Annotated in this window: 49 protein-coding genes, 2 tRNA genes, 2 rRNA genes and 2 other RNA genes; 18 read left to right on the forward strand and 37 right to left on the reverse strand. The window is 32.8% G+C overall.

Translation table 11 applies throughout. The annotated features are described in order from the left end of the window. From ASC36_RS06540 to ffs, 11 genes are all read right to left on the reverse strand, one after another. Nucleotides 1–1628, reverse strand: a 23S ribosomal RNA gene (locus ASC36_RS06540); the annotation flags it as partial. 122 nt (nt 1629–1750) lie between these two features. Then, nucleotides 1751–1824: transfer RNA gene (locus ASC36_RS06545), tRNA-Ala, on the reverse strand. 10 nt (nt 1825–1834) lie between these two features. Further along, nucleotides 1835–1911, reverse strand: a tRNA-Ile gene (locus ASC36_RS06550). Between the two features lie 199 nt (nt 1912–2110). After that, a 16S ribosomal RNA gene (locus ASC36_RS06555) occupies nt 2111–3629 on the reverse strand. A gap of 676 nt (nt 3630–4305) precedes the next feature. After that, nucleotides 4306–4461, reverse strand: coding sequence for a 50S ribosomal protein L34 (gene rpmH, locus ASC36_RS06560; RefSeq protein ID WP_055425699.1), 156 nt, complete (start codon nt 4459–4461; stop codon nt 4306–4308). A gap of 1190 nt (nt 4462–5651) precedes the next feature. Next, on the reverse strand, nt 5652–6662 hold the full coding sequence (gap, locus tag ASC36_RS06565; protein ID WP_055425700.1) for a type I glyceraldehyde-3-phosphate dehydrogenase: 1011 nt from the start codon (nt 6660–6662) through the stop codon (nt 5652–5654). 43 nt (nt 6663–6705) lie between these two features. Then, nucleotides 6706–7698 (reverse strand): 6-phosphofructokinase, encoded by a 993-nt coding sequence (gene pfkA, locus ASC36_RS06570; protein ID WP_055425701.1) that lies wholly within the window; start codon nt 7696–7698, stop codon nt 6706–6708. 383 nt (nt 7699–8081) lie between these two features. Beyond that, entirely contained in the window at nt 8082–9476 is a 1395-nt protein-coding gene (gene fumC, locus ASC36_RS06575) for a class II fumarate hydratase (protein ID WP_055425702.1), read from the reverse strand. Nucleotides 9477–9577: 101 nt separating this feature from the next. After that, complete coding sequence (yidC, locus tag ASC36_RS06580) at nt 9578–11431, reverse strand: membrane protein insertase YidC (protein ID WP_055425703.1); 1854 nt, start codon at nt 11429–11431, stop codon at nt 9578–9580. Further along, nucleotides 11409–13061, reverse strand: a complete 1653-nt coding sequence (locus tag ASC36_RS06585) for a CTP synthase (RefSeq protein WP_055425704.1) — start codon at nt 13059–13061, stop codon at nt 11409–11411. Before ASC36_RS06585 ends, yidC begins: the two co-directional genes overlap by 23 nt. A gap of 62 nt (nt 13062–13123) precedes the next feature. Beyond that, nucleotides 13124–13221, reverse strand: an RNA gene (gene ffs, locus ASC36_RS10535) — signal recognition particle sRNA small type. Nucleotides 13222–13728: 507 nt separating this feature from the next. On the opposite strand from ffs, the gene ASC36_RS06590 reads away from it, so the two are divergent. Next, nucleotides 13729–14964 (forward strand): nucleoside permease, encoded by a 1236-nt coding sequence (locus tag ASC36_RS06590; RefSeq protein WP_055425705.1) that lies wholly within the window; start codon nt 13729–13731, stop codon nt 14962–14964. A 26-nt stretch (nt 14965–14990) separates the two neighbouring features. On the opposite strand, the gene ASC36_RS06595 is transcribed toward ASC36_RS06590, so the two are convergent. From ASC36_RS06595 to ASC36_RS06605, 3 genes are all read right to left on the reverse strand, one after another. Then, a complete protein-coding gene (locus ASC36_RS06595) occupies nt 14991–15554 on the reverse strand; it encodes a phosphatase PAP2 family protein (protein ID WP_055425706.1) in 564 nt (187 codons plus the stop codon). Then, the gene (locus tag ASC36_RS06600; RefSeq protein ID WP_245630752.1) at nt 15554–15847 is read right to left on the reverse strand and encodes a Sec-independent protein translocase subunit TatA/TatB; all 294 of its coding nucleotides are present in this window, start codon (nt 15845–15847) and stop codon (nt 15554–15556) included. The genes ASC36_RS06595 and ASC36_RS06600 overlap by 1 nt, the downstream gene beginning before the upstream one ends. 269 nt (nt 15848–16116) lie before the next feature. Continuing rightward, nucleotides 16117–18984, reverse strand: coding sequence for a protein translocase subunit SecDF (locus ASC36_RS06605; protein WP_055425707.1), 2868 nt, complete (start codon nt 18982–18984; stop codon nt 16117–16119). Nucleotides 18985–19207: 223 nt separating this feature from the next. Here ASC36_RS06605 and ASC36_RS06610 point away from each other — a divergent pair, with 223 nt between their 5' ends. Genes ASC36_RS06610 through ASC36_RS06620 form a run of 3 tightly spaced genes read left to right on the forward strand, consistent with a single transcriptional unit; the run spans nt 19208 to nt 21757 of the window. Next, on the forward strand, nt 19208–19756 hold the full coding sequence (locus ASC36_RS06610; RefSeq protein ID WP_055425796.1) for an L-threonylcarbamoyladenylate synthase: 549 nt from the start codon (nt 19208–19210) through the stop codon (nt 19754–19756). Between the two features lie 7 nt (nt 19757–19763). After that, nucleotides 19764–21182, forward strand: coding sequence for a CCA tRNA nucleotidyltransferase (locus tag ASC36_RS06615; RefSeq protein WP_055425708.1), 1419 nt, complete (start codon nt 19764–19766; stop codon nt 21180–21182). A gap of 5 nt (nt 21183–21187) precedes the next feature. Further along, on the forward strand, nt 21188–21757 hold the full coding sequence (locus ASC36_RS06620; protein ID WP_055425709.1) for an IS1096 element passenger TnpR family protein: 570 nt from the start codon (nt 21188–21190) through the stop codon (nt 21755–21757). A 93-nt stretch (nt 21758–21850) separates the two neighbouring features. Here the strand turns inward: ASC36_RS06620 and accC are convergent, their stop codons facing one another. The 4 genes from accC to ASC36_RS06640 form a co-directional block, all read right to left on the reverse strand. Continuing rightward, nucleotides 21851–23209 (reverse strand): acetyl-CoA carboxylase biotin carboxylase subunit, encoded by a 1359-nt coding sequence (gene accC / locus ASC36_RS06625; protein WP_055425710.1) that lies wholly within the window; start codon nt 23207–23209, stop codon nt 21851–21853. A gap of 26 nt (nt 23210–23235) precedes the next feature. After that, the gene (gene accB / locus ASC36_RS06630; protein ID WP_055425711.1) at nt 23236–23712 is read right to left on the reverse strand and encodes an acetyl-CoA carboxylase biotin carboxyl carrier protein; all 477 of its coding nucleotides are present in this window, start codon (nt 23710–23712) and stop codon (nt 23236–23238) included. Nucleotides 23713–23837: 125 nt separating this feature from the next. After that, nucleotides 23838–24038, reverse strand: coding sequence for a 50S ribosomal protein L32 (gene rpmF, locus ASC36_RS06635; protein WP_055425712.1), 201 nt, complete (start codon nt 24036–24038; stop codon nt 23838–23840). Between the two features lie 32 nt (nt 24039–24070). Continuing rightward, the gene (locus ASC36_RS06640; protein ID WP_055425713.1) at nt 24071–24550 is read right to left on the reverse strand and encodes a YceD family protein; all 480 of its coding nucleotides are present in this window, start codon (nt 24548–24550) and stop codon (nt 24071–24073) included. Between the two features lie 174 nt (nt 24551–24724). On the opposite strand from ASC36_RS06640, the gene ASC36_RS06645 reads away from it, so the two are divergent. From ASC36_RS06645 to ASC36_RS11225, 8 genes are all read left to right on the forward strand, one after another. Beyond that, nucleotides 24725–24934 carry an AtpZ/AtpI family protein gene (locus tag ASC36_RS06645; RefSeq protein ID WP_073961232.1) on the forward strand — a complete coding sequence of 70 codons (210 nt, stop codon included), beginning with the start codon at nt 24725–24727 and terminating at the stop codon, nt 24932–24934. Between the two features lie 108 nt (nt 24935–25042). Next, entirely contained in the window at nt 25043–26146 is a 1104-nt protein-coding gene (gene atpB, locus ASC36_RS06650) for a F0F1 ATP synthase subunit A (RefSeq protein ID WP_245630754.1), read from the forward strand. 18 nt (nt 26147–26164) lie between these two features. Continuing rightward, a complete protein-coding gene (atpE, locus tag ASC36_RS06655; protein WP_055425716.1) occupies nt 26165–26362 on the forward strand; it encodes an ATP synthase F0 subunit C in 198 nt (65 codons plus the stop codon). Nucleotides 26363–26474: 112 nt separating this feature from the next. Further along, entirely contained in the window at nt 26475–26969 is a 495-nt protein-coding gene (locus ASC36_RS06660) for a F0F1 ATP synthase subunit B (RefSeq protein ID WP_055425717.1), read from the forward strand. 1 nt (nt 26970) lies between these two features. Next, nucleotides 26971–27513: an ATP synthase F1 subunit delta gene (gene atpH, locus ASC36_RS06665; RefSeq protein ID WP_055425718.1), complete on the forward strand. Its 543-nt coding sequence runs from the start codon at nt 26971–26973 to the stop codon at nt 27511–27513. Between the two features lie 35 nt (nt 27514–27548). Further along, nucleotides 27549–29126 (forward strand): F0F1 ATP synthase subunit alpha, encoded by a 1578-nt coding sequence (gene atpA, locus ASC36_RS06670; RefSeq protein ID WP_055425797.1) that lies wholly within the window; start codon nt 27549–27551, stop codon nt 29124–29126. 26 nt (nt 29127–29152) lie between these two features. Then, nucleotides 29153–30022, forward strand: a complete 870-nt coding sequence (gene atpG, locus ASC36_RS06675) for an ATP synthase F1 subunit gamma (RefSeq protein ID WP_055425719.1) — start codon at nt 29153–29155, stop codon at nt 30020–30022. Nucleotides 30023–30228: 206 nt separating this feature from the next. Then, the gene (locus ASC36_RS11225; RefSeq protein WP_221400569.1) at nt 30229–30465 is read left to right on the forward strand and encodes an iron-containing alcohol dehydrogenase; all 237 of its coding nucleotides are present in this window, start codon (nt 30229–30231) and stop codon (nt 30463–30465) included. Here ASC36_RS11225 and ASC36_RS10960 read toward each other — a convergent pair. The 3 genes from ASC36_RS10960 to ASC36_RS06690 form a co-directional block, all read right to left on the reverse strand. After that, complete coding sequence (locus ASC36_RS10960; protein ID WP_055425720.1) at nt 30422–30622, reverse strand: hypothetical protein; 201 nt, start codon at nt 30620–30622, stop codon at nt 30422–30424. The two genes, ASC36_RS11225 and ASC36_RS10960, sit on opposite strands and share 44 nt — an antisense overlap. A 575-nt stretch (nt 30623–31197) precedes the next feature. Then, on the reverse strand, nt 31198–32112 hold the full coding sequence (gene miaA, locus ASC36_RS06685; protein WP_055425721.1) for a tRNA (adenosine(37)-N6)-dimethylallyltransferase MiaA: 915 nt from the start codon (nt 32110–32112) through the stop codon (nt 31198–31200). Beyond that, nucleotides 32105–32416, reverse strand: coding sequence for a YkvA family protein (locus ASC36_RS06690; RefSeq protein WP_055425722.1), 312 nt, complete (start codon nt 32414–32416; stop codon nt 32105–32107). Before ASC36_RS06690 ends, miaA begins: the two co-directional genes overlap by 8 nt. Nucleotides 32417–32753: 337 nt before the next feature. Between ASC36_RS06690 and folE the strand changes: the two genes are divergently transcribed. From folE to ASC36_RS06710, 4 genes are all read left to right on the forward strand, one after another. Continuing rightward, on the forward strand, nt 32754–33422 hold the full coding sequence (gene folE / locus ASC36_RS06695; protein ID WP_055425723.1) for a GTP cyclohydrolase I FolE: 669 nt from the start codon (nt 32754–32756) through the stop codon (nt 33420–33422). A 2-nt stretch (nt 33423–33424) separates the two neighbouring features. Then, the gene (gene cysS / locus ASC36_RS06700; RefSeq protein ID WP_055425724.1) at nt 33425–34903 is read left to right on the forward strand and encodes a cysteine--tRNA ligase; all 1479 of its coding nucleotides are present in this window, start codon (nt 33425–33427) and stop codon (nt 34901–34903) included. Between the two features lie 18 nt (nt 34904–34921). Further along, nucleotides 34922–35287, forward strand: coding sequence for a hypothetical protein (locus ASC36_RS06705; RefSeq protein ID WP_055425725.1), 366 nt, complete (start codon nt 34922–34924; stop codon nt 35285–35287). 80 nt (nt 35288–35367) lie between these two features. After that, complete coding sequence (locus tag ASC36_RS06710) at nt 35368–35913, forward strand: TlpA family protein disulfide reductase (protein WP_055425726.1); 546 nt, start codon at nt 35368–35370, stop codon at nt 35911–35913. Between the two features lie 208 nt (nt 35914–36121). Here the strand turns inward: ASC36_RS06710 and ASC36_RS06715 are convergent, their stop codons facing one another. The 12 genes from ASC36_RS06715 to ASC36_RS06770 all read right to left on the reverse strand — a co-directional run bounded on the left by ASC36_RS06715 (nt 36122) and on the right by ASC36_RS06770 (nt 51249). Beyond that, nucleotides 36122–36319 (reverse strand): hypothetical protein, encoded by a 198-nt coding sequence (locus tag ASC36_RS06715; RefSeq protein ID WP_055425727.1) that lies wholly within the window; start codon nt 36317–36319, stop codon nt 36122–36124. A gap of 254 nt (nt 36320–36573) precedes the next feature. Next, on the reverse strand, nt 36574–38241 hold the full coding sequence (gene pafA, locus ASC36_RS06720) for an alkaline phosphatase PafA (RefSeq protein ID WP_245630755.1): 1668 nt from the start codon (nt 38239–38241) through the stop codon (nt 36574–36576). A gap of 367 nt (nt 38242–38608) precedes the next feature. Further along, complete coding sequence (locus ASC36_RS06725) at nt 38609–39754, reverse strand: thiol-activated cytolysin family protein (protein ID WP_167336874.1); 1146 nt, start codon at nt 39752–39754, stop codon at nt 38609–38611. 76 nt (nt 39755–39830) lie between these two features. After that, the gene (locus ASC36_RS06730) at nt 39831–40697 is read right to left on the reverse strand and encodes a hypothetical protein (protein ID WP_055425730.1); all 867 of its coding nucleotides are present in this window, start codon (nt 40695–40697) and stop codon (nt 39831–39833) included. A gap of 254 nt (nt 40698–40951) precedes the next feature. Continuing rightward, complete coding sequence (locus tag ASC36_RS06735) at nt 40952–42979, reverse strand: transketolase family protein (protein WP_055425731.1); 2028 nt, start codon at nt 42977–42979, stop codon at nt 40952–40954. Nucleotides 42980–43152: 173 nt separating this feature from the next. Then, the gene (locus ASC36_RS06740) at nt 43153–44898 is read right to left on the reverse strand and encodes a ribulokinase (RefSeq protein WP_141656219.1); all 1746 of its coding nucleotides are present in this window, start codon (nt 44896–44898) and stop codon (nt 43153–43155) included. After that, nucleotides 44895–46577 carry a ribulokinase gene (locus tag ASC36_RS06745; protein ID WP_221400568.1) on the reverse strand — a complete coding sequence of 561 codons (1683 nt, stop codon included), beginning with the start codon at nt 46575–46577 and terminating at the stop codon, nt 44895–44897. The genes ASC36_RS06740 and ASC36_RS06745 overlap by 4 nt, the downstream gene beginning before the upstream one ends. 30 nt (nt 46578–46607) lie before the next feature. Beyond that, complete coding sequence (locus ASC36_RS06750) at nt 46608–47318, reverse strand: L-ribulose-5-phosphate 4-epimerase (RefSeq protein ID WP_055425733.1); 711 nt, start codon at nt 47316–47318, stop codon at nt 46608–46610. A 4-nt stretch (nt 47319–47322) separates the two neighbouring features. Beyond that, the gene (locus tag ASC36_RS06755; protein WP_055425734.1) at nt 47323–48186 is read right to left on the reverse strand and encodes an HAD-IIA family hydrolase; all 864 of its coding nucleotides are present in this window, start codon (nt 48184–48186) and stop codon (nt 47323–47325) included. A gap of 67 nt (nt 48187–48253) precedes the next feature. Then, complete coding sequence (locus tag ASC36_RS06760) at nt 48254–49675, reverse strand: sn-glycerol-1-phosphate dehydrogenase (RefSeq protein ID WP_055425799.1); 1422 nt, start codon at nt 49673–49675, stop codon at nt 48254–48256. Nucleotides 49676–49725: 50 nt separating this feature from the next. Continuing rightward, nucleotides 49726–50376: a fructose-6-phosphate aldolase gene (gene fsa / locus ASC36_RS06765; RefSeq protein WP_055425735.1), complete on the reverse strand. Its 651-nt coding sequence runs from the start codon at nt 50374–50376 to the stop codon at nt 49726–49728. Between the two features lie 63 nt (nt 50377–50439). Next, a complete protein-coding gene (locus ASC36_RS06770) occupies nt 50440–51249 on the reverse strand; it encodes an MIP/aquaporin family protein (RefSeq protein WP_055425736.1) in 810 nt (269 codons plus the stop codon). A 329-nt stretch (nt 51250–51578) separates the two neighbouring features. Here ASC36_RS06770 and ASC36_RS06775 point away from each other — a divergent pair, with 329 nt between their 5' ends. Continuing rightward, nucleotides 51579–52358, forward strand: a complete 780-nt coding sequence (locus ASC36_RS06775; protein WP_055425737.1) for a DeoR/GlpR family DNA-binding transcription regulator — start codon at nt 51579–51581, stop codon at nt 52356–52358. Between the two features lie 30 nt (nt 52359–52388). On the opposite strand, the gene truB is transcribed toward ASC36_RS06775, so the two are convergent. After that, nucleotides 52389–53063: a tRNA pseudouridine(55) synthase TruB gene (gene truB / locus ASC36_RS06780; RefSeq protein WP_055425738.1), complete on the reverse strand. Its 675-nt coding sequence runs from the start codon at nt 53061–53063 to the stop codon at nt 52389–52391. An 85-nt stretch (nt 53064–53148) separates the two neighbouring features. On the opposite strand from truB, the gene rnpB reads away from it, so the two are divergent. Further along, nucleotides 53149–53464: RNase P RNA component class A (gene rnpB / locus ASC36_RS07090), an RNA gene on the forward strand. Between the two features lie 14 nt (nt 53465–53478). Here rnpB and tssD read toward each other — a convergent pair. The 3 genes from tssD to glmS all read right to left on the reverse strand — a co-directional run bounded on the left by tssD (nt 53479) and on the right by glmS (nt 57664). Further along, nucleotides 53479–53874: a type VI secretion system tube protein TssD gene (tssD, locus tag ASC36_RS06785; protein WP_055425739.1), complete on the reverse strand. Its 396-nt coding sequence runs from the start codon at nt 53872–53874 to the stop codon at nt 53479–53481. Nucleotides 53875–54121: 247 nt separating this feature from the next. After that, entirely contained in the window at nt 54122–55645 is a 1524-nt protein-coding gene (gene gpmI, locus ASC36_RS06790) for a 2,3-bisphosphoglycerate-independent phosphoglycerate mutase (RefSeq protein ID WP_055425740.1), read from the reverse strand. Between the two features lie 174 nt (nt 55646–55819). Continuing rightward, nucleotides 55820–57664 (reverse strand): glutamine--fructose-6-phosphate transaminase (isomerizing), encoded by a 1845-nt coding sequence (glmS, locus tag ASC36_RS06795; protein ID WP_055425741.1) that lies wholly within the window; start codon nt 57662–57664, stop codon nt 55820–55822. Nucleotides 57665–57671 lie beyond the last annotated feature (7 nt).

Consider the following 57671-nt stretch of genomic DNA (forward strand, 5'->3'; position numbering starts at 1 on the left):
CACTCGAGCGCCTTAGGATACTCTCCTCATCCACCTGTGTCGGTTTTGGTACGGGCGCTGTAAACTTACCTTAGAAGTTTTTCTTGAGAGCTCTTACCTACACTATCCATTCCACCGTAGCTTCCTGGTACTTTCACATTCGGCATCCGAAACGCATTTTACTATCCCAGATTTACCTACTTGCTTTAACGTACTATTCCGTCAGTACGCGGTAGTGTCATTACTCTGTCACTCCATCGAATTTACAGCCGGTATCGGAATATTAACCGATTTCCCATCGATTACTCCTCTCGGATTCACCTTAGGTCCCGACTTACCCTCAGCTGATTAGCATAGCTGAGGAAACCTTGGATTTTCGGCGTGAAGGTTTCTCACCTTCATTATCGTTACTTATGCCTACATTTTCTTTTCTATACGCTCCACTTTAAGTCACCTTAAAGATTCTGCGCATATAGAATGCTCCCCTACCGAAATTTTAAATTTCGCATAGCTTCGGTAGTATACTTATGCCCGAGTATTATCCATGCCAAACCGCTCGACTAGTGAGCTGTTACGCACTCTTTAAATGAATGGCTGCTTCCAAGCCAACATCCTAGCTGTCCAGGCAGTCTGACCTCGTTTGTCCAACTTAGTATACATTTCGGGACCTTAGCTGTTGCTCTGGGTTCTTTCCCTCTCGGACATGGACCTTAGCACCCATGCCCTCACTGCTAAGAAACATATAATAGCATTCGGAGTTTGTCAGGATTTGGTAGGCGGTGAAACCCCCGCATCCAATCAGTAGCTCTACCTCTAGTATACTTCTCTTAACGCTGCACCTAAATGCATTTCGGGGAGTACGAGCTATCTCCCAGTTTGATTAGCCTTTCACCCCTATCCACAGGTCATCCGAAGACTTTTCAACGTCAACCGGTTCGGTCCTCCACTTTGTGTTACCAAAGCTTCAACCTGCCCATGGATAGATCACAAGGTTTCGCGTCTAATCCCACTAACTCCTCGCCCTTTTCAGACTCGCTTTCGCTCCGGCTCCGTAGCTGAACTACTTAACCTCGCTAGTGAAATTAACTCGTAGGCTCATTATGCAAAAGGCACGCCGTCACATCTTATTGATGCTCCGACCGCTTGTAGGCGTATGGTTTCAGGGTCTCTTTCATCTTTCTTTTCGAAATACTTTTCACCTTTCCCTCACGGTACTTGTTCGCTATCGGTCTTCAAGGAGTATTTAGCCTTGGAGGATGGTCCCCCCATATTCAGACAGGATTTCTCGTGTCCCGCCCTACTCTTTTTCATATGTATATAGATTTCACTTACGGGACTATCACCCTCTGCGGTTGTCCTTTCCAAAACATTCTGTTATCTATATAGATACTTTTGGGCTCTTCCGATTTCGCTCGCCACTACTCTCGGAATCTCTGTTGATTTCTTTTCCTCTTCCTACTTAGATGTTTCAGTTCGGAAGGTTTGCCTCCCCTTACGGGAATACTATACTCTTGTATAGTGGGTTGCCCCATTCAGATATCTGCGGATCATTTCGTGTGTGCCAATCCCCGCAGCTTTTCGCAGCTTACCACGTCTTTCTTCGCCTCTTGAAGCCTAGGCATCCGCCATACGCCCTTAACGATTTCTTTTCCTTAGCCTTTTATTGGCCGCTCGGTTTATTTTTTCTTATATAAAATCCCAATAATGTCAATGATCTTTATACAACACCGGTCCTATTTCTTTACTTATTACTGTTTTATTTAGAACCTTGTGGAGAATAAGGGAGTCGAACCCTTGACCTCCTGCGTGCAAGGCAGGCGCTCTAGCCAGCTGAGCTAATTCCCCTTCTTTCCCTTGGTAGTCTCAGGCAGACTCGAACTGCCGACCTCTACATTATCAGTGTAGCGCTCTAACCGGCTGAGCTATGAGACTGATTGATTCTTAATTCTCCTCTTTCGCTCCTTCACTCTCTCTTGTCTTACCTTATACTGCAGGGGCTTCTAAGGGGGTGTTATATATCTTTTTTGTTCTAACTTATTGCTTACTCTTTTTTATTCTAATAAAGTAGGAAACACCTGGAAGTCCTAAATCCTCTCGATAATTGTACCTGATTATTGACTTTTTACTCTAAAAAAGAGATGTTCCAGCCGCACCTTCCGGTACGGCTACCTTGTTACGACTTAGCCCCAGTCACTAGTTTTACCCTAGGCAGCTCCTTTTACGGTCACCGACTTCAGGTACCCCCAGCTTCCATGGCTTGACGGGCGGTGTGTACAAGGCCCGGGAACGTATTCACCGCAGCATGGCTGATCTGCGATTACTAGCGATTCCAGCTTCATAGAGTCGAGTTGCAGACTCCAATCCGAACTGAGACCGGCTTTTGAGATTCGCATCCGGTTACCCGGTAGCTGCCCTCTGTACCGGCCATTGTAGCACGTGTGTGGCCCAGGGCGTAAGGGCCGTGATGATTTGACGTCATCCCCACCTTCCTCGCGGTTTGCACCGGCAGTCTCATTAGAGTTCCCGACTTCACTCGATGGCAACTAATGATAAGGGTTGCGCTCGTTATAGGACTTAACCTGACACCTCACGGCACGAGCTGACGACAACCATGCAGCACCTTGAAAATTGTCCGTAGAAATACTTATTTCTAAGTACGTCAATCTCCATTTAAGCCCTGGTAAGGTTCCTCGCGTATCATCGAATTAAACCACATGCTCCACCGCTTGTGCGGGCCCCCGTCAATTCCTTTGAGTTTCAACCTTGCGGTCGTACTCCCCAGGTGGGATACTTATTACTTTCGCTTAGTCACTGAGGTTGCCCCCAACAACGAGTATCCATCGTTTACGGCGTGGACTACCAGGGTATCTAATCCTGTTCGCTCCCCACGCTTTCGTCCATCAGCGTCAATCGGTATTTAGTAACCTGCCTTCGCAATCGGGGTTCTGTGTAATATCTATGCATTTCACCGCTACACTACACATTCCAGCTACTTCAATACTATTCAAGATTAACAGTATCAACGGCAGTTCTACAGTTAAGCTGCAGGTTTTCACCGCTGACTTATCAACCCGCCTACGGACCCTTTAAACCCAATAAATCCGGATAACGCTCGCATCCTCCGTATTACCGCGGCTGCTGGCACGGAGTTAGCCGATGCTTATTCGTATGGTACCTTCAGAACATTACTCGTAATGTGGTTTATTCCCATACAAAAGAAGTTTAAAACCCATAGGGCTGTCGTCCTTCACGCGGGATGGCTGGATCAGGCTCTCACCCATTGTCCAATATTCCTCACTGCTGCCTCCCGTAGGAGTCTGGTCCGTATCTCAGTTCCAGTGTGGGGGTTCACCCTCTCAGGCCCCCTAAGGATCATCGCCTTGGTAAGCCGTTACCTTACCAACTAACTAATCCTACGCATGCCTATCTGTATCCGATAAATCTTTTAATATCACTCAATGCTGTGTAATATGTTATCCGGTATTAATCCGAGTTTCCTCGGGCTATCCCAGTGATACAGGTAAGTTGCATACGCGTTACGCACCCGTTCGCCGGTCTCTCTTGAAGCAAGCTCCAAAATACCCCTCGGCTTGCATGTGTTAGGCCTCCCGCTAGCGTTCATCCTGAGCCAGGATCAAACTCTCCATTGTAATTTCTTCTTAAATTATCAATTTCATGGCCTCATATCCTCAAAAGAATCTTCCTTTAACTTCCAGGTTGTGTTTTGCTACTTTTTCTTTCGTAAGCTTTGTTATAAACTTTTTTATTTCAACGATCTTTATGCTCGTTCAGGTACTCTCTCTTCTCTTTTCTCTCTTCGTTATTCCTGACTTGCGGATGCAAAGATAGTTACTTTTTTTTTCTTCGCAAGTTTTTTTTAATCTTTTTTTCTTAAATACTTTGCCTAACCCAGACCTCTTAACCCTAAATTAACTAGTTTTCAATTGTTTATATTCTGTATATACCTTAAACTTTTTTTTCGTGTTCGGGAGTTTTATTAGTTTTTTCCCTCCTTTTTTAATTAATTCCTCGTTTTTTGTTAACTTTTTTTATCCGGTTGGTTGTAATGTATCTTGTACATACTATTTAGTTTTCAGGTATGGCACTAGATATTTTTATTATTAGTTTGTAATTCTTTGTTTCTATATCTTATACGCCTCATATACTATTCTTAAGTTCTTTTTTTAAGAATTATTTTTTTAGTTAACTTAAGGGTCATCTAAAGCTTATAAGTTTTGATCCTAAATACAAATTATTACACAATAAAAAAGACTGCTAATTTCATAAAAAAGCAGTCTTTTAAATTTTCAGATATGTTCTAGCAGATTATCTTTTAGCTCTATATTCGCTAACAGTTAGTTGCTTTCTTCCTTTTGCTCTACGTCTTGCTAAAACTTTTCTTCCGTTAGCTGATGCCATTCTTTCACGAAAACCATGCTTGTTTCTTTTCTTTCTTTCTGAAGGTTGAAATGTACGTTTCATCGGTTGTTATCTTATATCTTTATATTCGTTAATCTTTTTCGAGGTTGCAAAGATACTATTTATTTTTTATATTCCTATTTTTAATTATTTTTTTATGCAAAAAATTTTGGATGTATAACACTAAAATGAAATGTATTAAAAAACATACATTTAAAAAACATTTAATGATAAATTAAAAACCTTTTTACTAAAAGGTTTTATTTTTATTCACCTATTTTAATCGATTTGTTATATTTTATGAATTATTTAGTTGTATAAATTCTTTAGGGGTTATAGATTATTTTCTTTCATTTAAAAAAATTCCGATTTAATTTTCCCGGTTGAGTATATATTGCCGCCTGGTGTTTTGATAATTTTTTAAATTCTTTGGGGATGTATAATGATCACTTTTATTCGGTATATTCTTCTTCATATTCGTCCAGAAAAGCTTTATAATTTTATGCACCATTTTATAGAAATGGGATTGTGTTTGCTATTTGAGAACAATCCATTTAGTATGAGTTTTGTCCGTAACGATTCACAAATTTTGTTTTCCTTTATGATGTTTTTTAGTGAATTAAATAGGATTTAAACGTTTGGTAAGTTGGTCTAAAACATACCGGGTTGGTAGGTAAGTTATATGTGCAATTATGTTTTTTATTTACTATTTTATTTCATTGAAATTTTTCATATCGGTTGTAGGAGATATTAATACGTCTTTTGAACTTTTACTCATCCGTCCGTTCTGATTCCAGCTGTATAGCAACTTGCAATAAGCAGAAACTTTTTGTTTTCTAATTAATTTTACTCCTAAGGAATATTAAATTAGTAATTATAATACATCGTTTTCTATAACAAATTTACAACTAACTCAAAAAGTTATGTTTTTTGTCTGTTTTCATAAAAGGTAAACTATATTGAACAAATAAGAATATTTATGGTAGAATTTATATATTAAAAAAAAGGGTTATAGAGCCGTTATAATCCTATAAAAATAATAAGGTAATATATGATATTTACTAATAAATTTTAATAATTTCTTCTTACTAGCATATTTTTATGTACGGTTTCAGAAGAATTAATTTCTAACTTACATTTGTTCATTGATTACTTTTGTTCCACATTTAATATTCTTTATATTTTTTCCAATAAAAAAAAGCTATCATAAAAAGATAGCTTTTTCAATTCATTATAAAGTAACAATATGGATTTTACCCGTTAATTTTAGCGATTCTTTGAATTAATTCAACAACTTTATTAGAATATCCCCACTCATTGTCATACCAGCTTACTACTTTAACAAAAGTAGGACTTAACTGTATACCTGCTTTTGCATCAAAGATTGAAGTACGCGGATCTGTAATAAAATCTGAAGATACAACTTCTTCATCAGTATACCCTAATATTCCTTTTAATTCACCTTCAGATGCTTCTTTCATTGCTTTACAGATTTCATCATAAGTTGCTTCTTTAGCTAAATTTACTGTTAAATCAACTACAGAAACGTCTAAAGTAGGTACACGGAATGCCATACCTGTTAATTTCCCGTTTAATGATGGAATTACTTTTCCTACAGCTTTTGCTGCTCCTGTTGAAGATGGAATTATATTTCCTGAAGCTGCTCTACCTCCTCTCCAATCTTTTGCTGATGGTCCGTCAACTGTTTTTTGAGTTGCAGTGGTAGCGTGAACTGTTGTCATTAAACCTTCTAAAATACCAAATTTATCATGTAATACTTTAACAACTGGAGATATACAGTTTGTTGTACAAGATGCATTGGAAATAAATTGAGTTCCTTTTACATAGGTATGATCATTTACTCCGCATACAAACATAGGCGTGTCATCTTTAGATGGTGCAGACATAACTACATATTTTGCTCCTGCATCGATATGTCCTTGTGCTTTATCTTTTGAAAGGAATAAACCTGTTGATTCTACTATATATTCTGCTCCAATATCCCCCCATTTAAGGTCTGCCGGATTTTTTTCAGAAGTTACTCTAATTGCATTTCCATTTACTACTAATTTTCCGTCTTTAACTTCAATCGTTCCATCGAATTTACCATGAACGGTATCATATTTTAGCATATAAGCCATGTATTCAACATCAATAAGGTCATTAATTCCTACAACTTCAATATTTTCATTATGTTGAGCCGCACGAAATACTAATCGCCCTATACGCCCAAAACCATTAATACCAATTTTAATTTTTGACATAATACTTTACTTTTTTAAGTTTCTAATTTAATTTTAATTTTGTTTATGTAGATAGGATATCAGCTACTTTAATAAGATCCTTATCTATTTCATTATGTTTTTTGATTGCTTCTTCTATAGGGGTAAAGACAATCTTACTTGATTGCATACCCGCCATAACATTAGATTTACCTGCCATTAATCCTTCAACTGCTGCAACACCTAATCTGGATGCCAACACTCTGTCAGCAACTGTGGGTGATCCTCCTCTTTGAATATGACCTAAAACCGTAACTTTTACATCAAATTCAGGATATTTCATTTTAGTGAATTTTGCTAAGTCATACACCCCTCCTAATTTTTCTCCTTCTGCTACGACTACAATACTGGATGTTTTCCCTTTTTGCTTTGCGTTTTCAAAAGATGAAAATAGATCTTCAATACTATCTTTCTGTTCAGGAATAAGTATATCTAACGCTCCGGTCGCTATACCGCTATTTAAAGCGATAAATCCGGCATCTCTTCCCATAACTTCTACGAAGAATACTCTATTATGTGATGTTGCTGTATCTCGAATTTTATCAATTGCATCAACAACAGTATTTAGCGCAGTATCATATCCTAAGGTGAAGTCCGTACCAAATATGTCGTTATCAATTGTTCCGGGAATACCAATAAAAGGTATTCCTTGTTCTTTTTGAAAGATAGTTCCTCCTGTAAACGAACCATCACCCCCTATAACTACTAATGCATCAATATTATGTTTTTTAACTGTTTCTGCTGCTTTACTTCTTCCTTCAACTGTTCTGAATTCTTCAGAACGAGCGGATTTAAGTTCTGTCCCTCCCCTGTTTATTAAGTTTCTTACTGATCGAGGTCCTAAATCCACAACCATATCATTAATCAATCCATCATATCCCATTCTTATTCCACTGCATTCTATTCCATAATAATTAGAAGCTCTTACAACTGATCTTATGGCAGCATTCATTCCCGGAGAATCCCCTCCTGAGGTTAAGACACCTATTTTCTTAATTTTATTTGTGTTTTTAGACATGTTTTTTATATAGATTTTACATTCTAACTAAGATCATACAAATATACTAACCATTTATGGATTTTGCATTAAGAAAAGGATATATATAATAAAATATATATCATGTTATTTTATATTGATTTAAAATTAAATTTTTCTTAATTTTGTAGCTATCTTACCTTAATTTTAAGGTGAATCTGAATGCTTACTTTATATCCACACGTTTTTAAATCAGATACATTTAGAAGCTATAAATATGTATATTGGTATTAATAAAGTTCAACTTTTTATATCTCAAAAATAATACCACATTAGTCTATAATACTACATTTATGCAGCTTCAGGAACTTATGATTTAAGAAATTCTTTGATCTCAGATTTTAATTCGATTAAATTGTCATTTATTATTTTAAACTTCCAACCATGTCTTCCGGCTTAACCCATTGATCAAATTGTTCGGAAGTCACTAATCCTAAATTAATTGCTTCTTCTTTTAAAGTAGTTCCGTTTTTATGTGCTGTCTTTGCAATTTTTGCAGCATTTTCATAACCTATATGTGTATTTAAGGCTGTTACCAACATTAGTGAATTATTTACTAATTCTTTAATTCTTGAATAATTAGGCTCAATTCCTATGGCACAATGATCGTTGAAAGAATTACAAGCATCTCCTAATAGTTGAGCTGATTGTAAAAAATTAAACGCCATTACCGGTTTAAAAACATTAAGTTCATAGTTTCCTTGAGTTCCTGAGAAAGAAATGGTTGTATCATTCCCCAATACTTGAGCACAAACCATGGTCATTGCTTCATTTTGTGTAGGATTTACTTTACCTGGCATTATGGAAGATCCGGGCTCGTTTTCCGGAATTAACAATTCACCTATTCCACTTCTAGGTCCGGAAGCTAATAATCGTATGTCTTGTGCTATCTTAAATAGTGACACGGCTAATTGTTTTAAAGCTCCATGTGTTTCAACTATAGCATCATGAGCTGCTAATGCTTCAAATTTATTAGGGGCAGTAACAAATGGTAACCCTGTAAATTTAGAAATATATTCTGCAACTTTGATATCATAACCTTTAGGGGTATTTAAACCGGTACCTACAGCAGTTCCTCCCAAAGCTAATTCTGATAAATGAGTTAAGGTATTTTTTATAGCTTTTATTGCATGATCTAATTGGGCTACATAACCGGAAAATTCCTGTCCTAAAGTTAAAGGAGTTGCATCCATTAAGTGGGTTCTTCCTATTTTTACGACATCTTTAAATTTTTCTGATTTTTTTAGTAATGTATTTTTTAATTTTTCAACTGCAGGTAATGTATATGTTAACACTTTTTTATAGGCTGCTATATGCATTGCTGTAGGAAATGTATCGTTTGAAGACTGAGACTTATTTACATCGTCATTGGGATGGATCAAACTTTTTTCTCCTAATTTGCCTCCTCCTAATACCAACGCTCGATTGGATATTACTTCATTTACATTCATATTAGATTGTGTTCCCGAACCAGTTTGCCAAATAACTAATGGAAATTGGTCGTCTAAATCTCCATTGTTAATTTCGTCACATACTTTGGCAATTAAGTCTCTTTTTTCTAAAGGCAATACTCCTAAATCCGCATTAGCATAAGCTGCTGCTTTTTTTAAATATGCAAATGCTTCAATAATCTCTTTAGGCATAGATCCTTCTGCACCTATCTTAAAATTATTTCTTGATCTTTCAGTTTGGGCTCCCCAATATTTATCACTGGGAACTTGAACTTCTCCCATAGTATCTTTCTCTACACGGTAATTCATGGTAAGTTTATTTTTATTTTATATAATCATTTCAAAAATCATACAAAAATAAAAAATCAGCCTTTTTGGCTGATTTTTTATCTATATTATTATGATTGATCTTACTTTTTCTTATTTTTATTTTGATTCAATTTTTGCTCCTGAATCTGCTTTTGTTGTTCTTGGGCTTGTTCCAACATGGATTGCATTTTTTGCTGCCATTTACTTTTTTTCTTGCCGGGCTTAGTTTTATGCTCTTGCATCTTAGCATGTAATTTTTCTTCATTAATCATAAAGTTTTTAATTAGTAAGATTAAAAGTATGTTAATGGCATTGGATACCAAATAATACCAAGAGAGTCCTGAAGCATAGGAATTTAACCAAAATATAAACATAACCGGCATTATATACATCATAAATCTCATATCCGGCATGCCTTCTTGTGTGGGTGCCTGCATAGTAGAGGTAGACATTTTAGTATAAATTAATAATACTAAACAATATAATATCGTAAACAAACTTATATGATTTCCGTAAATACTTGATAAAATCGGAATATGTGTTGCCCACTCATAAATGGAATCGTAAGCGGTTAAATCATCTGCCCAAAGGAAAGACTGCCCCCTTAAAGCTATATTATTAGGGAAAAACCTAAATAATGAATAAAAAATAGGTATTTGTATTAATGCCGGCAAACATCCTGCTAATGGATTGACACCTACTTTTCTATATAAATCCATGGTAGCTTGTTGCTTTTTGATTGGATCTGAATTTTTATGTTTTTCATTCAATTCATCAATTTCCGGTTTTAATATTCGCATTTTCGCTCCTTGGATGTATTGCTTATACATTATAGGAGAAGTAACCAATTTTACAACAATGGTCATCAAGAAAATAATCCAACCTGCTGCAATACCAAATTTTGAAAGAAACTCATAAATCCATAAATAAAATATACAAAGCCATTTCATCCATCCAAATGGAATGTTGTATGAAAATTGTTTACTGTCTCCGTTATCGGCTTTGTATGACTTCAATAAATCATAATCTAAGGGAAGAAAATTCCAAGTATATTTTTGATTGATCTCTCCTTGCTGTATAGGTACTATACTTGTAAAGGTAAAATTTTTAAGATAGTTCGGATTATCTCTTTCTGCTTCTTGTGTACCTTTAGATTTGTAAAATCCGTTTTGTGCTTCTAAAATTGTTGAAAAAAATTGTTGTTTAACACTGATCCAATCTATTTTATCTTTATCTTCTGTAAATCCATTAGTATCATAATCGGTCTGGGAATAATCATTTAAACTGTATCTGAATTCTGTATAGGTGGTTTCTTGTGATTTTCCTTTTTCAAGTGCAATTGCATTATGATTCCAATATAAGGTTGCATCTTGCTGGGTGGTTATTTTTGATAATCCTTTAGATACTACTTGAAAATCTAAGGAATATTTCCCTTTCAATGTATAACGAAATTGAATAAAACTATTATCCTCCAAATTTGCTGTAAAAGCGGTTATATTTCCTTCTGTTGATGGAGTAAATATCAAATCTCTGGTATTAATAATTTTACCATCCTTATTTTTAAATGATATATTAAAGTCCGTATTATATTCATTTACAAGATATAAAGCTTTTTTATGAAGGGAAGTATCCTTATCATATGCCGTCCATTTTTTTAAACGTACTTCTCGTAGTTGTGCTCCTTGTGTGCTTACTTTAACATCAATTTCATCATTTGAAAAAGTTAATAATTCTATTTTTGCTTGAGCAAGTGAGTCTAACTTTACTGGTCTTGGCTTATTATTGATAGCCTGAAATGTTTCTTCAGTTTTAATTTGATTTTGTTCTGATTTTTGCGCTTCATCAATCGCTTTTTTTTGTTGATTATTGGAATAAACTAAAAATCCAATTAAAATAATCCCTATAAGAATAAAACCAATCAGCTGGTTTTTATCAAATTTGCTTTCTTGTTGCATTCTTTACTTTGTTTATCTGATAATTTTGAGATGCTTTAACTAATGCTAAAAATAACGGGTGGGGAGAAGCTACTGTACTTTTGTATTCCGGATGGTATTGTACTCCTATAAAAAACGGATGGTCTTTTACTTGTATTACTTCTACCAACCCTGTATCAGGATTGGTTCCAATGGCTTCCAACCCATGGCTTTCAAACTCACTTATATATTCACTGTTAAGCTCGTATCTGTGTCTATGTCTTTCTTCTATATTTTGTGCATTATAGATTTTTTCTGCTATTGAGCCCTTTTTAAGTTTACATGCCCATGCTCCCAATCGCATGGTTCCCCCTTTATTAGAGACATTTTTTTGTTCTTCCATTAAACATATAACCGGAGCCGAAGTTTGCAAATTGAATTCAACACTATCCGCATCTTTATATCCTAGTACATTTCTAGCATATTCTATGACCGCAATTTGCATACCCAAACAAATTCCAAATACAGGTATCTTATTAATCCTGGCATATTGACAAGCTACTATTTTCCCTTCAATCGCTCGATCTCCAAAACCGGGTGCAATAATAACTCCTTCAACTCCTTTTAAATGATCGGAAATATTTTCATAGGTAAGATCCCCACTGTATATCCAACGAATATTTACTTTCGTTTCTAGGGTAGATCCTGCATGGATTAGTGCTTCAACAATAGATTTATAGGAATCTTGAAGTGAAACATATTTTCCTACTAAGGCTATTTCAACATTACTCTTAGGATTCTTATATTTATCTAGAAAATCATTCCATTGTTTTAAATCCGGTTTCTTATCTGTAGATAAACCTAATTCTTTTAATGCTAATGCATCAAAATTTTGGTTTTGTAAATATAATGGAACTTCATAGATTGTGGGAAGATCTATACTTTCAATTACATTATCTATATTAAGATTACAGAACAAGGCTAATTTAGATCGTACTTCTTTGGAAATTGAACATTCGGTTCTACAAACCAGAAAATTGGTTTGTACTCCATATTCCATGAGCTGACGTACGGAATGTTGAGAAGGTTTTGTTTTTAATTCGCCACTGGCTGCCAGATAGGGAATTAAAGTCAGATGTACGACAATCGAATTTTGATATCCTAATTCCCAACGTAATTGACGTACACTTTCTATATAGGGCAATGATTCAATATCTCCTACGGTTCCGCCAATTTCTGTAATAATGATATCAAAATCTCCTTTTTTCCCTAAAATTTTAATTCTTCTTTTAATCTCATTAGTAATGTGAGGAATTACCTGTACTGTTTTCCCTAAAAAGTCCCCTCTTCTTTCTTTATTAATAACAGTTTGGTAAATTTTACCGGTAGTAATATTGTTATCTTTGCTGGTAGGACTATTTAAAAATCTTTCGTAATGTCCTAAATCCAAATCGGTTTCTGCTCCGTCCTCAGTCACATAGCATTCTCCATGCTCATAGGGATTTAGCGTTCCCGGATCAATATTTATATATGGATCCAGTTTTTGAATAGTTACTTTATAACCTCTAGCTTTTAGAAGCATACCCAAGGATGCTGCGACAATTCCCTTTCCAAGTGAAGAAGTAACACCACCTGTAATAAATATATACTTTGGAGAAGATTGGTCAGACATAATTTTAAAATTTAGAATAATATAGTTTATATAGTTTAGAAAGCTCAGTCAGTACCAATAAAAAAAGGCAAGCTACCTGCATCACACCGCTACAACCGTTTACCTTTGCTGCGTTCCCACCCTGGAGGATTCACAGGAGCTGGTTGTGCAGGACTTGCCTGTGCAAAAGTATAACTTTTTGTAAATAATACAAAATTATATAACTTTTTTGAAAAAATTTTTACAGTCGTTTTTTAAACTTATAGTATTAACATTATGAATTTTTGGTTAATTAATTAATAAGTCTGTTTATAATAAAATGAATTTTATCTTTTTAACGTTTGAAAAAAATATTTATATAGATAAAATAGAAGAATGTTCACTAATGAATAATTTTATTTTTAAATGTAATGATTTTTTAAATTAACTTCGTATCAATTTTATATTAGATTTAGTCAGATTGTTCATTAATTACATTACTATATTATTTAAAATATTTTCAATATTACCTTTTATTAAACCAATAAACTCACCCATAGTATATTATTTTGTAGTGTTTTATTAATACTGTTTATAAAAGATGAATAAATCTATCTTTTATCATTTACTATGACTCAAAATATCATTTATTTATCTTAATCACAAAAAATAATTACTATCTTAGCTACTGATCAAAATACTAAATGAGATGAGCATAAAATTACGATTAATTATTCTTGTTTTTCTTCAATATTATGTATGGGGAGCCTGGTTAATTTCTTTAGGAGGCTACGCTGGATTATCTATAAATGAAGGTGGATTAGGATTTACCGGAATTCAAATCGGAAGTTTATTCGCAACTATGGGCTTTACTTCTCTCTTTATGCCCGGTTTATTAGGTATAGTTGCCGACAGGTGGATAAATGCAGATAAAGTATTAGGAATAAGCCACATTCTTGCCGCTTTATTTATTTTTATGGCTTCTCAAGTTAAAGAATATCATATATTTTATCTTTTATTATTCTTGCATACCTGTTTCTATATGCCAACTATCTCATTGACCAATTCAGTTTCTTATAATGCTCTGGAAAAAAATGGTTTAAATTCGGTAACCGATTTTCCCCCGATACGGGTTTGGGGAACAATAGGTTTTATTGCAGCAATGTGGACCGTGGACTTTTTAGGTTTCGCCAGAAGTTCTGTTCAGCTTTTCATAAGTGCAGGAGCCGGGATTATCATGGCTTTATATTCTTTTACTATGCCTGCTGCACCTCCAACTAAAAATAATAATAACAAAGGTTTAATACATGCATTAGGTTTGGATGCTTTCGTCTTATTGAAAAATAAAAAAATGGCCATATTTTTCTTTTTTTGTATGTTATTAGGTTGTTCTCTTCAAATAACCAATGCTTTCGGAGGTCCATTTTTAGACAGTTTTAAGTCCACTTATCCCGATTCTTTTGGGGTCAAGCATCCTAATCTTTTACTGTCTATATCGCAAATATCTGAAACTTTATGTATCTTATTAATTCCTTTCTTTTTACAAAAATTTGGAATAAAAAAGGTGATCATGATTAGTATGTTTGCATGGTTTCTACGTTTCGGCCTTTTCGGAGTGGGAAATCCTGAAAATAAAATTTATCTTTTAATTTTATCCATGATTGTTTATGGGATGGCTTTTGATTTTTTCAACATATCAGGATCTTTATTTGTTGATAATGAAACCGATAAAAGTATGCGATCCAGTGCTCAAGGCCTATTTATGATTATGACTAATGGTTTGGGGGCTATTTTAGGAAGTTACGGAAGCGGATGGGTAGTAGAACATTTTACTGTTAATGGCATCACAAACTGGCCGCACGTTTGGTTTACTTTTGCAGCCTATTCATTAACCATTTTTATCATTTTCCCATTTGTCTTTAATCCTAAAAATACTTCAGAATAATTTGGAAAATACAATGATTGAATTTGTCAGATATTTCCCTTAAGAATATATTTTTGTGTTTTTGTAAATAACCACCCAATTAAAACACCTGTAAAAGCACCTGACAGAACATCCAAAGGAAAATGAACTCCAACATATATTCTGCTATAAGAAACTAAAGTAGCCCAAGAGAATAATAAAAGATATGAATATTTATAATCTTTATAAAAAAGAAAAGCAAGATAGGTAGCTAAGCTAAAAGAATTAGAAGCATGTGCGGAAAAATAACAATAGGAGCCCCTACATTTTTCGATTACTAGCCTAAACACTCCTTCTAATTCTGGATTTCTACAAGGTCTTGGACGCTGAATCCAATTTTTAACTAATGAAGATAGAGTATCGGTTAGAAGTATCATTAGTCCAATGCTTAAACCTATTAGGAAAACTTTTTTCCAACCGTATTTTTCTAAAATAATTAAAAATATGAGAAAATAAGTTGGAATCCAATAATATTCATTGGTAATAAATAACCAAAAGGAATCAAATTTAGGACTTCCTAAGTTATTTAAATATAAAAATAATTCTACATCCCATTTTATAACTCTCTCCATTAACTTCTTTTTATAGGACCGTCGAAAGTATCATCCATAATATCATTTAAATGATCAGTAACCTCATTTACTTTTTTATCCATAATTTTTTTAGATTCATTTATTTCATTTTCGATTTCTTTAACGGATCCGCTGTCATCAACTTGAGACATTATTTCTCTTTTTATATTATCAGTAGCATCTTTCATTGCGCGTACCCCCTGACCCAATCCTCTAGCTATTTCCGGTATTTTATCAGGACCGAATAATAAGACTACAACCAATAGTATAACTATAATTTCTCCAAAACTCACTGTATCTGCATTTATTTTTTACAAATTTACAACTTTCTCAAACGTATAGACCTATTAAAATATATTTTTAAATTACTCAATGAGAATCTACCATAAGTAATTTTAACTTACAATAAAAAATTTAAGAATAAAGTTTGAATAGATTAATAATTTTTAGCATATTAATTTTCTTCATATTCTAACATGACAGTTAAGATTTATTGGAAACAACTTATATTAAAAAAGGATCTTGATTACAAGATCCTTTTTTTAATGTGGTTTAAAAGCTATTATTTTATTGTTGATAATTTGGAATTTAAATTTTCTTTATTATAATTATATTTTGTTAAATCATAAGATAAAGATGAAGCTATGTATATGGATGAATACATGCCAAATGTAAATCCTAAAAATAAAGCAAACATAAATCCTTGTAAAGTTTCACCTCCAAAGAAGAAAATAATTACTGTTACCATAATTGTGGATATTCCTGTATTTATAGTTCTTCCTAACGTATGGTTAATTGCATCGTTATATAATTCTTCCAAAGTCATTAGGTGGTGAGCATTATTTTTCTTATTCTCTCTTATCCTATCGAACACAATAACGGTATCATTAATAGAATAACCTATGATGGTTAGAATGGCTGCAATAAATGATTGATCTATTTCCACAGAAAAAGGAATGATTTTTAACCAACTTAAGACTGAAAATGCTCCCATTACCACAATAGAATCATGCAATAAAGCAGCTACAGCACCGGTAGACATTTGCCAATTTCTGAATCTTACTAAGATGTAAATGAATATACCTGCCAATGCAATTGATACGGCGATTACTCCATTTCTAACGATGCCACTGGCTACCGTAGGTCCTACTTCAGAACTGGACTGTATGCCATAAGGGGTACCCTTTACGAAACTTTCTTTTGAATAATTAACGGGAAGATAATTTTTTAATCCTGCATATAATTTTTCACGAATTACCACATCTATATTAGGATCATTGCTATCCATTCCATATTTAGTGGTTATTCTTACTTGATTACCTTCTCCATACTTTTTAGCATTGATATTAGATGATTCGCCATCTGTTGTGAATAATTTTTCCAAAGATTCAGTAACTTCTTCAGGATAAATATTTTTTTCCAATTTTATTACATAAGTTCTTCCTCCCGTATAATCTACACCTTTATCAAATCCTTTGGTAAACATAGAAATTAGTGCAATGACCATTATGATTAATGAGAAAACATAAGCATATTTTCTTTTTTCCATCCATTTGAAATGAACATGGGTAAACCAGTTTTTAGTTATACTAGTAGATAAAGAAAAGTTTTTACCTTTTTCCATAGAACCATAAATAAGCATACTGGTAATGAATATGGCGGTAAATAAGGTACAGAAAATACCGATAACTAATGTAACAGCGAAACCTTTTATGGGTCCGGTACTAAATAAAAGTACGATACCTACAATTAATGTAGTTAAGTTGCCATCTATGATTGCTGCCAAAGCATGTTTCTGACCTTCAATAAAAGCTTGTTTTAAAGGCCTGCCTCTTCTAAGTTCTTCTTTAACCCTTTCAAAAATAATAATATTAGCATCTACAGCCATAGCCATTGAAAGGACAATACCTGCAATTCCGGGAAGAGTTAAAACTGCTCCCGTTGATGCCATAATACCTATTAAATAAAATAAATTTAATATTAAAGCTAAATTAGCATATAAACCCGCTTTTCCATAGTAGAAAATCATCCATCCCAAAATAAATAAGTACGATACAACTATAGATATTAATCCATTATTTATTGATTGTTGTCCCAAAGTTGGACCTACTATTTCTGATTGAATAATTTTTGCTTTTGCCGGAAGATTACCGGATTTCAAGACATCAACTAAATCATTGGCTTCTCTTTCTGTAAAGTTGCCGCTAATTACTGATTGACCATTAGGTATAACTGTATTCACATTAGGGGCAGTATAAACAACATCATCTAAAACCACTGCAATGGGTTTTCCTTTATTTTTTTCAGTCATGCTTTTCCAAAGCAAAGCACTTTCGGGACCCATTTGCATACTTATTTGTATTCTATTGAATTGATCGAAAGTTAAGCCAGCTTCTGTAACTGCTCCTACTAAAGGAGCTTTATTATTTTTAGTTCCCCGTATAGCGTATAATTCCAACTCATCTTTAGATTGAGAATCTGGCTTAGAAGCCCATAACAATTTAATATATCGTAAACCTATAGGTAATAATTTTTTAGATTTATCTGAATATATAACTTTATTAATTACTGCCGTATCCGATAATTTTGCAACTGCCAATGCGTTGGAACGATTGGATGGTCTCAATAAATTCGTTAATTTATTGTTGGCAACCTTTTGATTCAAATCCATTAAATACGACCAAGCAGCAGGTTGATCATATACTTCCCAAAATTCTAATCTTGCTGAAGTCTGAAGTAATTTCTTTACTCGATCAGCATCTGTTACACCCGGCAGCTCCACTAATATCCTACCGGTTCCGGGCACACGTGCAATATTGGGCTCATCAATATTTAATTTCTTAATACGTGCTCTAATTACATCTATTGCTTTAGTAACTTTTGATTCAATAACTCCAGACAAATATTTTACAACCTGTTCATCTGTAGTATTATGTTGAATCTGGTTAGATAAATCTCTGGTACCAAAAACTTCAGGAGAGGATAATTTTAAATCCGGCTGATTCATTTCTGATTTAGCTGTTTGGAATGCTTTAAAGAAATTAGCTGTATAAGTATCTCTTGATTTAGTTTCTTCAGAAGTTGCAATGTCTAATGCCTTTCTAAATACCGGATTTTCTGAATTATCTGCTAAATCTAACAAAAGATCTTTTTCGGATATTTCTAATAAAAGATTCAATCCGCCTTTAAGATCCAAGCCTAACTTCATTTCATTCTTTTTAGCATCATAATAATTCATCTTGACTATTCCGAGATTCAAAGTATCTTTTGCTAATTTTTCTAGCTCAGCTTTTTTACTCGCCTCCGTTCCGTTAGATAAACTGTTTGCTTTAGATTCTATACGATGCACATATAATGTCGGAAATAATTCCGCCAAGCATATTAATCCAAGAACAATAGCAAAAAATTTAACAAGTCCTTTTCCTTTCATTGGTAAGTTTAATTATAAAAATTGTATTTTTTTGGTTTGCAAATATAACAGTCTATTCGATGACTGGCAATTATTTATATAATTTTTTGCTCATTAAATTCAATACATTCAATAATATGCATAAAATTTTAAAATATTCTTATAAATAAAAATTATAAAAATTATTTTTATAAAACTTTGCCGGTTTATATTTGTAATTTAAACAATTATGGAAAAAATAGATATTGAAAAAGCAGTTGAAATTTTAAAAAAAGGGGGAACAATTCTTTATCCTACTGATACCATATGGGGAATAGGATGCGATGCAACCAACGAAGAAGCCATTATAAATGTTTTCAAATTAAAAAAAAGGGATAAATCTAAAAATTTAATTATTTTGGTGGAATCTGAAAGAAGATTACAAGAATATGTTAATGTACCTTCATTAGCTTGGGATTTGATTGATTTATCAAAAAAACCTTTAACCATAATATATGATAACCCGCGAAACTTACCTGAAATACTAATTTCAGACAAAAATACCATAGGAATACGCTTAACACATGATCCTTTTTGTAAAGAATTAATTTCAAAACTTAATAAACCTTTAGTTTCAACTTCTGCAAACATTAGCGGTGAACCATCACCTGATAAATTTTCATCAATTTCTCCCAAAATTTTGGAAGGTGTAGATTATATAATAAATTTGCGACAAGAAGAGAATATGCAATTTTCATCATCTTCAATAATACAACTTTCTGAAGATGGACGAATTAAAGTAATTAGAGAATAAATACTAAATGAATTTAAGTCACGCAATACAAAACCCTATTTTTAAATTGATATCAAATGTTGTTACACTCAAAAAGCAACAAACTTTTGTTATCGGAGGCTTTGTTCGTGATTTTCTTCTCGATAGATCTAAAGTTAAAGATATTGATATTGTAACTGAAGGTAGTGGAATTGATTTGGCTTTATCAATTGCCGAAGAATTACAGTCAAAACCCAAAGTATCTATTTTTAAACGTTTTGGTACAGCTATGATACATATTAAGGATTATGATGTTGAATTTGTAGGTGCAAGGAAAGAAAGTTATTCTTTTGATAGTCGTAAACCATTTGTTGAAAAAGGTACTATTGAAGATGACCAAAATAGAAGGGATTTTACAATTAACACATTAGCAATATGTTTAAATGAAGAAAATTTTGGAGAATTGGTTGATCCATTTAATGGATTAGATGATTTAAAAAGAAAAATCATACGTACACCATTAGATCCAGAAATTACTTATTCTGATGATCCTTTGAGAATGATAAGAGCCATACGTTTTGCCACTCAATTAAACTTTACTATTGAAACATCTTCTTTTCTTGCGATTAAAGAAAATGCCGAACGATTTGATATTTTATCTAAGGAAAGAATTACCGATGAGTTTAATAAAATTATGATGTCTTCTCAGCCAAGTATTGGTCTGAAATTATTATATGAAACAAAACTTTTACGGCGATTTCTACCAGAACTAACGGATTTACAAGGAATTGAGGAAATTGAAGGTCAGAAACACAAAGATAACTTCTTTCATACACTTGAAGTAGTTGACAATATTAGTAAGACCACTTCAAATTTATGGTTAAGATGGGCAGCATTATTGCATGATATCGGTAAAGCTCGAACCAAAAAATTTGATAAAAAATTAGGCTGGACATTTCATTCCCATGAATTTGTAGGAAGCAAGATGATACTTTCTATTTTTAAAAGACTAAAATTACCTTTGGGCGACCCATTAAAATATGTTCAAAAATTAGTTCATAATAGTTCACGTCCTATATCACTTATCACAGATGATGCATCTGATAGTGCATTGAGAAGGTTATTATTTGATATGGGTGATGATATAGAAGATTTATTTTTACTTTGTAAAGCAGATATCACAACCAAAAATATAAAAAAACAAAAACGTTTTAAGCAAAATTTTGATTACGTTGAAGAAAAAATCAAAGAAGTCGAACAAAAAGATAAAATAAGGAATTTTCAGCCTCCTATTACCGGTCATGATATTATGGAAGCTTTTGAAATTTTGGAGGGCAAACAAATAGGTACTATCAAAGAAGCAATTAAAGAAGGAATATTAGAAGGCACTATTAAAAACGATTATAAAAACTCATACAACTATATGTTACAATTAGGAAAAAAATTAAATTTAAAACGTAAAAACTAGACTATATGATTTATAAGATTAGAGTAATTCTTGAAACAGAAGGGGACGTTTTTCGAGATATTGAAATTAAGGATTTGCAAACTTTGTGGAATTTATATGAAGGTATTAAAAGCGCTTTCAGTCTACAAGGTGATGAGTTAGCTTCATTTTATAAGTCTGATGATAATTGGACTCAAGGTAAAGAGATTCCTTTAGAAGATATGAATGAAGATGGTGAAGGTGAGACCATGTCTGATATATATATTAAAGAAGTCTTTACAAAAGTCGGGGATAAAATGCTATTTGTTTACGACTTTATGAAAATGTGGTCATTTTACGTTGAACTTTTAGAAATTATTGATAGAAAAGCTATTGGAGTTTACCCATTAACCGTATATCGATTCGGTAAAATGCCTTTAAAAGCACCTGATAAAAAATTTGTTTCACCTTCTAATATAGACGATTTCAGTGATGTAGGAGATGTTGATATGAATATTAAATTCGACGATGATGAAGATTCTTATGATGAAGATTCTTATGACGATGATGAAGATTCCTATAATGATGATGAACTTCTAGACGAAGATGAATTATAAAAATAAAAAAAGGAAATTAAACATAATTTAATTTCCTTTTTCCTTTGAATTTATAAATTTTAACATATAAATCTAGTTACCATACTATCTAACTTATAAATCGTATTCGTATTTTTTATCCAAAACAAAATCTTCCATAAACTTTGTAGTATAATCTCCTTTTAAGAAATTTGGATCATCCATAAGTTGTCTATGTAATGGAATGGTTGTCTTAACACCTTCAATATAGAATTCATCTAAAGCTCTCTTCATCTTAATAATTGCTTCACTTCTTGTAGGTGCCGTTACAATCAATTTGGCTATCATAGAATCATAAAAAGGTGGAATAGTATATCCAGAATATACATGAGTATCAACTCTTACCCCATTTCCTCCCGGAATATTTAAAGTAGTTATTTTTCCCGGTGATGGACGAAAATCAGTATAAACATCTTCAGCATTAATTCTACATTCTATAGAATGTCTTTGAGGATAAAAGTTATTTTTAGGAACTCTAGCACCTGCTGCTAACTCTATTTGAAGTTTTAATAAATCTAAATCAGTAATTTGTTCTGTAATAGGATGTTCTACTTGAATTCTTGTATTCATTTCCATAAAATAGAAATTTTCATATTTATCAACCAAGAATTCAATAGTACCTACGCCTTCATATTTAATATATTCTGCAGCTCTTACAGCTGCATCGCCCATCTTTTTACGTAATTCTTCAGAAACGAAAGGAGAAGGAGTTTCTTCTGCTAATTTTTGGTGGCGTCTTTGTACTGAACAATCTCTCTCAGATAAATGAATAGCTTTACCATATTTATCTCCTGCTATTTGAATTTCAATATGTCTAGGTTCTTCAATAAGCTTCTCCATATACATACCTCCGTTCCCAAAAGCAGCTACAGCTTCCTGAACAGCCGATTCCCAAGAACTCTTAAGATTTTCCTCTTTCCATATAGCTCTCATTCCCTTACCTCCCCCTCCAGCTGTTGCTTTAAGCATAACAGGATATCCTATTTCTTTAGCAATTTTCACAGCTTCCTCATATGATTTTATTAAACCATCGGAACCAGGCACGGTGGGAACTCCCGCTTCTTTCATTGTTGCTTTTGCAGAAGCCTTATCTCCCATTCTTTCAATATTTTCAGGAGTACCTCCTATAAATTTAATTCCCATCTTTTGACAAGATCTTGAGAAATTAGCATTTTCAGAAAGAAAACCATATCCAGGGTGTATAGCGTCTGCATTAGTTACTTCAGCAGCTGCTAAAATATTTAGTTGTTTAAGATATGAATCTTTACTTGCAGAAGGCCCGATACATACTGCTTCATCAGCAAATCGTAAATGCAAACTCTTGGCATCTGCCGTCGAATAAACAGCAACAGTTTTTATACCCATTTCTTTAGCTGTTCTAAGAATTCGCATAGCAATTTCACCTCTATTAGCAATCAAAATTTTTTTTAACATACACTTTAACTTTTAATTTTGATTAATTAAGATGGATCAACTAAGAATAAAGGTTGGTCAAATTCAACCGGTGAAGCATCATCAACTAAAAATTTAACAATTTTTCCTGAAACTTCTGATTCTATTTCATTGAATAATTTCATTGCTTCTATCATACAAACAATACTTCCTGCACTAACTGTATCTCCTATATTTACAAATGCTTCTTTATCTGGAGAGGGTTTTCTGTAGAATGTACCAATCATTGGAGATTTTATAGTTACATACTTATTAGATGTATCTTCTTCTTGCTGGGGAGCCTCTGGCTGGCTAGTTACAGTTGTCATAGTGGTTGCTTGATGATTTGCGACAGTTTGTATAGGTCGGGAAACCTCTGGTGCATACATTAATGAACCATTATTAGTTTTAATGGAAATTTCAAATTCATCTGTCTTATATGTTACTTCTGCAACATCCGATTTAGATACAAATTTAATTAAATTTTGAATGTCTTTAATGTCCATGAGCTAGAGCTTTTATTTAAATTTTTCCAAATGTAATGGAAATAAATTAATTTTATACAGAAAAAAACCATTTAACTATTTAATTAAATGGTATTATATTACTTAAATTTTAACTTAAATTAGATTTATTCTTCAACTTCTTCAACAGCCTTTTCCATAACTACTTTTCCCCTGTAGTATAATTTTCCTTCATGCCAGTATGCACGATGGAATAAATGTAATTCTCCGGTTGTTGAACATTTAGCTAATTGAGGAACTGACGCTTTATAGTGAGTTCTTCTTTTATCTCTTCTTGTAGATGACTGACGTCTTTTAGGATGTGCCATAATTCTTCCTTAAATATTTTTTAATTTTATTTTTATTCGCCTTCTTCATCAGACAGGCCATACTTTTCAAGTAAATCGGTATGTTCGTCCTTATATCCTTCGGAATATTTAGGATGAACATGTTTCATCGGTATAGATAAGAGTACGCATTCATAAATTAATTGAGACACATTTACACTATGAGAACCAAAAGGCAATATTAAAATTTCTTCATTCGTATCATCAAAGATTTCACCAAATTTAATTAAAGTTTTGATCTCATTTTTAACGGTTTGTTCGAACTCTTCTCCAGATATGTCACATTCTAAAATTACAACACCTTCGGTCTTTACTTCCAATTCTAAAAAAGAAGAATGCTTATTAATTTGAACATCAACTTCTACTTTAGGAGTTTTGAATTCCTGCTTGAAATCAAACAAATCAAAAAATGGCTGCTCAACACTCATCTTAAAGCTATGAACCCCAAGCTTTAACGATGAAAATAAAATATCATAATTGCGTAACCTTTCCATAAATATGGTTTGCAAATTTAAATATTAGTTATTAAAACTACAAATTTTTAATTTATTTTTAAAATATATACAAAGTATTGAAATTACGCTTCAATCTATTTTATATAGAAAAATTTATTTATTTATTATTAGTATATAATTATAATTCATACCATTAAAATTTGTAAATTTGTAATGAAAAATTTATTAATGAAAGATTATGCATTTTATTCGGGGTTAGGATTTCAACTTATGGTAACTATTTTACTTTTTACCGGAATTGGTTATTACCTTGATGAAAAATATATTTCTTTGAAACCCCTATTTATAATAATTTTTAGCTTATTAGGAATTGGAATTGGATTAATTAATATAATCCGACAATTAGTAAGAAAACAAAAATAATAAAAATCATATTTTCTTAGGTCGCAAATACTAAAATATGATAAAAATCATACCCATCAAATGTATTTTAAAAATATTTATATTTGCATATATATGAATCAGAAAAATATGATAAAATTTATATTTAGCTTTTTAGTCTTAATTTCAACCTTTAATTTTGCTTTAGCTGAGAGCTCAAAAAGTAATGATTCAGAACCATTCAACCCCACAGAAACTGCTATGCACCATGTAAAGGATTCGCATCAATTTGAAATATGGGGCGAAGATGTTACTCTCTATCTACCTATTATCCTTTGGACTGATAATGGAATGGTTATATTTTCTTCTAAAGAATTTAAGGGAAATGACAATGGTGAAATCGTTGTGGAAAAAAAAGGAATGGAATTTATTAAATTTCATGAAAAAATATATTATGCTAAGACAAAAAAAAATGCTTCAGGTGAGTATATTACAGAATCATCCAAACTTGTGCATCTAGATGATCAACATCATCCTATCAATAAAGTACCTTTGGATTTTTCAATAACTAAAAATATATTTTCTATGTGGCTTTCCTTAATTGTACTGTTAGTTGTATTTATTTCTGCTGCCAGATATTATAAATCAAAATCATATAATGGTGTTCCAAAAGGAGTAGCCGCCATAGTTGAACCATTAATTGTGTTTGTAAGGGATGAAATAGCTATACCTAATATTGGAGAAAAAAAATATAAAAAATATATGCCTTATTTATTAACTGTATTTTTTTTTATATGGTTGAACAATGTTATGGGGCTAATTCCTTTTTTCCCATTTGGAGCTAATCTAACTGGGAATATTGCAGTTACTTTTACTTTAGCAATTATTACTTTTATTATTACTAATTTTAGCGGAAATAAAAGTTATTGGAAACATATATTTTGGACTCCCGACGTACCTATTCCGATGAAAATATTTTTGGCACCGATAGAAGTAATCGGTATTTTTACCAAACCATTTTCATTAATGGTTCGATTATTTGCTAATATCACCGCCGGACATATCATTATCATTAGCTTAATTTCACTAATTTTTATATTCAAATCTTATTTTGTAGCTCCTGTATCTATTATCGCAGTCGTCTTTATAAGTGTAATAGAAATTTTAGTAACTGCTTTACAAGCATATATATTCACAACTCTTTCTGCGCTATATTTTGGTATGGCAACAGAAGATAATCACGAAGAACATTAATTTTAATATATAGTAAAAATGGGAATGTCAGTAATTGGAGCAGGTTTAGCTGCTATTGGAGCAGGAATTGGAATTGGTCTTATCGGTGGAAAAGCGATGGAGGCTATTGCAAGACAACCTGAAGCTCAAGGAAAAATTCAGGCTTCTGCATTAATCTTAGCTGCGTTAGTTGAAGCAGTTGCATTATTTGCAATTGTTGTATCTTTGATTAAATAAGAAGAAAATAATAGAAAACTCGAAATGATAACGGTTGGTTACTCGAGTTTTCTTTTAACTAAAAAAATATTTATTTAAACTCTTATATATAAAAAGTAAAAAGATATAAAATATGGATTTATTAACTCCTTCAATTGGTTTAATATTTTGGATGACTATTTCCTTTATAGTTTTATTAATAATTTTAGGAAAATTTGCCTGGAAACCCATTTTAAAAGCCTTAGAAAACAGAGAGAATTCTATACGGAAATCTTTAGATGATGCAAAAAATGCACGTGAAGCAATGGCAAAATTAACATCTCAAAATGAGCAGATTTTAAAAGAAGCTCGCATTGAAAGAGAAACTATTCTTAAAGAAGCACGTGAAATTAAAGATAAAATTATTAATGATGCTAGAAATGCAGCTACAATAGAAAGTGATAAAATTATTCAATCAGCAAAAGATACCATTAATGCGGAAAGAATTTCTGCAATAAATCAAATAAAATATGAAGTTGCAAATTTATCCGTTGATATTGCAAAAAAAGTTCTTCAAAAGGAATTATCTTCTCCAGAGGAACAAAAAAAGCTTATTGATTCACTAGTAAACCAAGCTAAATTAAACTAATATGTCAGTTGTAAGACTTGCTAAACGCTACGCATCCGGTTTATGGGAATATGCTTTATCTGTACATGAAAGTGAAACAATTATTAAGGAAATGAAATCTTTAATTGATATAATTAAACAAAATAAAGATTTTCAATTTTTTTTAAAATCCCCTATAATTGAAACCTTAAAAAAAGTTAAAATCGTAAATGAAATTTTCAAATCCTTCTCTCCTATTTCTCGTAATTTCATTACATTGGTAGTAAAACATAAAAGAGAAAATGATTTATTGGAAATAGCAGAACAAGTCTTGGAATTATATGATGTCTATAATGGTATACAACGTGTTGAAATCATTAGCGCTATACCATTGGATCAAGAAACTACAAATAAAATTCTTAATTCTTACCCTAAAATCAATCAGGATAAAGCAATTATTGAAAATAAAATTGATGGATCTATTATTGGGGGATATATTTTACGTATGGATGACCAACAAATTGACGCAAGTGTAAAATCTGAACTAACTAATATTCAAAAAAAATTAAGTAATAAAATATTTTAATTTTTTTAGTTATAACTTTTAAATAAATGACCACAATGGCAGATATAAAACCCGCAGAAGTTTCTGCAATATTAAAACAGCAATTATCAAATTTCGATCAAAATATTTCCTTGGAAGAAGTGGGAACGGTTTTACAAGTAGGAGATGGTATTGCCCGTATATATGGACTTAATAATGCAGAACAAGGAGAATTAGTAAAATTTTCCAATGGATTAGAAGGGATGGTTCAAAATTTAGAAGAGGATAATGTAGGTGTAATTCTTCTGGGTAAATCTAATGGAATTAAAGAAGGAGATATTGTTAAAAGAACCAAAAACATTGCTTCTATTGATGTTGGTGAAGGAATGATAGGAAGAGTTGTAGATACATTAGGCACACCTATAGACGGAAAAGGACCTATTTCAGGCGAATTATTCAGAATGCCTTTGGAAAGAAAAGCACCCGGAGTATTATTTCGCCAACCGGTAAATGAGCCTTTGCAAACCGGTATTGTAGCTATAGACTCCATGATTCCTATTGGGAGAGGTCAAAGGGAGCTAATTATTGGCGACCGTCAAACAGGAAAATCCACCGTTGCCATTGACACAATTCTTAATCAAAAAGAGTTTTACGAACAAGGAAAACCTGTATATTGCATATACGTTGCTATTGCCCAAAAAGCATCTACAGTAGCACAGATTGTGAAAACACTGGAAGATAAAGGAGCAATGGCTTATACTGTAGTAGTTGCAGCCAATGCATCTGACCCTGCTCCTATGCAGGTATATGCTCCATTTGCCGGAGCTTCCATCGGAGAGTTTCTACGAGATACTGGAAGATCGGCCTTAATAATATATGATGATCTTTCTAAACAAGCTGTGGCTTACCGAGAGGTTTCCTTATTATTAAGAAGACCACCGGGACGTGAAGCTTATCCGGGAGATGTATTTTACTTGCATTCCCGTTTGTTAGAAAGAGCAGCTAAAATTATTAATAATGATGAAGTAGCCTCTACAATGAATGATTTACCGGAATCTTTAAAAGGTAAAGTTAAAGGCGGTGGCTCACTAACAGCTCTACCTATTATTGAAACGCAAGCAGGAGACGTTTCGGCATATATTCCTACCAATGTAATATCTATTACAGACGGACAAATATTTTTAGAATCAGACCTTTTTAATTCAGGTGTTAGACCTGCTATCAATGTTGGTATTTCTGTATCCCGTGTGGGAGGAGCTGCTCAGATCAAACCTATGAAAAAAGTATCCGGCACACTAAAAATTGATCAAGCTCAGTTTCGTGAGTTAGAAGCATTTTCAAAATTTGGTTCCGATTTAGATCCGGCAACTGCTGCAGTAATAGCTAAAGGCGAAAGAAACGTTGAAATTTTAAAGCAATCAGTTAATTCACCTATGCCTGTTGAAGAACAGATAGCCATAATATACGCCGGAACTCAAAATTTATTACATGAAGTTCCTGTTAATAAAGTTCAAGATTTCAAAAGAAACTTAACGGAAACTTTACGAACTCAACATGCCGATCTATTAAAAAGTTTAAAAGAGGGAAAAATTGATGATTCAATAACTTCTTCTTTAGATAAGATAATAGCCGGAGTTGTAAAAAATTATTCATAAATTAAATTAAAAGAAGATATTAGAAAATGGCAACATTAAAAGAAATACGAAATCGAATTGCGTCTGTAAATTCAACCATGCAAATTACCAGTGCAATGATGATGGTTTCTTCTTCTAAACTGAAAAGAGCGCAGGATGCAATTTTAAAACTACGTCCTTATTCAGAAAAAATGCAAGAACTACTATCAAATGTTAGTCCTTTTCTTGATTCAGATTCCGGAGGAGCAGAATATGCAAAAAAAAGAGAAATTAAAAAGGTTTTATTAGTTGTCATTACTTCCAATAAGGGACTCGCAGGGGCGTTTAACTCTACTGTTGTTAAAGCAATTAAAAACCTTTTAGAAAATGAGTATAAAAATAAACACGTTGATATTTTAACTATCGGAAAAAATGGATATGAAAATTTAAAAAAATTAGTTTCCGTATATAAAGATTGTAGTTCTCTTTGGGATGCACCTTCTTATGAAAATACATCGAAGATATCTGAAGACCTTGTGAAAAAGTTCTTAGATGGAGACTATGATAAAATCGACCTGGTTTATAACAGATTTAAAAATGCTGTAGTTCAGCTATTACAAGTGGAACAATTTTTACCTATTGAACTTTCTAAACACGATAACAACACTTCATTGGTTAGTGATTATATTTATGAACCATCTAAGGAAGATATTATAACGCATCTTATTCCTATTTCTTTAAAAACTCAGCTTTTTAAAGCGATATTGGATTCGAATGCTGCTGAACATGGAGCAAGAATGTCAGCTATGCAAGCTGCCACAGACAACGCTAAAGCATTAAAAAATCAGTTATCCATATCTTATAATAAAGCTCGTCAGGCTTCTATTACCAATGAGTTGATTGAAATAGTAAGTGGTGCACAAGCCTTGGAAAATTAAAAATTGAATTAACTCAATATAAAAAAAGGTTACTATTAGGGTAACCTTTTTTGTTTTTATCTGGTATTGTATCAAATTTTGATAGATTAAATACATAATTAAAAATCAAATAATGAATAATTTTACCTTTCCAAATCCTGTAAAATTTTGTTCGGGGAAGGTATGATTTCCCCAATCACAAAGAAAATGCCTTTACAAAATAATATATTGATTATCTATGGAGGAGGAAACATCAAAAAAATAGTGTATTTGAACAGGTAAGTGATTCATTAAAAGATTACAAATGGTTTCAATTTTCAGGTATAGAATCCAATCCTCGCTTTGAAACTTGTATGTGTACAGTAGAAGTTATTAAACAGAAATACATCAATTATGTATTGGCAATTGTAGAATCATCTGTCATCGATGCCACCAAGTTTGTCGTAGATGCAGCTTGTTTTTAAGAGGGTGATCCTTAGTGGATCTTTGCTGACCCCACAGTGTGGTAATAAAAAAAGCTCTTCCTTTTAGAACTATTTTGACCATTTCAGCCACTGCTTCAAAAATGAATACATTTGCTGTAATTAAGAAAAATAAGAAATCTGTGTTAGATCCAAGCATAATTTATACCCTAGCTCCGGTTTAAATTAGCAATGGGGTTATTGATGCTTTCATACACGTTATTGAACAATATTTTACGTATCCGGTAAATGGCTTATTACAGGATTTCATGGCTGAATCCATTCTAAAGACACTGATCATAGAGGGACCTAAGAGATCCACTAAATTAAAACGTTTGAGCTAATCTAATGTAGGCATCTACCTGATATTTAAACAGTTGTACTGATTGTGATATACCACAGGATTGGTTAACATATATGATAGGACATGAATAACTATTTTTTATGAAATTGATCATGCTCAAACGTTAGAAATAGAAACCCTTTTCCATAGCATGAAATATAACACTAGACTTTGATAGTATAATTTGGAAGAGGAAGCTATAAATAAAATTTAAGATCGAATAGAAAAAAGAGGTTGGCAGTTAGGTGAACATAAAAATATTAAATCCAAAGAAATCAAGAAAATAATAAATTAAATTAGAATTCCATTTTATAACTCAGGATAGTATATTACTTGGATTATTTATATCGCACAAAATTAATCATTGATATAAACTAGTAAATATAATTAATTTATTGGCTAATTTTTTTCGTAACAAAATCTACTATTTCCTGAATATTACAATAGTCAAACCAATTTACCGAGTTATCTCTTCGATACCAGGTCAGTTGTCTCTTTGCATATCTGCGGGAATTTTTTTTTATTTCATTTGTAGCGAATTCTAATGATATATTCCCATCAAGATATTCGAAGATCTCTTTATAACCCACAGTCTGTAAAGCATTTTTATGTCTATAAGATTGTAAAGAAATAACTTCGTTTAATAAACCTTTTTCCATCATTAAATCAACCCTTTTATTTATCCGATCGTAAATAATATCACGGGAAGCTGTTAATCCAATTTTAACAGATGTAAAATTTCTTTTTTTTATTAGATTATTTCTAAATGAACTGTAAGGTTTTCCTGTACCTCTAAAAATTTCTAAAGCCCGCAACACTCGTACCGGATTATTTAAATCTACCTGCGAATAATATTTAGGGTCATTCTTTTTTAATTCATCTATTAAATTACTTAATCCTTTCTCTTGCATTTCAACAACTAATTCCTGTCTTATATGGGCATCAATATCAGGAAATGTATCAATTCCTTCATTTACAGCTTTTTCATATAAACCGGATCCTCCTACCATAATAAGTTGATCAAAAGTATTGAAAAGCTCGAAGATTTTTCCTAAAGCGTCTTTTTCAAAATCACCAACAGAATAATCTTGATTTATACTTAAATTTCCTATAAAATGATGAGGAACTAAAGATAATTCTTCGGGTGTAGGTGCAGCGGTACCAATGTTCAATTCCTTATAAAATTGTCTGCTATCACACGATATTATCTCAGTTTTTAAATGTTGAGCCAATATAATGGAAAGTGTGGTTTTTCCTATACCGGTAGGACCAACTATAGAGAATAAAATTTTTGAATTTTTATTCAATGACTATGGTATTATGGTTTTGCTTTTCCCATTCTAAAAACTTATCCACTTCTTTCATTAATTTGGAAATAGCAAAAAAGGCAATAGTTAAATCATCTAAAAAACCTATACCTACTAAAAAGTCAGGTATGAGATCAAGGGGAGATAAAATATAAACGATTAAAAAAGTAAAAATAAAAAGATTTTTAATTCCCGGTTTATATTGACCTTTTAAAGATGCCATTAACATTCTAAATAGAACCGGAATTTTGGATATGAATGATTTATTCTTTGATACTATCCCCAGCAAATGTTTTGCTTTCATTTTTAAATTCTTGATTAACTATTAAATTTCAATATCTATTCCAAAAACTAATCTCTGCCACATTTACAATCGACACTTCCTCCACATTTTTTCTTCCTGGAAAAAAAAGTTTCCCTAAATAGTTTAATCAAATACCTGACAGCTAACAGTAAAGTTAATGCTATAAATGCATATTGAAGATAAATATTCATAACTAATTAACTATTTAGATTAATTCTATGCAAAGATACGATTTTTATTTTAAAATATTCTTTCATAATTGATTATTTGCTTTTCAATATTGTAATGGTTTTCAACTAAAAAACTTATTTTTGTAGAAATTTAGATGTTTTTTATTATGTTTAATAAAGAAGACGAAGAATCAGACCATTTCTCATATACAGAATATACTCCTATTCGATCGGATGCCTTTGTTTTATCTCCGGAAGAAAAACAAAAAGCCATTCAAGAACATTTTGCTAAGATTATGCATATTCTTGGATTAGAGATGAATGACGATAGTTTGAAAGATACACCTAAACGGGTGGCTAAAATGTATGTTAATGAAATTTTTGGAGGACTTCTTCCGGAAAATAAACCGCAGGTGTCTACTTTCAAAAATAGTTATAAGTATCGTCAAATGCTGATTGAAAAAGATATTACGGTTTATTCAACTTGCGAACATCATTTTCTGCCAATAATTGGGAAGGCACATGTTGCCTATTTTTCAAACGGAAAAGTTATCGGATTGTCCAAAATCAATAGAATCGTTAATTATTATTCCCGAAGACCTCAAGTGCAGGAACGTTTAACCAGACAAATTGTTGAAGCAATTAAAGAAGTATTGAATACGAAAGATGTTGCTTGTGTTATTGATGCTAAACACTTATGTGTAAATTCAAGGGGCATACAAGATACTGAAAGCAGCACGGTTACTGCTGAATTAAGTGGTATTTTTTTAAGCAATCCTACAACAAGAAAAGAATTTTTACATTATATCGGAATTGACTCTCATTTCAAAATTTAAATATGCGCAGCTATCTGAACAATCAAATAAAATTATATAATTCATTACACGGTAAAAAAGAAGTATTTACTCCTTTGCATGAAGGTTGGGTAGGTATGTATGTATGCGGTCCAACAGTATATAATAAAGTACATTTAGGAAATTGCAGAACTTTTTTATCTTTTGATGTGATAAACAGATATTTACGCCATTTGGGTTATAAAGTAAAATATGTTAGAAATATTACCGATGCCGGACATCTTACAGATGATAATTCTGAGGACAAAATTTCTACTCGAGCTCGTCTGGAAAGAATTGAGCCCATGGAAGTTGTTCAAAAATATACACTTAATTTCCATAAAGTATTGGAATTATTTAATATGATCCCTCCCGATATTGAACCTACAGCAACCGGGCATATTGTTGAACAAATAGAGCTTATTAAAAAGCTATTAGATAAAGGTTTGGCATATGAAGTAAATGGATCTGTATATTTCGACGTAAATAAATTTGATTCAGAAGGAGGGAATTATGGTGAATTAAGCGGAAGAAAAATTGAAGATATGATTGCCAATACTCGTGATTTGGATGGGCAAGGTGAAAAAAGAAATCCTCAAGATTTCGCACTATGGAAAAATGCTTCTCCCGAACATATCATGAGATGGCCTTCTCCTTGGGGAAATGGATTCCCGGGTTGGCATTTAGAATGTACTGCTATGAGTACTAAATATTTAGGAAAAAAGTTTGACATTCATGGTGGAGGTATGGATCTTAAATTTCCTCATCATGAATGTGAAATAGCACAAGCTAAAGGATCCTATGGAGAAAAACCTGTAAATTATTGGGTACATACTAACATGCTTACATTAAATGGGCAAAAAATGAGTAAATCTACAGGAAATACTATATTACCTGAAGAATTATTTAGTGGTGACAATGATTTTATCGAAAAACCTTTTCATCCGATAATTGTTCGATTTTTCTTTTTACAGGCTCATTACAGAAGTGTCTTAGATTTATCTAATGAGGCAATAGTTGCAGCTGAAAAAGGATTCTTTCGCCTAACTTCGGCAATTGAAAAATTACCTCATATAGCAGATTCTGAATCTTCCAGTTATAACATTCAAGAATGGATTGAAAATTGCTACAATGCATTAAATGATGATTTTAATACTCCCGTATTAATTTCTCTTTTATTTGACGTAGCTAAACTCATCAATAATTTAGACTTAAAAAATGAAACACTGACCGCTAAAGATTTAAAAAAGTTAAATACTGCCATTCATGTTTTCTTCTATGATATTCTAGGATTAGAACTTTTATCTGATACATTAATCGATAATAGTAAACTGGATCAAGCCATGAAAGTCCTTATCGATTTAAGAAATAAAGCCAGACTTGAGAAGGACTGGGCCCTTTCAGATGAAATCCGTAATCGTCTGGCTCAAGCCGGTATTATTCTTAAAGATGGAAAAGAAGGAACAACTTTTGAAATTGAATAATTAAAAGACCACAAAAAAATGAAAAAAATCAATTACTTTATTATCTTAATTCTATTAGCATGTTACAGCTGCTCGAAATTAAACAAAAAAGAATCAGCAACTATTATTGCTCCAGAAAATGTAATGAATGTTGCCGCAGCTAAGAAAGCTAAAGCCGAAATTACCGGAGAGCAAACCGGCGTATCTATTGCCAATGAAAAAATTAATGTTTGGAATATCGTTTATAGAGACGACAAGGGAAATTTACACTCTACCATTATAAAGAAAATGCCCGAAGATAAGAGTAAAGTTGGAGATTCTCTCTCCATTTATTACGATGAAACCAATCCCATGTCACTTCCCATTCATGAGTCTCAATATTCAGAATTGAGTAAAATTGAGTAAATAAATATTTGTTTATTGTTAGTGAATAGGTTTTTATTTATTGTTAAAGGAAAACTGTGAGTCTTTACATATATAGATTTATGGTAAAAAAAATATATTCATACCTATTTTTAATTTTTTTTAATGTTATTATTGGTCAAGCACTATCTGTACCCTCAACAAAAGTAATACATGATATAAAAGTTATTACTTTTTCTGATTTAAAAAATATAATCGAAGATGAAAATGATAAATTTTTAGTCGTTAACTTTTGGGCTACTTGGTGCATGCCTTGCGTTGTTGAAATTCCCTCTTTTATGAAAATAAATGAAAAATATAAAAACAACGCCGGTTATAAAATGATTTTAATAAACTTAAATCCCGTAAAAAATATAGAATTTGTTAAAAGGTTTATGCGAAAATATTCAATTTCTACAGATGTATATCTTCTGGATGATCTTGAAAATATGGAAGAATGGATTCCTTCCATTGATCCATCATGGGAAGGAAGTATACCGGCAACCGTTTTTTATAAGAAAGGAATTAAAATATTATTTAAAGAACAAGTACTTAATGAAAAGGAATTAGATGCCATAATTAGTTCCAATGTATTAACGGTTCAACATTCTCCCGAAATTCCTAAATAAACCCAACTTATTATTACTAAAATTGATCATAAGAAAATTTACCCACTAAGAAACAGTCACGGATTACCTTCTTTACTATCGGAAAAGTACAATCATTGTCTCTATAAAACCATCGGTAATTTTCTTGTATTCTATTTAACATAGATAAAATCAAGCGCCGATCTGATCTAAAAGACTACATAGCCACAGCAAGCGTCATAAACTTTATCTAGGGAGAGCTTTTCTGATTTTTCAATCCGATTAGCTCTCCTGCATAACTTAATTTTACCCACGAATTCGTGTTAATAGTATATACTAAATGAATATCTTTTGTACTTACTTTTTTATCGATACCGCTAAAATCTATTTTTGCATATCTTTTTTTGCATGGCATGCTTATAATTAAACGTACCTTAAATATAATCATTCCATTGCTTAGTATTATTCAATCATCAAAATAAAGCTTGGTCAAAAGCAATATAACCTTACCTTGGTTATCTTATTTTATCCTCGTTATCTGTTCCTGTTTTTATTTAAAAAGCTTGAGCTTTAATAAGTTAACGAGTAAGATTAGAAATAACAGAAAAATGAAATTTTTCCTATTTTATAATTGCAAAAACTTCGAAATATTTCCTCTAAACTTTTACTATTTTGTTTACACAGAGAACATAAAATCAACGGTTATTTCATTTTGTAGTCTACCGGTTTACCTATAGCTCCGTTAGGCATTTGTATTTTTAACAAGGCTGATATAGTAGGTGCAATATCTGTCATATATACTTCATCGGTAGTACTTCCGTGAGGAATTTTCCACCCCATCAGTATAAAAGGAATATGCGCATCATCCGGTCCCCAGGTACCATGAGTTCCCCCTTTGGTTGGTTCAGAGAATTCCAAATCATATGAGCCGGCACCTAAAACAATTTGTATTTCACCTGAATATTCTCTATTATAACCATTAATAATTTTTTCTTTAATATATTGAGGTACGGTTGCAACGGATGCTTTTTTCATATCAACAGCATATAATACTCCATCTATGGTTTGAAGATAATCAATACAAGTTTGCTTAAGATCTTCTAAATTTATGCCGGCATGTTTAATTGCTGTATAATTAAAATTTACTTGATAATTATTGAAACTTCTAACTAAATCGTCTCTTCCGTATTTTGATTTCAAATATTCGTTTATTTTTTTTTCGTAAGTCATTAATCTTACTAATGCACCCGACATTTTATTTTCATTCATATATTTTGCATTGGGTGTGCCGGCATGGTCAGCAGTTAAAAACACTAAATATTTTCCCTTCCCGACTTTCCTATCCAAATATCCTAATAAATCAGCTAATTCTTGATCCAATTTTATATAAGCATCTTCAGTTAAAATTGAATTAATAGAATAATGATGTGCCATTTTATCGGGAGAAGAATAACTTATAGCTAAAAAATCAGTATCTCCGAATTTATTATTTCCTAAATTTTCATTGTCAATTGCCAACTTAGCTATATCTGTGGTGGTTGTATTTCCATATGGCGTATATTGAATAAGGCTAACCCCCAATGTTTTCATCATTTGAGAAGTTTTCATCGGAAATGAAGGGGTTTCATAACCTTTAAATCCAAGTTCATAGTTACCTAGCATCTTACTATCCGGACTTTGTATGTAAGTTGAAATCGGATAGGTTGGGTTCCAATCCTGACTTAGATATTTCTCAGGCATATTTTTAGAATTATATTGCTTTACCCATTTTGGAAGTTCTTTCATATAATAAGAACTTGTAATCCACCTGCCACTTTTTGCATCAAACCAATAGGCTGCATCTGCAGCATGTCCGGCAGGAAGTATACTGCCTCTGTCTTTTAAAGCAACTCCTATAACTTTTGATCTTGAATTGGTGGCATATTTCAATTGATCTGTAACAGTAGACACTTGTAGATTATACGGAGACATTTTTCCGGCCTTATTTTCAGGATCATCTAATCCCACTCCTTTTACTTTAAAGTCTTCTGTACAATAAATACTCCTACCTGTTGTTTGCTCAATAAAATCATTGCCGGCAATTCCATGAATGGAGGGAACTGAACCTGTATAAATCGTGCTGTGTCCTACTGCCGTAAAAGAAGGAATATAATTTACCATACAATTATCAAATGAAAATCCTTCATTTAATAATCTTTTAAACCCTGCCTCTCCATATCTGTCATATAAACGATACAGATAATCCCACCTCATTTGATCTACCACGATTCCAACTACTAATTTGGGTCTATCGACCTGCGTTTTATTTTGTGCTCCTAATGAACCGAACAGAATCATAAGGGTAAGCAATGTCAGACTAATTTTTTTCATATTCATATGTGTATATAGCTCAAAATCGGGTTAAATAATAATTTTTATTATCGTTAAAACATTCTTAGAAAATTAAGCATCTTCTATAAAAAGAATTAAGCCCTAAATTTAGGAAAGGTTTTTTAATTATATTACTGACTTGCATATATATTACAACATAGGTTAATCAATAATATCTATAGGAGAGAATTCGGCATCTTAAAGAATGCAATTGTAAATCACCTGGGTGTATGTAACATATTTATATCCATTATTTTAAATCTACTATTTTCTTTTAGATGGATTGAATGTTTCTTATAAAATTTTTTAGCTTCAATAGTATAATACTATTGAAGCTAAAATTTACATACAATACCGGTACACTTTTCTACCTATACTCTTTATGTACTTCTTCGTAAGTGTTTACCATATCAACCAAAGTATTGTCTTTTAAACGACGGATAGTATACGATATAGGAGCCGAAGTTGAGATTAAAGATTCTCCATTGTCAGATAACTTCATGTAGTTGATAAAATCATCATAATTGTTTACAATTTCAGCAGGCCCTCCCAACACGGATACCTTTACCTTATTAGAATCAAACAAGTTCTTAAATTCTTCGTTCTGTTTACGATTTATATCGGAAGAAAGGGCACCTATTTTCAAGTCCACCGATGCTTTAACCATTTTAGCGGTTTCTTCAGTAGATTTTTGGGTTTCTATTAATAAATAAGCAACCCGACCGTAATCTATGCTGCTGATGTATACCGGTTCGTACGGACCGCTGTCTGAACTGCTGATATCTCCCTGCACCCAGTTAGACCAATGCACCGGATCTATACCGGCGGAATATACGGTCTGTTTTAGCCTTACCAATACATAGTGGGACGATTTTACCTTAGATTGACTATAATCATAGCCGAAAGAAGCTTTAGCTATTAAAGAAAAGCCGGCCTTTACATGAAGGTTGATGGATTTTTTAAAACTTTCTTCGGTCGTAACCACCTCACTCTTATAAGTATAATTAGCCGGAACATATTTAATAGGAAAATATTCACTATTACCGACTCTAAAATCAGACAATGCCTGGAATACCTCGCTTCCCTTAGGCACTACTTCTTTTTTAACCTCTCTATTCACCCCCCTAATGGTAAGAAACAGAGTAACAGGATTGAAAGGATTTTTCAACACCAAGGGGTCGTACTTCCCTTCCATAAAAGATTCTCCCCGTAGGATGCTCCCCGGGTATAGCATGGTTTTTTCTATGGAAGCTTCTTGCATTAAATCAGCCAGGGAAAATGCGGTAGCACGGCTGGTAGTAACCTCATACTCCTTACGCATAACTCCTTGGGCGTCTTTGGCCGTTTTTCCGGTAAATTTGGCAGAAACTTCCCTATCTGAAGGTATTGAAAATCTCACTTCCCGCAAGCGATTTAAATTGGAATGATTGGATGAGTCGTCGTCGTTGCTGCACGAAAAAAACATACTGCTAATCAGAAGTCCTGTTAAGGACTTGGTTAAAATGGATTTCATACTTTTGTGTTTAAAATTTAGTTTTAGTTTTTTTGACATTTTTGGATGTATAATGTTTTTATTCATCAATTAATTATTAAAGATTTTCGGTTCCTCTATCTCCCCATTGGTCTTGTCTAGCATACCACCCAACCGGAATGTTTTTATATTCTATGTTGGTTTCTAACCCGTTTACTTGTTTTTTGAACATAATTTTATCTATCATATAAACCCTATATTTGCCCCCACTACCTTTACTTCTTTGTACGGGATGGAAGTCCCTACTGGTTTTATTTTGAAAATCGGACTGGTTACTGATTAGGTTATTATAGTGAAATTGACTGTTAAGCCCTTCCAAATACGTATCGTATTGTTCATTTCCGGTATCTATAAAATATTTATAATAGGTATCCCAACGAGAATGGCTTGAAATATCACCTTTTTTAGTTCGGACTTCATAAGAATAAGCCACAATGCGAACAGAATTGAAGAATATTTCACCTTTTGCCAATTGTTGTGCCGGGAGAATTAAACTGTCTTTTTTTACTTTGCTTAATTCGTATACGTGCCTAAAGTTTCCGGGCTTTTTAATATGAAGGGTAAACTCTCCTTCTTGGTCCGAAGTATGAAAGCTTTCTACTTTTTGTTTCCGGTAATAACAATCGTAATCTTCTCCCAACACCTGGTGGCTGACCGGCCCTCCGGAAAGAGGTGTTATGGCAAAAGCCTCGTCTTCTTGCAAATTTTCGCCCGTAATTTTATATCCTACAATTACGGAATCTCCCACCTGCAAGTTTGAGATATCGGAATCTCCGGAAGCTCTAACAAATCTGAGTTCTAATTTTGAAGGAATTGGAATTGGATTTTCAACTTCCTTTTCCGATAAAACTATATCATCGTCACTGCTACAAGAAGCGACCAAGAACATAATAACAAAGAACATAACTACTTTTTTCTTAATCATATTTTTTAGTTTTAAATCATTATTCAAATAAATAACGTAAAAAACTATATTTTTATTTTTAATAAACTAAAAATTATTGATTTTTATTCTAAAATTCAAAATATAATACAATTTTAAAATAAAAAAAATAAAAGATAAAGCAGTGTTTATTAAATAATTAAGATAAAAAAAGAAGAATTACTTCTAGTAATTCTTCTTTTTTTGGTTAATCCATAGATATCTCATACTGTGGATTTTGTTTTATAAAAAAACAGTTATTTCACCATTTTTTTGATCTGCTCATAAACATTTTGTGAAGTAAAACCTAATTTTTCATCTAATATGGCTGCCGGCGCAGAATATCCAAATGAATTCATGCCCCAAATTTCACCATTTTCACCAACTAATCCTTCTAGAGTTACAGGCAATCCTGCAGTTAACCCAAATTTCTTTTTATGCTTAGGTAGAATCGATTCTTGGTACTCTTTGGGTTGTGCTCTGAATAATCCTTCAGATGGTACTGAAACGATTCTGGTTTTTATCCCATCTTTTTTCAATAATTCAGCACCTTCAACCAAAGTTGAAACTTCTGAACCGGAGGCCAACAAAATGATTTCATATCCTTCCTCTTCCTGAACTATGTAAGCTCCTTTTGATGTCTGTAATGATTCGTTAAATCGATCTTGCTTAGCCGGTAAATCTTTAATATTTTGTCGAGATAAAATTAAAGCGGTGGGTGTGTGCGTATTTTCCATAGCCAATTTCCAAGAAGCAGTCGTTTCCTGAACATCTGCCGGTCTTAGGACTAACATGGAATTTTTGCCTTTATGATTTTGCAATTTTTCCATTAAACGTATTTGTGCTTCCTGTTCTACTGGCTCATGAGTAGGTCCGTCCTCTCCCACTCTAAATGCATCGTGAGTCCAGATAAATTTAACAGGCTGTTCCATTAATGCGGCAACCCTTACAACAGGTTTCATGTAATCTGAAAAAACGAAGAAGGTTGCACAGGCAGGAATCACTCCCCCGTGAAGACTCATTCCCACGCACAAGCAAGCCATAGTAAATTCAGAAACTCCTGCTTGTAAAAATGCACCGGAAAAATCGTTTTTTGTTAATGAATGAGTATGCTTTAAAAATCCGTCAGTTTTATCTGAATTAGACAGATCAGCAGAGGATACGACCATGTTTTCCACCTGCCGAGCCAATGTTTCCAATACTGTTGAAGATGCTGCTCGTGTAGCTGCATTAGGTTTTTGATTTATTTCAGACCAATTGATATCGGGTACTGCACCCGAAAACCAGGATTCCATTTTTTTAGCTAACTCGGGGTTTTCTTTTGTCCATTGATCTTTTTGAACTTTTTTATTTTTTACAATTTCCTCCAGCTCTTTTGCTCTGTTTGCATATAATGCTTGAACTTCCGGAAAAACAGCAAACGGATTTTTCGGATCTCCCCCTAAGTTTTCAATGGTTTTTTCCAAGTTACCTCCTGCTTCTCCTAAAGGTTGTCCATGTGTGGATACTTTATTTTCAAAGGATTGTCCGTTAGCATCTACTGCTCCTTTTCCCATAATGGTGTTTCCTATAATAAGGGTGGGCCTATCTTTTACTGCTTTGGCTTCTTGCAGGGCTTTACGAATTTCAGAGGGATCATTACCTGTAATGGTAATCACTTTCCACCCCCAAGCTTCATATTTTGCGGCTACGTTTTCTTGATTAACATCTTTTACTTGGGTTGAAAGTTGTATTCCATTGGAATCGTAGAACATAATCAGGTTATCCAACCCCAGATGCCCGGCTATTCTTCCGGCACCTTGGGATACCTCTTCTTGTATTCCTCCATCTGAAATAAAGGCATAAATGGTTTGTCCCATTAAATTTCCCAAACGAGCCTTCAAAAACTTCGCTGCAATCGCAGCTCCCACGGCATAGGCATGTCCTTGTCCCAAAGGACCGGATGTATTTTCCACTCCTCTTTCTATATCTAACTCAGGATGTCCCGGAGTTACACTTCCCCATTGACGAAAATTTTTAAGGTCATCCATGGTATATTTTCCTGCCAATGCCAAGACAGAATATAACATAGGAGACATGTGCCCCGGATCCATAAAAAACCGGTCTCTTCCTTCCCATCTAGGATTATTGGGATCGTATTCCAAGAATTCTGAATATAATATATTGATGAAATCAGCTCCGCCCATAGCTCCTCCCGGATGCCCGGATTTTGCCTTTTCTACCATTGATGCAGCTAATATTCTTATATTGTCTGCTGCTCTATTTAATGTTTTAATGTCAGCCATTTTACTTTTTCAAATTTTGGGTTTCAAATTTACGTTTTAATTACACTTTATTCTATTATTTAGAGAATATTGTGAAAAATTTGATTGTTATATTATTTGTCTGTTCTGTATTATTTTTAGGGTAAGTTTAATTCTAAATTGTACGTAAATAGTATCTTAATTAATAAATTTATTTATACAAAGTCTTTAATATTTTCTAAACTCAGATATTTGTTAAATTCTTGATGGTAATGTTTTTTATATTCGTGGTTAGGATAATAAATATTAGAAATTTCCATTCCCATTTTGCTCTGTGCTTCGGGTAAATTTTTATACACCCCTGCGACCACTGCTGCACACATAGCCACTCCCAACGCACAGGCTTCTCTCGTTGCAATAACCTTAATCGGCATACCTATAACATCTGACATAACTTGCATTACATATGGCGATTTTTGAGAAATTCCTCCTACAGCAATAATTTCCTTTAGTTTTATTCCGTTGTCTACAAATCTTTCAATTATATTTTTGGCTCCATAAGCGGTAGCTTCAACTAAAGATTTATAAACTAAAGGAGCTACACTGGATAAAGCAATACCTGTAATAGTTCCTTTTAATTCATAATCTACGTTGGGAGATCTTCTTCCATTGATCCAATCGGTTGCAATAATTTGACTGTCCTTGGGTGGTATTATTTTAGCTTGTCTAGCTAAATTGGGTATCATTTCAGCATATACTTCATCTCTTAAATGTTGACGGGTCTCAGCATCTCCTATATTCGATTTTAACATTATATTGTCCAAAGGCCACATGAGTAATCTTTTAAACCAGGCATATAAATCTCCAAAGGCAGATTGACCTGCTTCAAATCCTATCATACCGGGAAGGATAATATCATCAGCTTGTTGAGGAATTCCCGGAACTAATTGGTTTCCTATGCTCTTAGGTCCTACTGTTATGGCACAAGTGGAGGTTCCAACAATTTCCACCATAACCTTGTCTTTTACTCCGGCGCCTACTGCACCGGCATGACAATCTAAATTACCAACGGCAATAAGTACATTTTCCGGAAGACCTAATTTTTTTGCCCATTCTTTGGTTATAGTTCCGGCAACTTGATCACAAGTAAACGCTTCTTTATTAAATGTATCTACTAGTCCATCCAAAGCAGGGTCCAATGCTTTAAAGAATTCATTGGGCGGATATCCTCCCCACTCTTTGTTCCACATTACCCGAGATCCGGCAATGCCCATGCCTCTTTTGATTTCCTCGGGCTTGGTTATACCACAAAGTATGGCAGGTAACCAATCGCTCGATTCAACGAATGAATAGGCAACTTTTCTAATTTCGGGTATTTTAAATATATGTAATGCTTTGGTCCAAAAGTGTTCTGTGGAATAATCTCCGCACCCGGCAGATCTTGTATAATCTATATGCCATTTTTTCGAAAAATCATTCAACTGTTCATTTTCTTTTTGTCCGGTATGATCTTTCCATAAAACAAACATGGCATCGGGATTTTCAGCAAAATCAGGCAGTAAAGACAACGGTGTTCCTTCTTTATTTACTGCCACCGGCGTTGAGCCTGTCATATCTGTACTTATGGCTTTAACACGATTTGCTGCTCCCGGGACTTTATATAAAACATCTGTAACTATATGTTCGAGAACTTCGAGATAATCTAAAGGATGTTGTCTGAATTGGGCTTTAACAGGATTACAATATAATCCTTTTTTCCATCTTGGATATTCTTTGATTGATAAGGCAAGTTCTTTTCCGGTTTCCGCATCCATTAAAATTGCTCTTCCGGAATCTGTACCATAATCTAATCCTATCACTAAATTATTTGATAATTGCATTTTTTTGTGTTTAGTTTGAAGTTTTGTATTGATGGAGACAGAATATATTTTTTCAATCTTCTGTCTCCGAGTAATTATCATGGATTTTGGGTGAGCTCTTTAACTTTTTCTAACCGTTTGTACTTTTCATATTCAATATTATAATGCTGATGATTTTGCTCATTAGGATAGTAAATCGTTGAGATTCCCATTCCCATTTTTTCTTGTGCATCTTCCAATTTTGAATAAATTCCTGCTGTTACGGCTGCACACATGGCTACTCCTAAGGCACATGCTTCTCTGGTTGCTATTACTTTAATTGGCTTGCCTAAAACGTCTGATAAAATCTGCATAACATAGGGAGATTTTTGAGAAATTCCTCCTACAGCGATAATTTCATCGATTTCAATTCCATTATTAATAAATTGTTCAACAATAGCTCTTGATCCGTAAGCGGTTGCTTCTACAATAGATTTATATAATAAAGGAGTGGTACTGGACAAAGTTAATCCGGTAATGGTACCTTTCAATTCGTAATCAACATTAGGGGTCCTTCTTCCATTGATCCAATCTGTTGCAATAATATGACTGTCTTTTGCCGGTATCAGTTTGGCCTGTCTGGCCAATTCAGGAATCATTTTATCATAAACGTCTTGAATCACTTTATCTTTGGTTTCTTTATCTATATATTCTACTTTTGCAAGTATTTCACGTAAGGGCCACATTAACACTCTTTTAAACCAGGCATAATAATCTCCGTAAACGGATTGTCCGGCTTCATAACCTACCATTCCGGGAATTATTGAGTCATCTGCTTGTCCTGAAATACCCGGAATCAATTTATTACTATCACTTTTCGGTCCTACTATAATATCACAAGTTGATGTCCCTATAATTTGGACAATTGCTTTATTTTTTACTCCTGCTCCGATTCCTCCTGCATGAGCATCTATGTTTCCTGCAGCTACTTTAACCTCGGTAGTTAGACCTAATTTTTTTGCCCACTCTTCCGATAAATTTCCTATGGTTTCTACACAGGTATAAACTTTTTCTGAAAAGGTGTCCACAATCCCATCCAAAGCGGGATCTAATTCTTTAAAGAATTCGTTTGGGGGATAACCTCCCCATTCTTTATTCCATAATACTTTAAATCCGGCTGTACATATGTTTCTTTTTAAATCTTCGGGCTTTTTTAGGCCTATAATTAAGTTGGATAACCAATCACAGGCATCTACAAAAGAATGTCCAATTTCTTTTATTTTAGGGTCTTCTCTGAATATGTGAAGTGCTTTTGCCCAAAAATGTTCGGCAGAATAATTTCCTCCTCCTCCGGAATATCGGGTATAGTCGGTATGCCATTTTTTGGAGAATTCGTTTATATACTCACAATCTTTGATTCCTGTATGATCTTTCCATAAAATAAACATCCCATTGGGATCATCTAAAAAGTCATTACGTAAAGCTAAGGGAGTACCCTCTTTATCTACCACTACCGGAGTTGAGCAGGTAACATCTATAGCTAATGCTTTAACTCTTTCTTTTGCTACAGGAACAGTTTTTACTACTTCATTAATAATATACTCCAATACTTCAATATAGTCTAAGGGATGGTGCCTAAATTGATAATTCACCGGATCGCAATACATTCCTTTTTTCCATCTCGGATATTCTTTTACTGAGAGTGCTAATTCTTTACCTGTTTCAGCATCCATTAATATGGCTCTTGCTGAATCTGTTCCGTAATCAACACCGATTACTAAATTGTTTGAAATGCTCATCATTTTTTTGTTTATTCAGTTTGTTTACAGTAATTATTTCTTTTTTTCTTGACCATAGTAAGCATTGGCTCCATGTTTTCTTTCATAGTGTTTATGGATCAAAGCTTCTTTTAATCTTGGGGAACTGGAATTGAGTTGTCTGGTTAAATAGGCCATTTTTGCAATATTTTCTAATACAGCACTGTTGTAAACTGCTTTTTCAGCTGTTTTACCCCAGGTAAAGGGTGCATGACTTCCTACCAACACCATTTCCATTTCTTTATGACTTATTTTTTTTTCTTTAAGAATATTTAATATCTGAAATCCTGTTTGGTATTCATAGTCTCCTTCGATCATATCATCGCTCATAGGGGGCGCACAAGGTATATCTGAAATGGTATGGTCTGCATGAGTAGTACCGAATATAGGTATATCCAATAAAGATTGTGCCCATGCTGTAGCATAGGTGCTGTGCGTGTGAACTATTGAGTTAACATCTTTCCAATGCTTGTATAATACTGCATGAGTAGGCGTATCTGATGAGGGTCTTAAATTACCTTCTATTATTTTTCCATCGAAATCAACCACTACCATATCTTCAACATCTAACTTTTCATAGGGTACTCCACTAGGTTTTATAGCAAAGACCCCTTGATTATGATCTGCTACACTTACATTACCCCAGGTAAATAAAACTAAATTATATTTGGGCAATAACTTATTGCCTTCAAATGCTTCTTCTTTTATTTGTGTAAATTTTCTCATAGCCTTATCTTAAATGCGAGTATTCAATTAAATTACCTAACACCTCTATACTAGGTAGAACAATATCCAATTCGGGGTTTGCCTTTTCTGCATCTTCCAATGTAGCTTCCCCGGTAAGCACCAATACTCCAAAAGCTCCCGCATTATGTGCCATCATCATATCGGTGTAAATGCGATCTCCTACCATAGCCACTTCATCCGGTTTTAAATTTTTAGCTGATAGTATTCCATCTAACATTTCTTTTTGCGGTTTCCCCAAAACAACATCTGGTTTTCTTCCCGTTGCAGTTTCAATAGACGAACAAATTGAAGCACAATCGACTAATACAACCGGTTTATCTGTCGGACAAACTTTATCAGGATTGGTGGCTATATAAATTTTCCCTTGTTTTGCCCACCAAGCTGCTCTACATAATCTTTCATAGCATAAGGTCATATCAAAAGCTACAATTAAGGCATCAGGTTCATCTTGTGCAGAATCTTCTGTAGATATATACCCTGCTTTATTGAATTGTTTGATCATACTGGAAGTTCCCAATATAAATAACTTTTTTACTTCGGGATGTTTTGTTTTCAAATAATCTATGGTGGCAACTGCTGACGAGTACATTTCTTCTTCTGTTGCTTCTATTCCCAATCCTTCCAGTTTTTCTAAGTAATCTGAAATACTTTTAGATGGATTGTTAGTAAGAAATGAATAGCTTATTCCCAATCTCTTAAGCTGATTTAAAAAGCTGACAGTATATGGAAATAGTGTAGAACCGTTATAGATCGTTCCATCCATATCCAGAGCAACATGTTTTAATTTTTTTACTTTATATAAAAGGGCACTTGGAACACTTTTTATATTTGTGATATAATTATTCATACAATTTATATTTAAAAGATATAAAGAAAAAGTGTGTAATTTTTTATTACTTGTATTTTCTTATAATTTATTTTCCTTTTAATACTCCTTTTTCGCCGAATAATTCTTCAATCCATTGATCAAAATATCCGGATCTGTAAGCAAAATCTAAAATTGTATATCTGCTACGGATTTTGTGTGCTCTGTAAAAACTATCTTTGAGTCTTTTCCTAGTAATGCCAATTTCTTCCGGTTCAACAGGTGCTCCTACTGCCGCCAATCGTTTTTTTGTTTCTTCAAATGGAATTACTTGATTTCTAAGCTTTACTTTTAATTGTGGCCAACTCTTTTTAATTTTATTTAATTGCTCTCTTAATTCCTCTTTGGTTACGTATTTATCTGTAGTTTGAGCTACTGCAAAGGGATGTATTTCAGTCCCTGCAAACATTTCATCTATCTCTTTTAATTGGGATTCTAAGGTTGGCCATTTTTCAACCGCAGCCTCAACATCAAGCCGGTCTATAGATTCTTTTAAAAATACTTCATACAAAGCAGTTATTGCCAATGTTCCAATGCCTACTTTAAATCCATGCGAAGGGGCTTGTTCATCCTGGTTGGGATATAAACCGAATTTTTTTGCCATTTCACCTTTGAAAGTATGATGTTCCATATCCCATAGGTGACTGAATTGATGTTCTGAACCGGATGCAGGACGGCTCACTCCAGCCCCCCAAGATTCCATGGATTGCATAGCAAAGCCTCCTAACATTAATCCTTCGGTTAATAATTCAATAGCTTTAGGATTTCCATTTTTTGCCCCTGATGGGTCTTGCAATGCTTCAGTAAGCCCATCTTGTACAATATTCCATGCACCAGTCATAGGCTCAATACCTTTTTTAGGATGATTGGGATCTGCTAATTCTGCAGCTAAAATCCAATCTGCCCCAGATACTACTTTAGCATATAAATCTGCATATCCTGAAGCGGTCATTAAAGGGGGTGCAGCAGCAATAACATCTATATCTGCAACTAAGACTTTAGGGGCTTCACATGCATGAGTGATTTTTGCTCCCTTATTGGTTATGGAGGCACCTGCTGAAGAATATCCATCCATAGATGCGGCAGTTGCTACACACATGTAAGGGCGTTTGAGCTCGGAACTAGCTCTTTTAGTAAGATCGTTTATAACTCCTGAGCCAACGGCAATAGGTGTAACTTCTTTATCTTTAAGATAATCTCTTATTTTTTCTACAAAAATATAATCTGCATATAAGTTCGGATCATCCAAAATATATGGTTCTACCCCTTCTAATCCTGCATTTTTTAATGCTTCATGAACTTTTTTCCCTGCAACTCTATAGGTATTGGGATCTGCAATGACGATTGCTTTTTTACCGGGAAATTGTTCTTTAAATATTTGAGGTATATCATTTAAAATATGGGTCTCTATTTCTAGAAACTTAGTTACAGTAGCTTGTTTTAAAGCTGATTTAATGCTTTCTTTTGACATTTTATTTTTATTTTTTTGTGGTTTATAATTGATAAGGTCTCTTTTAAAATTCAAAGTTTTTTAGAGTCTTCTAAAAATTTAGCTAATCCTATATCTGTTAATGGGTGTTTGAGCAAATCAAGTATTGGAGCTAATGGAGAAGTTATTATGTCTGCCCCTATTTTTGCACAATTGATAATATGCATGGAAGATCGTATCGATGCGGCTAATATTTTTGTAGTGTATCCGTAGTTGTCATATATTTCTCTAATCTCTGCGATCAGATTTAAGCCATCAGTAGATGTATCATCCAGTCTTCCTATAAAAGGAGAAACATAAGTGGCTCCGGCTTTGGCTGCAAGTAGAGCCTGACCGGGTGAAAAAACCAGTGTACAATTGGTTTTAATTCCTTTACTGGAAAAATATTTAATGGCTCTTATTCCATCATAAATCATAGGAACTTTAACTGTAATTTGCTTGTCTATTTCTGCTAATTCTTTACCTTCTTTAATAATTCCTTCGTAATCAGTAGATAGTACTTCTGCACTTACATCTCCGTTTACAATTTCACATATAGCCTTGTAATGAGCATATATTCCATTCTTTCCGGATATTCCTACTTTTGCCATAATGGAAGGATTGGTAGTAACTCCGTCAAGAACTCCTAGATCTTGTGCTTTTTTAATCTGCTCTAAATCTGCGGTATCAATGAAAAATTTCATTTTTATTTATTTTTTATGGTTTAGTAATTAATTCGATTGTTCTATGACGTAATCATCAATTCTTTATTTTAAAAAATATTCTTTAACTAATAGATATAATCCTGCAGCAAGCATTCCGCCTACTATAGGAGCTAAGGAAGCGTAAACAATTCCATATCCCCAATCACTATCTCCTTTTCCCTTTAAAGGTAGTATTTGGTGTACTAATCTAGGCATAAGGTCTCTGGCAGGATTTAAAGACCATCCGGTAACTCCTCCATATGCCATACCAATAGCAAATATCATAAACCCGGCAGGAAGAGCACCTAAAGAACCAAATCCTACCATAGAATGAGTAAATTGAGGAATTCCTGTTGTATTTTCTATAATTACACCTCCATGATTAGCTCCCATGGATAGTCCTATAAATACTAAGAAGAAAGTTCCTATAACTTCCGCTGAAAAATTCTGAACAGAATTATTTTTTCTAATGGATGCATTGGTTGCAAAAACTCCTAAAATTTTTCCTGAATCTGCAGAAGTGGCTGATAAATGTCCTCCATATACGAACGAAACAACAAGAGCTCCTAAAAAGCATCCAATAAATTGTGCTGCTATATAAGGAAGTACTAATTGGGAATCAAAAACACCTGCTGCCCATTGTGCAAGGGTAACTGCCGGGTTAAAATGCCCACCGGTATCGAAAGGGGACGAAATTATAACCGACATTGCAACTGCAAACCCCCAACCAAGCGGCCCGCTTAAAGTTGCTTTATTTCCTTCCCCATAAGATTTATCTAACGTAAGGTTCATACTTATTCCACATCCTAAAGCAATTAAAGAAAAAGAACCTAATAATTCTCCTATAAATTTTGTTGTTACGACTGAATCCATAATTTTAATTTTAGTTTTATAATAAATTACATTAAATAAGATCGTTTAAAACATTAAATCGTAACAAATGTATTTACTAAATCGAAACTAAACAACAATAAAACAAATTTTTTTTTCACAAAATGTAATTTTTTTTAGGTATAAAATTATGTAAAAGTAATTCTATTTATTACATTTAATATTGATTAACATACAATTATATATTAATTTAATTATTTTCAATAACGAAACTAAACACTTAATATCCTTATATTAATTTAAATATTTTCGTAAATTTGATTTCTAAATTATTACATTTAATTTTTATCCATATCTATATAAATCTACCTATGAAGATCAACAACATAAATAATATAAGACAACAAGAAATTTTAGAAGAATTAAATTTTAATCATTATGTATCTGTAACAGAATTATGTAAAAAATTAAATGTCTCTGCAGTTACAATTAGAAAAGATTTAACTCATCTTGAAAAAATCGGTAAATTATATAGAACTCATGGGGGAGCAACCAGAGAGTCTTTTATTGTTAAGGAGAGACATGTTAACAAAAAAGAAACACTACAAGTTGAAGAAAAATCAAAAATAGCAAAAGCTGCACTCAATTTTATTGAAGATAATGATTTTATTACTATTTCTTCAGGCACCACCACACAAATGGTTGCTCAGGTTATTGAAAATAATTATACTAAGCTAACTATTCTTACTTCTTCATTAAAATCCGCCATGTTACTATATGGTAATCCGAATTTTGATGTAATACAACTTGGTGGTGATGTACGAACCAAATCAGGCTCAGTCATGGGCCCATATGCCGAATTAATGATCAGTAATTATTCTTGCAGTAAACTTTTTATAGGCGGTGATGGGGTAGATTTTGATTTTGGACTTTCCACTTCAAGCACTATGGAAGCTAAAATGAATCAACTAATGATACAAAATTCTGAAAAAGTTATCGTTTTAGCTGATTCTACTAAAATTAACAAAAGAGGATTCGGTAAAATAACTGATTTAGATAAAATACATGCTTTAATTACTGATGAAGGTGTTAAAAATAGAGATGTTGAAAGATTTGAGGATCTAGGAATTGAAGTAATAATAGCTCGATAAAAGAAATAGGCTTTACTTTCAAAAAATTATTTACGATAAAATTGAATTATCAGAATCTTTAACATCATAATTTCCTATTTTTTCTCGACGTAATTGGGTAAGGTATCCTCCTACTGCTAAATTTTGCCCAAAATCATGAGCTAAAGATCTTATATAAGTTCCTTTACTGCAATGGACAAAAAATTCAACATAAGGAAGATTAATTTTAGTAATTTTAAAATCATAAATTGAGATTTCCCGACTGGGAATATCTATGTGAATTCCTTTCCTCGCAAATTCATATAATCTTTTCCCTTCCTTTTTTAAAGCGGAATATATCGGAGGTTTTTGTCTAATTGAATTACCTATGAAACATTTAGCAACATCTTCTATATCTTTTATTTGTAAATGATTATAATCTTTAGGATTATATTCCTCTGTTTCTAAATCATAGGAAGGGGTTTCAACTCCTAATTTAATCTCTCCAGAATATAGCTTCGATGCATCTTGAATTTGTTGGATTTGTTTAGTGGCCTTACCAACACAGACAATTAATAAGCCGGTCGCTTTAGGGTCCAAAGTCCCCGCATGCCCTACTTTGATTTTTTTTAAATTAAATTGCTTCTTAATTTTCCATTTAATTTTATTTACAACATCAAATGAAGTCCAATTTATAGGTTTATCTATTAAAAATATTTTACCTTCTAATAGTTCGTCTAAATCCATTCTTCTCTAAATTTAAAAACAAATATAATTAACTCATAGTTTTTAAATCAATTTTGAAGTATTGAAAAATATTGTAATTTTGTAAAAAGCAAATCAACCTTGTTGCTTCTGTATATTTTTGCTGAAGAGGAAAGTCCGGACACCAAAGGATATCACAGCGGGTAACTCCCGTCCATCGTAAGATGAGGACCAGTGCAACAGAAAGAAAGTACAGTTTGGCTGTAGTGAAATCAGGTAAACTCTGTGAGGTGCAATGCTATGTATACCGGATTTATAAGGGCTATCCGTCCGATGCCGGGGGGTAAGCAGATTGAAATAAGGAGTAATTCTTATTCTAGATAAATAACAAGGCTTTTCAGAAATGAGAATGACAAAATCCGGCTTATTGATTTGCTTTTTTTACCAGCAATGTTTTTTATCCTATCCACTTATTTACATGCTCTCCTAAGCCCATACTGATAGACTTAGCTGATATAGTAAATGTTTCTGTAATGGATGATTTTCCCATTCCTAATGCATCAAATTTTTCTTTATATTTTACTACATAACCATCTGTAAAATTTAATTCTTTTAGAGTTGTATTGGAACCTTTTTTAAGAAAAACAACTTTTCCATTTTTCTTCCTATAACTGTTAGTCATCCATTCAAAAAATCGAGTTTCATTTGTAGATCTTAAAGTTATTTCTATTCTCCCCCCTCTAATTTGTGAAGAAGGTCGTCCGGTTGGATCAGTTTCTTGTGCTAATGAATAATTTACATTTATAATATTATATTTTCTTCCGGCAACCTCTAATCGTGCTATAAATGACATAATAATAATGATTTTTAGTAATTTTTTCAAATTATACAAATTTACATATTTGCTATTAGATATTATTTATGAATTAGTTAAATGCATGTTAAAAATATTTATCATCTTTCCATGAATATTATCTCTATATAACAACTAAATATCGGTATTATATTTCATATAAATCATTATTTATCTAAAAATTTTACAACAATAAAAAAAGAGATATTTGTAGTATCTCTTTTTTAATAATTTCAATTCTTACTAATTATTTATCAATTAAAACATTTCCTGTCATTTCTTGAGGAATAGGCAATCCCATTAATGTTAAAATTGTAGGAGCTATATCTCCTAATTTACCTTGTTTTAAATTGAATTTTTCGTGATCAACAATAATTAAGGGTACTAGATTTGTTGTATGTTGCGTATTGGGAGAACCATCTTCATTTTTCATTTTATCCGAATTTCCATGATCTGCAATAATTAGAGTTGTATACCCATTATCTAAAGCTACTTTACAAATATCTCCTGCACATTCATCTACAACTTCTGCTGCTTTAATTGCTGCTTCGAACACTCCGGTATGACCTACCATATCCGCATTTGCAAAGTTTAAACATACGAAATCTACTTCTTTCTTTTCTAATTCAGGTATAATTGCATCTCTGATTTCATATGCTGCCATTTGAGGTTTTAAGTCATAGGTTGGAACATCTTTAGGAGATGGAGCTAAAATTCTTTTTTCATTTTCAAATACTTTTTCTTCTCCTCCGGAAAAAAAGAAGGTTACATGGGGATATTTTTCAGTTTCAGCTATTCTAATTTGTTTTAATGTTGCGTTGGCTATTACTTCTCCAAGCGTATTTTTTATAGTATCCTCTTTAAATATGACATGTATGTTTTTAAATGTTTCATCATATTCTGTCATGGTGACAAAATATAAATCTAATTTTTTAATTCCCACTTCTGGATGGTCATGTTGAGATAATACATCTACTATTTCTCTAGGTCTATCGGTACGAAAATTAAAACAAATGACAACATCGCCCTCTTGGATTTTTGCTACAGGTTTGTTATTTTCAGTCACTACGATTGGTGTAAGAAATTCATCTGTAATACCTTCTTGATAGGATTGTTGTATGGCTTGTAAAGGATTATCTGTTTTATTTCCTTCAGCATTTACCATGGCATCGTAAGCGATCTTTACTCTTTCCCAACGTTTATCTCGATCCATTGCATAATATCTTCCTACAATTGAAGCTAATTTCGCATTGTTATCTTCACAAAATTCAATGGTATCTTTTATAAATCCTTTTCCACTTTGTGGATCACAATCTCTCCCATCTGTAAAAGCATGTATAAAGACATTCTTTACTTGAGAGGATTTTGCTGCTTCAACTAAAGATTTTAAATGACTTATATGTGAATGAACTCCACCATTAGAAACTAACCCTATAAAGTGCACTGGTTTATTATTATGTTTGGCGTAGTCGAAAGCTTTTTTTAATTCTTCTTCATTTCCTAAAGTTCCGTTTTCAACTGCTAAATTAATCTTTGTTAAATTTTGATAAACTACTCTTCCGGCTCCCAAATTCATATGCCCAACTTCTGAATTCCCCATTTGTCCTTTAGGTAAGCCAACATCCAATCCATAGGTTATTAAAGTGGTATTAGAATATTTTTGAAAACAGCTGTCCATAAAAGGTGTACGAGCATGGTCGATAGCTGATACACTTTTATCTGTAGCTATTCCCCATCCATCTAAAATCATTAAGATTACTTTTTTATTCATAATTTATTAATTTTGTATAATTAATTTATTTTTATACGTTATTTTAATTTTAAAGTTACAGAATTTTTATGATTCTTGTTTAATATATAGTAACAATCCTTTGTTTCTTAATACAAAAAAAGACTTGCATAATCAAGTCTTTTTTTGTATTTAATAATTCACAATATCTTCAATTTATTCAACTGTAACAGATTTTGCTAAATTTCTAGGTTGGTCAACATTTACATCTCGAAGTACAGCAATATAATACGCTAATAATTGTAAGGGTATTACTGATAGAATGGGAGTAAAATATTCTGATACATCAGGAATTTCAATTGATTCTGTAACCATATCTTTAACTACAGTATCTCCTTGAGTAACAATAGCAATTACTTTACCTTTCCTTGAATTGATTTCTTGAATATTACTTACAATTTTATCATAATAACCTTTTTTAGGCGCAATAACTACCACCGGCATATTCTCATCGATTAATGCTATAGGTCCGTGTTTCATTTCTGCAGCAGGGTATCCTTCTGCATGGATATAAGAAATTTCTTTTAATTTTAATGCACCTTCTAAAGCAATAGGGTAATTATAACCTCTACCTAAGTATAAAAAATTACCAGCACCTGCATATAATTCAGCAATTTTTTTAATTTGACTTTCTGTATTTTTTATAACTTCCGCTACTCTTTCCGGTATAGTTTCCAACTCAATGATAAGACTATTGAATCTCTCTTTGCTTATAGTTCCTTTGTGCTTGGCTAGTTTAAGTGCTATCATAGCTAGCAAAGCAAGTTGTGCAGTAAATGCTTTGGTAGAAGCAACTCCAATTTCAGGACCTGCGTGGGTATATGAACCTGCGTCTGTTAAACGGGCTATTGAAGAATCTATAACATTACATATCCCATAAATAAAGGCGCCTTTTTCTTTGGCTAACTTTAAAGCTGCTATTGAATCTGCAGTCTCCCCGGATTGAGAAATTGCAATAACGATATCTTTATCTGTTATTATTGGATTTCTGTATCTAAATTCAGAAGCATACTCAACCTCAACCGGTATTCTAGCGAGATCTTCAATAAGATATTCTCCTACCAGACCTGCATGCCAAGAAGTTCCACAAGAAATAATTATAATCCTTTCTGCATTTAAAAATTTTTCTTGATAATCCCATATACCCGCCATTTGAATAATATCTTCTTCTACTAAAAGTCTTCCACGCATAGTATCCATAATAGATCTGGGCTGTTCATGAATCTCTTTCAGCATGAAATGTTCATATCCACCTTTTTCAATTTTTTCCAAACTTGTTTTTAATTCATGAATTTGTGGATTAACCTTTGAATTATCTTTTATTTTGTATACATCTACTCCCTTTAAGGTTATAGTAGCCATTTCACCATCTTCAAGATAAACGACTTCATTAGTAAACTCAATGAATGGAGAAGCATCCGATGCTATAAAATACTCATTTTCTCCTATACCTATAGCTAAAGGGCTGCTTAAACGTGCTACAACAATCTCTTGCGGTTGATCCACTTCTATAACAGCAATGGAATAAGCGCCTATAACTTCATTTAATGCATATCTGACAGCTGTCGCTAAATCTAAATTTTGTGTCTCTTGCATATACTGTATTAAGTTGACTAATATTTCCGTATCAGTTTCACTTTTAAATGTATACCCTTTAGACGTTAACATAATTTTTAATGTCGCATAATTTTCAATTATACCATTGTGTATAATTGCAATCTTACCGTTATTTGAAATATGAGGATGCGCATTTATGTCACTGGGAACGCCATGCGTAGCCCATCTTGTGTGTCCAATTCCTACAGTTGCTTCTGAATTTAAATCTTTACATTTAGCTATTAAATCGGATACTGAGCCCTTTGTTTTTCTTAATTTAAAGGTTCCATTTTCATTTAAAACTATGCCAGCACTATCATAACCTCTATATTCTAACCTTTTTAATCCGTTTAATATTATGGGGTAGGCCTTTTTATTTCCGATATATCCAGTTATTCCACACATAATTTAA

Origin of the sequence: Apibacter mensalis, assembly GCF_001418685.1 — a bacterium.
Lineage (GTDB): Bacteria > Bacteroidota > Bacteroidia > Flavobacteriales > Weeksellaceae > Apibacter > Apibacter mensalis.

Bases quoted from the DNA above. Each gene is read 5' to 3' on its own strand.
- atpG (WP_055425719.1), top strand. From the start codon at position 29,153: ATGGCAACATTAAAAGAAATACGAAATCGAATTGCGTCTGTAAATTCA.
- truB (WP_055425738.1), bottom strand. From the start codon at position 53,063: ATGGATTTAGACGAACTATTAGAAGGTAAAATATTTTTAATAGATAAA.
- ASC36_RS06775 (WP_055425737.1), top strand. From the start codon at position 51,579: ATGAAGATCAACAACATAAATAATATAAGACAACAAGAAATTTTAGAA.
- ASC36_RS06740 (WP_141656219.1), bottom strand. From the start codon at position 44,898: ATGATAATTACTCGGAGACAGAAGATTGAAAAAATATATTCTGTCTCC.
- ASC36_RS06660 (WP_055425717.1), top strand. From the start codon at position 26,475: ATGGATTTATTAACTCCTTCAATTGGTTTAATATTTTGGATGACTATT.
- ASC36_RS06645 (WP_073961232.1), top strand. From the start codon at position 24,725: ATGAAAAATTTATTAATGAAAGATTATGCATTTTATTCGGGGTTAGGA.
- atpA (WP_055425797.1), top strand. From the start codon at position 27,549: ATGGCAGATATAAAACCCGCAGAAGTTTCTGCAATATTAAAACAGCAA.
- tssD (WP_055425739.1), bottom strand. From the start codon at position 53,874: ATGTCATTTATAGCACGATTAGAGGTTGCCGGAAGAAAATATAATATT.
- yidC (WP_055425703.1), bottom strand. From the start codon at position 11,431: ATGCAACAAGAAAGCAAATTTGATAAAAACCAGCTGATTGGTTTTATT.
- ASC36_RS06755 (WP_055425734.1), bottom strand. From the start codon at position 48,186: ATGAATAATTATATCACAAATATAAAAAGTGTTCCAAGTGCCCTTTTA.
- ASC36_RS06705 (WP_055425725.1), top strand. From the start codon at position 34,922: ATGAAAAAAATCAATTACTTTATTATCTTAATTCTATTAGCATGTTAC.
- ASC36_RS06615 (WP_055425708.1), top strand. From the start codon at position 19,764: ATGAATTTAAGTCACGCAATACAAAACCCTATTTTTAAATTGATATCA.
- ASC36_RS06605 (WP_055425707.1), bottom strand. From the start codon at position 18,984: ATGAAAGGAAAAGGACTTGTTAAATTTTTTGCTATTGTTCTTGGATTA.
- accC (WP_055425710.1), bottom strand. From the start codon at position 23,209: ATGTTAAAAAAAATTTTGATTGCTAATAGAGGTGAAATTGCTATGCGA.
- accB (WP_055425711.1), bottom strand. From the start codon at position 23,712: ATGGACATTAAAGACATTCAAAATTTAATTAAATTTGTATCTAAATCG.
- ASC36_RS06760 (WP_055425799.1), bottom strand. From the start codon at position 49,675: ATGTCAAAAGAAAGCATTAAATCAGCTTTAAAACAAGCTACTGTAACT.
- rpmH (WP_055425699.1), bottom strand. From the start codon at position 4,461: ATGAAACGTACATTTCAACCTTCAGAAAGAAAGAAAAGAAACAAGCAT.
- fsa (WP_055425735.1), bottom strand. From the start codon at position 50,376: ATGAAATTTTTCATTGATACCGCAGATTTAGAGCAGATTAAAAAAGCA.
- atpE (WP_055425716.1), top strand. From the start codon at position 26,165: ATGGGAATGTCAGTAATTGGAGCAGGTTTAGCTGCTATTGGAGCAGGA.
- gap (WP_055425700.1), bottom strand. From the start codon at position 6,662: ATGTCAAAAATTAAAATTGGTATTAATGGTTTTGGGCGTATAGGGCGA.
- pafA (WP_245630755.1), bottom strand. From the start codon at position 38,241: ATGAAAAAAATTAGTCTGACATTGCTTACCCTTATGATTCTGTTCGGT.
- ASC36_RS06750 (WP_055425733.1), bottom strand. From the start codon at position 47,318: ATGAGAAAATTTACACAAATAAAAGAAGAAGCATTTGAAGGCAATAAG.
- ASC36_RS10960 (WP_055425720.1), bottom strand. From the start codon at position 30,622: ATGCTTGGATCTAACACAGATTTCTTATTTTTCTTAATTACAGCAAAT.
- rpmF (WP_055425712.1), bottom strand. From the start codon at position 24,038: ATGGCACATCCTAAAAGACGTCAGTCATCTACAAGAAGAGATAAAAGA.
- fumC (WP_055425702.1), bottom strand. From the start codon at position 9,476: ATGAATTACCGTGTAGAGAAAGATACTATGGGAGAAGTTCAAGTTCCC.
- ASC36_RS06640 (WP_055425713.1), bottom strand. From the start codon at position 24,550: ATGGAAAGGTTACGCAATTATGATATTTTATTTTCATCGTTAAAGCTT.
- ASC36_RS06770 (WP_055425736.1), bottom strand. From the start codon at position 51,249: ATGGATTCAGTCGTAACAACAAAATTTATAGGAGAATTATTAGGTTCT.
- ASC36_RS06725 (WP_167336874.1), bottom strand. From the start codon at position 39,754: ATGAAATCCATTTTAACCAAGTCCTTAACAGGACTTCTGATTAGCAGT.
- ASC36_RS06710 (WP_055425726.1), top strand. From the start codon at position 35,368: ATGGTAAAAAAAATATATTCATACCTATTTTTAATTTTTTTTAATGTT.
- ASC36_RS06585 (WP_055425704.1), bottom strand. From the start codon at position 13,061: ATGTCTGACCAATCTTCTCCAAAGTATATATTTATTACAGGTGGTGTT.
- ASC36_RS06690 (WP_055425722.1), bottom strand. From the start codon at position 32,416: ATGAAAGCAAAACATTTGCTGGGGATAGTATCAAAGAATAAATCATTC.
- atpH (WP_055425718.1), top strand. From the start codon at position 26,971: ATGTCAGTTGTAAGACTTGCTAAACGCTACGCATCCGGTTTATGGGAA.
- ASC36_RS06715 (WP_055425727.1), bottom strand. From the start codon at position 36,319: ATGATTATATTTAAGGTACGTTTAATTATAAGCATGCCATGCAAAAAA.
- cysS (WP_055425724.1), top strand. From the start codon at position 33,425: ATGCGCAGCTATCTGAACAATCAAATAAAATTATATAATTCATTACAC.
- folE (WP_055425723.1), top strand. From the start codon at position 32,754: ATGTTTAATAAAGAAGACGAAGAATCAGACCATTTCTCATATACAGAA.
- ASC36_RS06595 (WP_055425706.1), bottom strand. From the start codon at position 15,554: ATGGAGAGAGTTATAAAATGGGATGTAGAATTATTTTTATATTTAAAT.
- ASC36_RS06590 (WP_055425705.1), top strand. From the start codon at position 13,729: ATGAGCATAAAATTACGATTAATTATTCTTGTTTTTCTTCAATATTAT.
- ASC36_RS06620 (WP_055425709.1), top strand. From the start codon at position 21,188: ATGATTTATAAGATTAGAGTAATTCTTGAAACAGAAGGGGACGTTTTT.
- gpmI (WP_055425740.1), bottom strand. From the start codon at position 55,645: ATGAATAAAAAAGTAATCTTAATGATTTTAGATGGATGGGGAATAGCT.
- ASC36_RS06735 (WP_055425731.1), bottom strand. From the start codon at position 42,979: ATGGCTGACATTAAAACATTAAATAGAGCAGCAGACAATATAAGAATA.
- ASC36_RS06745 (WP_221400568.1), bottom strand. From the start codon at position 46,577: ATGATGAGCATTTCAAACAATTTAGTAATCGGTGTTGATTACGGAACA.
- ASC36_RS06730 (WP_055425730.1), bottom strand. From the start codon at position 40,697: ATGATTAAGAAAAAAGTAGTTATGTTCTTTGTTATTATGTTCTTGGTC.
- glmS (WP_055425741.1), bottom strand. From the start codon at position 57,664: ATGTGTGGAATAACTGGATATATCGGAAATAAAAAGGCCTACCCCATA.
- pfkA (WP_055425701.1), bottom strand. From the start codon at position 7,698: ATGTCTAAAAACACAAATAAAATTAAGAAAATAGGTGTCTTAACCTCA.
- atpB (WP_245630754.1), top strand. From the start codon at position 25,043: ATGATAAAATTTATATTTAGCTTTTTAGTCTTAATTTCAACCTTTAAT.